General features: G+C 43.9%; 61 protein-coding genes (1 of these 61 only partly in view). 16 read left to right on the top strand and 45 right to left on the bottom strand.

Annotation, left to right across the window (positions count from 1 at the left end):
* The 15 genes from CW740_RS12120 to ftsY form a co-directional block, all read right to left on the bottom strand.
* Positions 1 to 838: the 5' portion of an HAL/PAL/TAL family ammonia-lyase gene (locus CW740_RS12120; protein WP_106647807.1), read on the bottom strand. Its footprint begins 707 nt before the window's first position; only the first 838 of its 1,545 coding nucleotides appear in the window; it begins with the start codon at positions 836 to 838; the stop codon falls past the left edge of the window.
* Entirely contained in the window at positions 825 to 2,558 is a 1,734-nt protein-coding gene (locus tag CW740_RS12115) for a glycosyltransferase family 2 protein (protein WP_188459673.1), read from the bottom strand. Before CW740_RS12115 ends, CW740_RS12120 begins: the two co-directional genes overlap by 14 nt.
* An 11-nt stretch (positions 2,559 to 2,569) precedes the next feature.
* On the bottom strand, positions 2,570 to 2,944 hold the full coding sequence (locus CW740_RS12110; RefSeq protein ID WP_106647802.1) for an ApeI family dehydratase: 375 nt from the start codon (positions 2,942 to 2,944) through the stop codon (positions 2,570 to 2,572).
* Between the two features lie 2 nt (positions 2,945 to 2,946).
* On the bottom strand, positions 2,947 to 4,293 hold the full coding sequence (locus CW740_RS12105) for an AMP-binding protein (RefSeq protein WP_106647800.1): 1,347 nt from the start codon (positions 4,291 to 4,293) through the stop codon (positions 2,947 to 2,949).
* Positions 4,294 to 4,302: 9 nt separating this feature from the next.
* A complete protein-coding gene (locus CW740_RS12100) occupies positions 4,303 to 4,869 on the bottom strand; it encodes a COG4648 family protein (protein ID WP_106647797.1) in 567 nt (188 codons plus the stop codon).
* Complete coding sequence (locus CW740_RS12095) at positions 4,869 to 5,126, bottom strand: acyl carrier protein (RefSeq protein ID WP_106647794.1); 258 nt, start codon at positions 5,124 to 5,126, stop codon at positions 4,869 to 4,871. Before CW740_RS12095 ends, CW740_RS12100 begins: the two co-directional genes overlap by 1 nt.
* The gene (locus tag CW740_RS12090) at positions 5,126 to 5,389 is read right to left on the bottom strand and encodes a phosphopantetheine-binding protein (RefSeq protein WP_018623690.1); all 264 of its coding nucleotides are present in this window, start codon (positions 5,387 to 5,389) and stop codon (positions 5,126 to 5,128) included. Before CW740_RS12090 ends, CW740_RS12095 begins: the two co-directional genes overlap by 1 nt.
* Complete coding sequence (locus CW740_RS12085) at positions 5,364 to 6,164, bottom strand: lysophospholipid acyltransferase family protein (RefSeq protein ID WP_106647792.1); 801 nt, start codon at positions 6,162 to 6,164, stop codon at positions 5,364 to 5,366. The genes CW740_RS12090 and CW740_RS12085 overlap by 26 nt, the downstream gene beginning before the upstream one ends.
* Positions 6,157 to 6,900: a beta-ketoacyl synthase chain length factor gene (locus CW740_RS12080; RefSeq protein WP_106647789.1), complete on the bottom strand. Its 744-nt coding sequence runs from the start codon at positions 6,898 to 6,900 to the stop codon at positions 6,157 to 6,159. Before CW740_RS12080 ends, CW740_RS12085 begins: the two co-directional genes overlap by 8 nt.
* 144 nt (positions 6,901 to 7,044) lie before the next feature.
* A complete protein-coding gene (locus CW740_RS12075) occupies positions 7,045 to 7,839 on the bottom strand; it encodes a substrate-binding periplasmic protein (protein ID WP_106647786.1) in 795 nt (264 codons plus the stop codon).
* A 273-nt stretch (positions 7,840 to 8,112) separates the two neighbouring features.
* Complete coding sequence (rpoH, locus tag CW740_RS12070) at positions 8,113 to 8,964, bottom strand: RNA polymerase sigma factor RpoH (RefSeq protein ID WP_106647784.1); 852 nt, start codon at positions 8,962 to 8,964, stop codon at positions 8,113 to 8,115.
* Between the two features lie 324 nt (positions 8,965 to 9,288).
* Positions 9,289 to 9,861: a YceI family protein gene (locus tag CW740_RS12065; RefSeq protein ID WP_106647781.1), complete on the bottom strand. Its 573-nt coding sequence runs from the start codon at positions 9,859 to 9,861 to the stop codon at positions 9,289 to 9,291.
* Positions 9,862 to 10,066: 205 nt separating this feature from the next.
* Positions 10,067 to 11,035 (bottom strand): permease-like cell division protein FtsX, encoded by a 969-nt coding sequence (gene ftsX / locus CW740_RS12060; protein ID WP_106647779.1) that lies wholly within the window; start codon positions 11,033 to 11,035, stop codon positions 10,067 to 10,069.
* Positions 11,028 to 11,711, bottom strand: coding sequence for a cell division ATP-binding protein FtsE (gene ftsE, locus CW740_RS12055; protein ID WP_018623697.1), 684 nt, complete (start codon positions 11,709 to 11,711; stop codon positions 11,028 to 11,030). The genes ftsX and ftsE overlap by 8 nt, the downstream gene beginning before the upstream one ends.
* 17 nt (positions 11,712 to 11,728) lie before the next feature.
* Positions 11,729 to 12,946 (bottom strand): signal recognition particle-docking protein FtsY, encoded by a 1,218-nt coding sequence (ftsY, locus tag CW740_RS12050; RefSeq protein ID WP_106647776.1) that lies wholly within the window; start codon positions 12,944 to 12,946, stop codon positions 11,729 to 11,731.
* Between the two features lie 130 nt (positions 12,947 to 13,076).
* Here ftsY and rsmD point away from each other — a divergent pair, with 130 nt between their 5' ends.
* Positions 13,077 to 13,697 (top strand): 16S rRNA (guanine(966)-N(2))-methyltransferase RsmD, encoded by a 621-nt coding sequence (gene rsmD / locus CW740_RS12045; RefSeq protein ID WP_106647773.1) that lies wholly within the window; start codon positions 13,077 to 13,079, stop codon positions 13,695 to 13,697.
* On the opposite strand, the gene CW740_RS12040 is transcribed toward rsmD, so the two are convergent.
* Entirely contained in the window at positions 13,694 to 13,981 is a 288-nt protein-coding gene (locus CW740_RS12040) for a peptidylprolyl isomerase (RefSeq protein WP_106647770.1), read from the bottom strand. The two genes, rsmD and CW740_RS12040, sit on opposite strands and share 4 nt — an antisense overlap.
* 29 nt (positions 13,982 to 14,010) lie before the next feature.
* Entirely contained in the window at positions 14,011 to 14,796 is a 786-nt protein-coding gene (locus CW740_RS12035) for a class I SAM-dependent methyltransferase (RefSeq protein WP_106647767.1), read from the bottom strand.
* Between the two features lie 16 nt (positions 14,797 to 14,812).
* On the opposite strand from CW740_RS12035, the gene CW740_RS12030 reads away from it, so the two are divergent.
* The 3 genes from CW740_RS12030 to CW740_RS12020 are packed head-to-tail and all read left to right on the top strand — an operon-like array spanning position 14,813 to position 16,995.
* Positions 14,813 to 15,655, top strand: coding sequence for an RluA family pseudouridine synthase (locus CW740_RS12030; protein ID WP_106647765.1), 843 nt, complete (start codon positions 14,813 to 14,815; stop codon positions 15,653 to 15,655).
* Positions 15,656 to 15,670: 15 nt separating this feature from the next.
* On the top strand, positions 15,671 to 16,261 hold the full coding sequence (locus tag CW740_RS12025) for a uracil-DNA glycosylase family protein (RefSeq protein WP_106647762.1): 591 nt from the start codon (positions 15,671 to 15,673) through the stop codon (positions 16,259 to 16,261).
* Between the two features lie 11 nt (positions 16,262 to 16,272).
* A complete protein-coding gene (locus CW740_RS12020) occupies positions 16,273 to 16,995 on the top strand; it encodes a ZIP family metal transporter (RefSeq protein ID WP_106647759.1) in 723 nt (240 codons plus the stop codon).
* Here the strand turns inward: CW740_RS12020 and CW740_RS12015 are convergent.
* Both CW740_RS12015 and CW740_RS12010 read right to left on the bottom strand, forming a co-directional pair.
* The gene (locus CW740_RS12015; RefSeq protein ID WP_106647756.1) at positions 16,992 to 17,555 is read right to left on the bottom strand and encodes a DUF1415 domain-containing protein; all 564 of its coding nucleotides are present in this window, start codon (positions 17,553 to 17,555) and stop codon (positions 16,992 to 16,994) included. The two genes, CW740_RS12020 and CW740_RS12015, sit on opposite strands and share 4 nt — an antisense overlap.
* Positions 17,556 to 18,024: 469 nt before the next feature.
* On the bottom strand, positions 18,025 to 18,360 hold the full coding sequence (locus tag CW740_RS12010; protein ID WP_106647753.1) for a DUF3703 domain-containing protein: 336 nt from the start codon (positions 18,358 to 18,360) through the stop codon (positions 18,025 to 18,027).
* A 151-nt stretch (positions 18,361 to 18,511) separates the two neighbouring features.
* On the opposite strand from CW740_RS12010, the gene CW740_RS12005 reads away from it, so the two are divergent.
* The 5 genes from CW740_RS12005 to CW740_RS11985 all read left to right on the top strand — a co-directional run bounded on the left by CW740_RS12005 (position 18,512) and on the right by CW740_RS11985 (position 23,593).
* A complete protein-coding gene (locus CW740_RS12005; protein ID WP_106647750.1) occupies positions 18,512 to 21,013 on the top strand; it encodes an efflux RND transporter permease subunit in 2,502 nt (833 codons plus the stop codon).
* Between the two features lie 9 nt (positions 21,014 to 21,022).
* Positions 21,023 to 21,814, top strand: coding sequence for an outer membrane lipoprotein-sorting protein (locus tag CW740_RS12000; RefSeq protein ID WP_106647748.1), 792 nt, complete (start codon positions 21,023 to 21,025; stop codon positions 21,812 to 21,814).
* Positions 21,815 to 21,846: 32 nt separating this feature from the next.
* Positions 21,847 to 22,455, top strand: coding sequence for a TetR/AcrR family transcriptional regulator (locus tag CW740_RS11995; protein ID WP_227523866.1), 609 nt, complete (start codon positions 21,847 to 21,849; stop codon positions 22,453 to 22,455).
* Positions 22,456 to 22,884: 429 nt separating this feature from the next.
* Positions 22,885 to 23,163, top strand: a complete 279-nt coding sequence (locus CW740_RS11990; protein ID WP_157826422.1) for a hypothetical protein — start codon at positions 22,885 to 22,887, stop codon at positions 23,161 to 23,163.
* Positions 23,164 to 23,209: 46 nt separating this feature from the next.
* Positions 23,210 to 23,593 (top strand): hypothetical protein, encoded by a 384-nt coding sequence (locus tag CW740_RS11985; RefSeq protein ID WP_106647740.1) that lies wholly within the window; start codon positions 23,210 to 23,212, stop codon positions 23,591 to 23,593.
* Between the two features lie 115 nt (positions 23,594 to 23,708).
* Here CW740_RS11985 and CW740_RS11980 read toward each other — a convergent pair whose 3' ends face one another.
* From CW740_RS11980 to CW740_RS11960, 5 genes are read right to left on the bottom strand one after another with little or no spacing between them, the layout of a single operon-like run.
* The gene (locus tag CW740_RS11980; protein WP_106647738.1) at positions 23,709 to 25,250 is read right to left on the bottom strand and encodes an FGGY-family carbohydrate kinase; all 1,542 of its coding nucleotides are present in this window, start codon (positions 25,248 to 25,250) and stop codon (positions 23,709 to 23,711) included.
* Positions 25,250 to 27,295, bottom strand: coding sequence for an oligopeptidase A (gene prlC, locus CW740_RS11975; RefSeq protein ID WP_106647734.1), 2,046 nt, complete (start codon positions 27,293 to 27,295; stop codon positions 25,250 to 25,252). The genes CW740_RS11980 and prlC overlap by 1 nt, the downstream gene beginning before the upstream one ends.
* 10 nt (positions 27,296 to 27,305) lie before the next feature.
* Positions 27,306 to 28,085, bottom strand: a complete 780-nt coding sequence (locus CW740_RS11970) for a glycosyltransferase family 2 protein (protein WP_106647732.1) — start codon at positions 28,083 to 28,085, stop codon at positions 27,306 to 27,308.
* 13 nt (positions 28,086 to 28,098) lie between these two features.
* A complete protein-coding gene (locus tag CW740_RS11965; protein ID WP_106647730.1) occupies positions 28,099 to 28,497 on the bottom strand; it encodes an adenylyltransferase/cytidyltransferase family protein in 399 nt (132 codons plus the stop codon).
* An 8-nt stretch (positions 28,498 to 28,505) separates the two neighbouring features.
* Positions 28,506 to 29,561 carry a CDP-glycerol glycerophosphotransferase family protein gene (locus CW740_RS11960; RefSeq protein ID WP_106647728.1) on the bottom strand — a complete coding sequence of 352 codons (1,056 nt, stop codon included), beginning with the start codon at positions 29,559 to 29,561 and terminating at the stop codon, positions 28,506 to 28,508.
* Between the two features lie 72 nt (positions 29,562 to 29,633).
* Between CW740_RS11960 and gorA the strand changes: the two genes are divergently transcribed.
* The gene (gorA, locus tag CW740_RS11955; protein ID WP_106647726.1) at positions 29,634 to 30,995 is read left to right on the top strand and encodes a glutathione-disulfide reductase; all 1,362 of its coding nucleotides are present in this window, start codon (positions 29,634 to 29,636) and stop codon (positions 30,993 to 30,995) included.
* Between the two features lie 39 nt (positions 30,996 to 31,034).
* On the opposite strand, the gene CW740_RS11950 is transcribed toward gorA, so the two are convergent.
* From CW740_RS11950 to CW740_RS11940, 3 genes are all read right to left on the bottom strand, one after another.
* Positions 31,035 to 32,066: a TraB/GumN family protein gene (locus CW740_RS11950; protein WP_106647723.1), complete on the bottom strand. Its 1,032-nt coding sequence runs from the start codon at positions 32,064 to 32,066 to the stop codon at positions 31,035 to 31,037.
* A gap of 3 nt (positions 32,067 to 32,069) precedes the next feature.
* On the bottom strand, positions 32,070 to 32,969 hold the full coding sequence (locus CW740_RS11945) for an ATP-grasp domain-containing protein (RefSeq protein ID WP_106647721.1): 900 nt from the start codon (positions 32,967 to 32,969) through the stop codon (positions 32,070 to 32,072).
* 62 nt (positions 32,970 to 33,031) lie between these two features.
* Positions 33,032 to 35,464 carry a bifunctional diguanylate cyclase/phosphodiesterase gene (locus tag CW740_RS11940; RefSeq protein ID WP_106647718.1) on the bottom strand — a complete coding sequence of 811 codons (2,433 nt, stop codon included), beginning with the start codon at positions 35,462 to 35,464 and terminating at the stop codon, positions 33,032 to 33,034.
* 199 nt (positions 35,465 to 35,663) lie between these two features.
* On the opposite strand from CW740_RS11940, the gene CW740_RS11935 reads away from it, so the two are divergent.
* The gene (locus CW740_RS11935; protein WP_106647716.1) at positions 35,664 to 36,200 is read left to right on the top strand and encodes a gamma carbonic anhydrase family protein; all 537 of its coding nucleotides are present in this window, start codon (positions 35,664 to 35,666) and stop codon (positions 36,198 to 36,200) included.
* A gap of 40 nt (positions 36,201 to 36,240) precedes the next feature.
* Here the strand turns inward: CW740_RS11935 and CW740_RS11930 are convergent, their stop codons facing one another.
* From CW740_RS11930 to glyQ, 5 genes are all read right to left on the bottom strand, one after another.
* A complete protein-coding gene (locus tag CW740_RS11930; RefSeq protein ID WP_106647713.1) occupies positions 36,241 to 36,975 on the bottom strand; it encodes a DUF481 domain-containing protein in 735 nt (244 codons plus the stop codon).
* A 95-nt stretch (positions 36,976 to 37,070) separates the two neighbouring features.
* On the bottom strand, positions 37,071 to 37,865 hold the full coding sequence (locus CW740_RS11925) for a sugar nucleotide-binding protein (RefSeq protein ID WP_106647711.1): 795 nt from the start codon (positions 37,863 to 37,865) through the stop codon (positions 37,071 to 37,073).
* Positions 37,858 to 38,406, bottom strand: coding sequence for a D-glycero-beta-D-manno-heptose 1,7-bisphosphate 7-phosphatase (gmhB, locus tag CW740_RS11920; protein WP_106647708.1), 549 nt, complete (start codon positions 38,404 to 38,406; stop codon positions 37,858 to 37,860). The genes CW740_RS11925 and gmhB overlap by 8 nt, the downstream gene beginning before the upstream one ends.
* Positions 38,407 to 38,408: 2 nt before the next feature.
* On the bottom strand, positions 38,409 to 40,469 hold the full coding sequence (glyS, locus tag CW740_RS11915) for a glycine--tRNA ligase subunit beta (protein ID WP_106647706.1): 2,061 nt from the start codon (positions 40,467 to 40,469) through the stop codon (positions 38,409 to 38,411).
* A gap of 2 nt (positions 40,470 to 40,471) precedes the next feature.
* On the bottom strand, positions 40,472 to 41,395 hold the full coding sequence (gene glyQ, locus CW740_RS11910; RefSeq protein ID WP_106648202.1) for a glycine--tRNA ligase subunit alpha: 924 nt from the start codon (positions 41,393 to 41,395) through the stop codon (positions 40,472 to 40,474).
* Between the two features lie 169 nt (positions 41,396 to 41,564).
* Here glyQ and CW740_RS11905 point away from each other — a divergent pair, with 169 nt between their 5' ends.
* Positions 41,565 to 42,113 carry a DNA-3-methyladenine glycosylase I gene (locus tag CW740_RS11905; protein WP_106647705.1) on the top strand — a complete coding sequence of 183 codons (549 nt, stop codon included), beginning with the start codon at positions 41,565 to 41,567 and terminating at the stop codon, positions 42,111 to 42,113.
* 162 nt (positions 42,114 to 42,275) lie between these two features.
* Here the strand turns inward: CW740_RS11905 and CW740_RS11900 are convergent, their stop codons facing one another.
* From CW740_RS11900 to tusA, 3 genes are read right to left on the bottom strand one after another with little or no spacing between them, the layout of a single operon-like run.
* Positions 42,276 to 42,509, bottom strand: a complete 234-nt coding sequence (locus CW740_RS11900; protein WP_106647704.1) for a hypothetical protein — start codon at positions 42,507 to 42,509, stop codon at positions 42,276 to 42,278.
* A 14-nt stretch (positions 42,510 to 42,523) separates the two neighbouring features.
* Positions 42,524 to 43,123 carry a DUF1285 domain-containing protein gene (locus CW740_RS11895; RefSeq protein WP_106647703.1) on the bottom strand — a complete coding sequence of 200 codons (600 nt, stop codon included), beginning with the start codon at positions 43,121 to 43,123 and terminating at the stop codon, positions 42,524 to 42,526.
* Between the two features lies 1 nt (position 43,124).
* Complete coding sequence (gene tusA, locus CW740_RS11890) at positions 43,125 to 43,379, bottom strand: sulfurtransferase TusA (RefSeq protein ID WP_106647702.1); 255 nt, start codon at positions 43,377 to 43,379, stop codon at positions 43,125 to 43,127.
* Positions 43,380 to 43,558: 179 nt separating this feature from the next.
* Between tusA and CW740_RS11885 the strand changes: the two genes are divergently transcribed.
* Complete coding sequence (locus tag CW740_RS11885; protein ID WP_106647701.1) at positions 43,559 to 44,035, top strand: Dps family protein; 477 nt, start codon at positions 43,559 to 43,561, stop codon at positions 44,033 to 44,035.
* Between the two features lie 52 nt (positions 44,036 to 44,087).
* Here the strand turns inward: CW740_RS11885 and CW740_RS11880 are convergent, their stop codons facing one another.
* From CW740_RS11880 to CW740_RS11850, 7 genes are all read right to left on the bottom strand, one after another.
* Positions 44,088 to 45,962: a diguanylate cyclase gene (locus tag CW740_RS11880; RefSeq protein ID WP_106647700.1), complete on the bottom strand. Its 1,875-nt coding sequence runs from the start codon at positions 45,960 to 45,962 to the stop codon at positions 44,088 to 44,090.
* A gap of 134 nt (positions 45,963 to 46,096) precedes the next feature.
* Positions 46,097 to 49,303, bottom strand: coding sequence for an amidohydrolase family protein (locus CW740_RS11875; protein ID WP_106647699.1), 3,207 nt, complete (start codon positions 49,301 to 49,303; stop codon positions 46,097 to 46,099).
* A 139-nt stretch (positions 49,304 to 49,442) separates the two neighbouring features.
* Positions 49,443 to 49,889: a nuclear transport factor 2 family protein gene (locus tag CW740_RS11870; protein WP_106647698.1), complete on the bottom strand. Its 447-nt coding sequence runs from the start codon at positions 49,887 to 49,889 to the stop codon at positions 49,443 to 49,445.
* 250 nt (positions 49,890 to 50,139) lie between these two features.
* Positions 50,140 to 50,778, bottom strand: coding sequence for a glutathione S-transferase family protein (locus CW740_RS11865; RefSeq protein WP_106647697.1), 639 nt, complete (start codon positions 50,776 to 50,778; stop codon positions 50,140 to 50,142).
* 113 nt (positions 50,779 to 50,891) lie between these two features.
* Positions 50,892 to 51,341 carry a VF530 family protein gene (locus tag CW740_RS11860; protein ID WP_106648199.1) on the bottom strand — a complete coding sequence of 150 codons (450 nt, stop codon included), beginning with the start codon at positions 51,339 to 51,341 and terminating at the stop codon, positions 50,892 to 50,894.
* 101 nt (positions 51,342 to 51,442) lie between these two features.
* A complete protein-coding gene (locus CW740_RS11855; RefSeq protein WP_106647696.1) occupies positions 51,443 to 51,898 on the bottom strand; it encodes an SseB family protein in 456 nt (151 codons plus the stop codon).
* A 70-nt stretch (positions 51,899 to 51,968) separates the two neighbouring features.
* Complete coding sequence (locus tag CW740_RS11850) at positions 51,969 to 52,616, bottom strand: hypothetical protein (protein WP_106647695.1); 648 nt, start codon at positions 52,614 to 52,616, stop codon at positions 51,969 to 51,971.
* Positions 52,617 to 52,775: 159 nt separating this feature from the next.
* On the opposite strand from CW740_RS11850, the gene CW740_RS11845 reads away from it, so the two are divergent.
* The 3 genes from CW740_RS11845 to CW740_RS11835 all read left to right on the top strand — a co-directional run bounded on the left by CW740_RS11845 (position 52,776) and on the right by CW740_RS11835 (position 53,977).
* Complete coding sequence (locus CW740_RS11845) at positions 52,776 to 53,144, top strand: VOC family protein (RefSeq protein WP_106647694.1); 369 nt, start codon at positions 52,776 to 52,778, stop codon at positions 53,142 to 53,144.
* A 33-nt stretch (positions 53,145 to 53,177) separates the two neighbouring features.
* Complete coding sequence (locus tag CW740_RS11840; protein ID WP_106647693.1) at positions 53,178 to 53,546, top strand: SpoIIAA family protein; 369 nt, start codon at positions 53,178 to 53,180, stop codon at positions 53,544 to 53,546.
* A gap of 74 nt (positions 53,547 to 53,620) precedes the next feature.
* On the top strand, positions 53,621 to 53,977 hold the full coding sequence (locus tag CW740_RS11835) for a PDZ domain-containing protein (protein ID WP_106647692.1): 357 nt from the start codon (positions 53,621 to 53,623) through the stop codon (positions 53,975 to 53,977).
* Here the strand turns inward: CW740_RS11835 and queG are convergent, their stop codons facing one another.
* Genes queG through CW740_RS11820 form a run of 3 tightly spaced genes read right to left on the bottom strand, consistent with a single transcriptional unit; the run spans position 53,978 to position 55,990 of the window.
* Positions 53,978 to 55,126 carry a tRNA epoxyqueuosine(34) reductase QueG gene (gene queG, locus CW740_RS11830; protein ID WP_106647691.1) on the bottom strand — a complete coding sequence of 383 codons (1,149 nt, stop codon included), beginning with the start codon at positions 55,124 to 55,126 and terminating at the stop codon, positions 53,978 to 53,980.
* A gap of 39 nt (positions 55,127 to 55,165) precedes the next feature.
* Positions 55,166 to 55,528 (bottom strand): c-type cytochrome, encoded by a 363-nt coding sequence (locus tag CW740_RS11825; protein WP_227523865.1) that lies wholly within the window; start codon positions 55,526 to 55,528, stop codon positions 55,166 to 55,168.
* A gap of 21 nt (positions 55,529 to 55,549) precedes the next feature.
* A complete protein-coding gene (locus CW740_RS11820; protein ID WP_106647690.1) occupies positions 55,550 to 55,990 on the bottom strand; it encodes a c-type cytochrome in 441 nt (146 codons plus the stop codon).
* Between the last annotated feature and the right edge of the window lie 176 nt (positions 55,991 to 56,166).

The following is a 56,166-nucleotide window of genomic DNA, read 5'->3' as shown; positions in this document are numbered from 1 at the left end:
GTAGACGTTCGGAATTCCTTGGGTGTTTGTGGTGGTTCAGATCGTCACGGATCCAGGCTGCCACCTGATTTTGCCCAGGGTGAGGTTTTACTGAGAATAAAATATCATCAAAGTGCGCGCTATTACCCTGTAATGCAATGGAGCATAAAGAAGTAATGCGCGAGCATAACTGAATCAAGTATTCGGCACGGCTATAGGCCAGACAGGCCAGGGCTGTCATGACCGCTGTACCATTCATGACCGCCAGCCCTTCTTTTGGCTGTAAACGGATAGGCTCTATGCCAAGATCCTGAAAGACTTCTTGTGCAGGCTTTATTGCACCATCAAACATAACGTCGCGCTCACCAATCAGAGCTGCAGCCACATAAGATAGCGGGGTCAGGTCGCCGCTGGCACCTACAGATCCTTCTTCTGGGATGCGTGGAAGAATATCGTGTTCCAGCAGTCGATTTAATTGCTCTAACAGTTGCCAGCTGACACCTGAATATCCCTGACACAGAGAGGCTAGCCGGGTGGCTAGAATGGCGCGGGTTTGCTGGGCATTAAAGATATTGCCAAGCCCACAGCCATGGAACCTGGTCAGGTGCAAAGGGAGTTCCGGAACATTGGCTAATGGCACCTGTGTAGTAACTGAGTCACCATATCCTGTCGTAACGCCATAAATAACACCATCTTCCCGCAACAGAGTCTTAATAAAGTCAGCACCCTGCTCTATACGCGCCTTAAATTGAGGATCGCAGTTTAGCGATGCTGTCGCGTTGCGCTGAGCTAGCTGATTAATATCCTGGATTGTGAGTGGTTGCTGACCAAATGTAATGTTCGGTTTATTGGTTGTCACGGTTATTCTTCTCTTGAGTGTTTATGGTATTACGCTGAATATAGTTAACGTCATCTTTTTGCCAGAAATTATAAAAATTAAACCATTGATAAGGGGCTTTTAGGCAATAATGCTCCAGCCTTTTTGCGTAATCTGTAATGATGGATTGTAACTGCTCGTTTTTATTAGTTCTAGCAAGTTTCAGGCTGTCCGCAAAGGGTTCCAGGTATAGGTGATACTGACCGGATTGTTTAAGACAGAATAAAAGATAGGTTGGACATTCGAGTAAACTGGCCAGGATAAAGGGTCCCTGAGAAAAGGGAGCCGGCTGATCCAGGAAAGGAGCATAATTCACGCGTCCATATTGGGTTACCGAAGTTCTGTCGCCGACGATAATGACGATCTCACCAGCCTCTACTTTCTGTTTAAGTTCTATGGCAGTGTCAGCCCCCATTGTGTCGACCTGTATAAGGTTTACCGATGCTTTTGGATTAAATTTTTCTAGAGCTTTCTGGAATTTCAAGGCATGCTTGGTAAATACCAGGGCATTAATCTTCAGGGAAGAGTCGGATTCACCGATAGCGCGACACAGTTCAAGATTACCCAGGTGCGAACCGATGAAGACAGCACCCTGCGGACTCTTATTGTTACGCAGTTGGGCAAAAACATCTGCGTGATGAAACACAATATCAGACAGATGTACATCTCCCAGCCAGCCTCTAATTTTATCGACCGCAGCTAAGCCAAACTGATAAAAATGTTTATAGACATGATACCAGCGAACTTTTTTGCTTGAGCCCGTGTACTGATTAATTTGACGCAAATATTGGTAAGACGCTCGGCGAGCCTTATTGCCAGTTAGCACGAAGTAGGCAATAACCGGGTTCAATGCGACTCTAAACAGCCACTGCCCAAAAATTCGATACAGCCAGACCAGTATCTGTATCCCCAAGGTTGAGCCTCTTTCTTCGGTAGCAGACCAATGGCTATCGGGTCTGGATTTTTTTTTGAAGTGACGTGCAATGAGACCCGGTGCGCGCGGCAGCATGCCAAAAAAGAGTTTGGTATGCATTTTTGTAATTAACCAGTTGTCTTTGAACATCCTGAAGTGGGAAGAGCCATCTTCGGGGTAAATCACTTTGGTTGGAAAGTTGATGATCTCAACTGACTGCCAATATAGTTTGACCAGGATTTCGGTGTCGAAATCCATGCGCTGGCCAATCGAGGTTGATTGGATTAAGGCTACTGTAGTCTCCAACGGGTACAGTCGATAGCCACACATCGAATCCTTAATCTTGAATGACAGAGTTTCAACCCAAACCCAGAAGTGAGTGATATAACGTGGAATCAAACGACCAAGAGGAACTGACTCATCATAATCAGGAATTCCACAGATAACTGCATCTGGGTTGTTCTGGCTGAGGCTAATAAAGTTAGGAATATCCTTCAGATTATGCTGCCCATCAGCATCAACCTGTATGGCATGAGTATAGCCTTGCTTATGGGCTTCAATAAACCCAGCCATGACTGCCCCGCCCTTTCCGGAATTTTGTTCAAGGTTAATGACTTGAAGAAAGGGATAGTTGTTTGGAAGTTGATTAAGATAGTGGCTGGTTGATGTATCGCTTCCATCATTCACCATAATTACCGGAAGAGATAAGTCAGCGACAGATTGCAGTACCCCATCAATATGCTGAGTGTGGTTATAGTTTGGGATAACGATACAGTAAGAAGATTTCATCAGGAGTTTGGCTAAGCTGAATTTTGGCAATCATCAAGATGTATTTTCCCTGATGAAAATTGATGGTCATGATTAAAAAATCGAAAAGAAAGCTGCTGTTTATTAAGGTCATGAGCCAATTCAAGCGAAACAGGCGTATTTGGTGTGATCACGTGCTGAAATTTTAGTGCTGAAATCTTGTCGATGACTGCCCTTTTTTCTGGGTTAAGGTTGGTCGCCAGCAGCTGATTAAAAAAATGAAGAGACCACCCAATCTGTACTACGCCGGGCACAATCGGGAACTGATCAAAATGACCTTCAAAGGCATCAAGTGCAGGCTTGATATCTAATTCTAGCAATACACTGTGGTCACCAGCATTCTGAGACAATATTTCAGGGTAATCCATATTTAAAAAAGCCCCATCAGTTGATCCAGGGTTAGCTTACCTTGTGAGTTATAGGGTAGCTGTTCAAGGTAACGCCATTTTCTTGGTATGGCAACGGCTTCATAACGTTCAGCAAGCTCCGATCTAAGGCGTTGATTGATATAATGTTTGCCATGGCTGTTAAGAAGCTGGCGGCCAGTTTCACTCAAAACAATTACCGCTCCCAAATAGGTTCTATGGTGCTGTAGGACAACGACTTTTGCTGCATTGACTAAAGAGGACTCTAGAAGTGTTGTTTCTATGGCATCCAGGGAGACACGCTTTTCCTCAATTTTCACGACTCGATCCAGTCTGCCCAGTATTCGAAACTGGCCAGTTGGAAGCAGCTCGATATCGTCATCCAGTTGATAGGGGGCGCTTAAGTATGGTGATGAAAGAATAGTTATTCCTTCTGCATTCTGCTGCATGGACATACCAGGAAAGAAAGTCCAGCAGGCCTGACTCTCACTCTGGGTGCGGTAACCTATGCCTCCGGTTTCAGTGCTACCAAAAACTTCAACCGGGAAGATCCCCAGTTGTTCATAAGATGCTTGGGCTGCTGCTTCACTCAATAAGCTACCTGAACTAAAACATTGTGTTAACTCGATAGCTTCAAGCTCATGATCCTGTCTTGATAAAAATGCGGGGCTTGAAATCAGGCAGACTTCAGAGAGAGGTCGATACAGTGATCTCAGCTGCTCCTGATACAGCACAATCTCCGCATAAAATGGAAACCGATATAATAATGGCCAGAGCAACCTGAAGATGAGGCCATAAATATGGTGATGAGAAACGGTTGATAAAAAAGTGCAACTGGAAACACTCGAGCCAAATATTGAATGAATGCAACTGACTTCAGTTAATAATTGTTGAATTGTTTTACTGATAGCTTTCGGTTGGCTGGTAGAGCCTGAAGTAAAAAACGTCAGACTGTTGTCCAGTTGTGTGGGTATAGTTACGGCTAGATCTAGGTCAGCTTGCTTTAATTCAGGTGTGTGAAAGTGATCACCTGCCAGTAAAGGCTCTAATGTAGCATCACCAATAATCGCATCAAAATGGTGGCTAATTTGGCTTAACCAATCAGATTTTACGTTAGCGGTAAGAACTACATTTTTCTGTAACAGAAATAATGCAATAAGATTTACCGCAAAAGTATAGCTATGATCGGTAAAAAGGAGGTAGCGTTGATGTGGATACTGTTGGATGTTGTTAATGGCTCTGGCCAGATCCTGACGAAAGCGAGAATGTGAATATTGCTGCTGCTTATCATACGCAACACAATGATCATCATTGGTTTGTATTAGCTGATAGAGTTTGTCCAATGCTTCCATGGATCCACCTCAGGCCTTCTTAAGTACGAGGCGACGATAGCCCCACTCCCCAATAAACAATAACCCCATGAGCAGATAGGAAATTAACCCGTTGTACAGTGCCCATATTTCAACTGTGGTGAAAAAAACGGTATATAAGGAAACCAGGATGTTCAAAACAAAAAAGAGACACCATATTTTAGTTACCCTAGTAGTATAGGGAATAGCTTCAGGTGGAAGCTCGCTGGTTTGCAGACGAGCAAAGCGTTCTATGATTGTTGGTGGGGCATACAGGCTATAACTGAAAATGGCCAAAAAACTACCAGTGACAATGACTGGATATAATTTCAGGCCAAGCGTTGAGTTCAGTATAAAACTTAATCCTGCTACAGAGAGTCCTGTTACCAATACAATCAGCCAAAGACCCTTCATGGTTTCCATGAGCTTGCTACGAGCTAAGAAGCCGCGAAGTAAAACCAGGACAGCAAGTATGATAGCGATTGTTTTAGGTTGCAGATGCTGTAAACCGAAATAAACCGCAACGGGATACAGCAATACCGCAAAGGCAATAAGAAATTTAAGCAGGTGATGGAGCATCAGTTGTGGACTAGATCATAAACTGCATCAACCACATGCTGCATGGTACGAACCGCTTTAAAGGTCTCAGGATTGACTGATTTACCCGTCATTTCCTGAAGCTTAATCACCAGATCAACCGTATCGATGCTGTCTAAATCAAGGTCAGTGTATAAATTAGCTTCGAGGGTAATATCATCACCATCAACTTCAAAATCGTCGACCAGAATGGTAACCAGCTCTTGATAGATGTGATCCTTGGTATCAAATTTAGCCATCAGTTAGCCCCTCTTTGTTGTTCAATAAACGAAGCAAGAGTACCTACTGAATAAAAATGCTTTTTTGACTCTTCAGAGTCAGAATCCAGTTTAATATTGAATTGCTTTTTTATTGCCAGCCCCAATTCAAGCGCATCGATGGAATCAAGACCTAACCCGTCGCCGAATAATGGCTCATCAGTTTCTATGTCATCAATGCTAATATCTTCAAGATCAAGAGAATCGATAATGATCTCTTTAATCTCGGTTTCTAAGGATTTCATTTTGTGCCACTTCCTCTTTTAGAACAGTCTTAATATGCTCCGTTAATCGTCTTGCCGCGATTGATTCATTTTTTTCTTGGTTAATGAACGGAGTAATGTCAATTTCCTCTACAACCCTCATCGTAAAGTATGCTTTGCGGTCAGGGATTTGATACCACTTTTCTTGTTTAGTTAGTGTGGTAGGGTCACAGTCAATAATTACCGGTAACAGATTAGTCTGACAACGTATAGCAATATTGGCTGCTCCGCGCTGCAGTTTAATCGGTTTATTCGGAACAGTCCGAGTACCCTCAGGAAATATCACGAGATTATAACCTTCCTGCAGGCTTATTTTACAGTTTTGGATGAGTTTATTTACATCCTGGTCATTGTTGATGAAATCAGCGACACGCACTACCCGTTTAAGGAAAAAGTTATTCCAGAGCCCCTGCTTTACAACGCAATCGGCATTCGGAATTAATGAAATCAGTGCTACAACGTCAATCAAAGTCGGGTGATTGGCAATAACGATTTTACCCTGGATGCCTTCCAGCTGTTCTTTGGCGGCAGATAAGTCGAACCTGAAGATTCCCAACGCCTGCATAAATCGAATAAAAATATACCAGGAGCGATGAATGAGATAGCGGGCTTTACGTTTTCGAACTAAGGGATCTCGGTTAAAAAGAGCGATGATTGGAAACACTATCAGGGATAATAAAAGTCCGCCAATACCAAAGGTAGTGAAAGATAGGCCGGTGGCAAAAACACGCCAAATGTAATTGATTTTATTAAACATTCTTTATGAATTTCCAGCTTGTATCATCCGTAGTTATGGCTATTGAAGGGGTTTCTTTAAGTAAAAAATCATAAAATGCCAGAGCCATTGGTAACTCCGGTACCTGCAAATTTGATTGTGGCTCAAACGACAGGCCAATGCTAGATGGCGCGGCATTGGGGCTGGTTAGCAATAACGAAAGACTGTAACTGGGGTAAAGTTTTTTCTGAAGCTCGGATAAAGGGTGGCTAACCTCAAGATCAAAGCAGGTTAACAGGACCTGCTTTTCCGGAAATCTTTGCAACAAATTATAGCTTTCAAGCAATGCATAACCAAAGGTGTCTGGGCCGGCGGCAATGCTGGTCCCTGCCTGTTTGTTTTTTGTGAAGATGGAGAAAAGACCCAATGAGGCATTATGAACCGATAAGCTGAAATCCTTTGGTGACACTTCATGCTCTTGAAACATGCTATCCACAATGCTGACGGTGCGATTGAGCTCGCCATGCTGGGAAGCAAAGACACTCAGGCATTCTTCTGAACTGGAAACTGCCTGCTCAATACAATTGAGAGAAGTGTGCATCGCCAATTTGCTAAGACCGCTCAGGCGACGCCGTTTAATAGGAGGTATTTGTTTAAGAGTAATCGGGTCGAAATCAGCATGATCCGTTAGCGATGGCAGGTTACATGACTCTTTGTATCCAGGATCAATCCAACAATATGAAGATAGAACTCCCAGTTTTATAGTTATATTATGCATATATAGTCTATCTTGTTATTAAAAGTCGTTAACTGGCGAGAGTCTAGCCGATTTAAGGGGCTTCTTCAAACGAAAGGCCCGTGATATATGGCAAGTAGCTAATAAAAAAGCCACCCGCAGGTGGCTTAAAAACAGCGTTAAGAATTACTGATACTTAGCTACTATCGGATTCACTTCATTACCGGTAACCAAAGTCTTAATGGTGTCTTGTAACGCTTTAGACTTTTCCGGTGTTAGCCCTTTTTTGCTGAACATGAAAGAGACATTATCACTTGGAATTTTGATGTTGGACTCTTTCACCTGTGACTCAAGGCCTTTGCGTTTAATGATATAACGACCTTCTACTGGGTCAGTCAGAACACCATCAATCGTACTGTAGATTACATTATAGAAACTCTGCTCTCCTGAGTTGCCGTCAATGAATAAGGGGCCATACTGAGGATGATTCATCAAGTTATAAACATCTTCGCCATAATAGTAATCGTTAGTGATTCCTACTTTGTTGCCACCACTTAAAAATCCTGCCAGCTTACCGCCCTGATAATCATTGGTCGAGCGGACGAACAAGGAGAAGGATTCGCTACGGTAAGGAACTGAAAAGTCAGCATATACTTTACGTTCAGGAGTTTCAGTTGCCCCTCCAAGAACATCAATCTCGCCATTCTCAAGGGCTGTTAACAACTCGGTCCAGCTTTTCTGAACGTATTGAATATTACATTGAGTAGCATCGGCAGCTTTCTTGAAAATTTCGATATCGATGCCCTGCATCTCGCCATTATGAAGAAATTGATAAGGTGGACGTGGCTCCCAGCCATATTTGATCACACAATCATAGTTTTTTGCGGTGCTCGTTTCTGTAGCTGCAGGATTGGTATCCCCTCCTCCGCAAGCCACAAGTAAAAATGTACTAACAAACAAAAAGGTGCTTAGACGATTCATAAAGCCTCCCCAAGCTTTTTAATTATAATCACAGCTTCATCTTGCTACTAAATGTGAACTGGATCAAGTATTTGTTGTATAAAAAGCCGACAAACGGGATGAAAAGTGAGCTATAGTTGCTTGAATTGTCGACAATTGGTGCAAAAAACAAACCAAAAGTGACTTAAAGGTGTAAATTTTTCAGAATGGATGACTAAAGCGACCTGGCATAAAAAAAGCGACCAATTTGGTCGCTTTTGAACATAAATGTAAAATCTATGCAATTAACTGAAATTAGCTAATAGCATTCTTGATTTTATTCATGGCGTTTTTCTCAAGCTGACGAATACGCTCAGCTGAAACACCATATTTATCTGCTAAATCATGCAAAGTTGCTTTTTGGTCATTTAGCCAGCGCTGTTGCAAGATATCCTGGCTTCTTTCATCCAGAGTTTTCAAGGCAGATAGTAGTCGAGTTTCACGCTGATCCTGCCAATCTTCCTGTTCAATGGCTACCGCCGGATCGGAGTTTGGTGACTCAAGATAATGAACCGGAGCATACACTGCATCATCGTCATCGCTGGCATGTGGTGCATCAAATGAAGCATCATGGGCATTCAGGCGCCCTTCCATACGTCTGACTTCTTCTTCGCTTACCCCTAGATCCTGAGCGACTGCATTGATTTCATCATTGTTAAGCCAGTTTAAGGTTTTCTTTTTAGAGCGTAGATTAAAGAATAATTTGCGTTGCGCCTTTGTGGTTGCAACTTTGACAATTCGCCAGTTACGCAATACATATTCGTGGATCTCGGCTTTAATCCAGTGTACAGCAAAGGACACTAGACGCACGCCAACGCTAGGATCAAAGCGCTTAACTGCTTTCATCAGGCCAATATTACCTTCTTGGATTAAATCGGCCTGTGGCAAACCATAACCACTATAACTTCTTGCAATATGTACCACAAAGCGTAAGTGAGCCATTACTAACTGGCGGGCAGCTTCAAGGTCGTTATGGTCATGAAACTGATATGCTAATTTTTGTTCTTCTTCAACGGAAAGGACAGGAATAGCACTGACGGTACTGATATAACCATCAATACTGCCTGTTGGAACGGCTAACGCCATGTTCATTGGAATATTGCTCATGCATTCCCTCCGAGTGATAAAGATTGACCAATATTAGCACTGTTTAACTGAGAGTGCTAATATTTTGGCACTCTGAACCTAAGAGTGCTAATTCAAAAAAAAGTTCAATACAAAATTGATGGGCTAGGCGAGATTCTATAAGGCCTGGCGGGTCATTTGTATCCCTGAAAGAAGTAACCTACACCTATCGTATTCATAAATAAAGTGAAACTTCTTAAAGTCTGAGGCTAGCTTTGTAACAGGACATTAACAGGCTAATAAAGGGGGTTCCTGCCAGACCAAAAAACAGTCAGTTAGCAGGAACCAGGGCTAAGAAGGGAGCTGTTATTTAGCAGAAGCTTCTACTTCGATGATGATATGAACATCGTCGCCTACTGCCGGTACACCATAAATCATGCCGAATTCTGAGCGTTTGATTGAACCTGTCGCTGAAAAGCCAACATGTGGTTCTTCGCTCATTGGGTGGATGCCTGCTTGATTTAAGGTTAAATCAAGGGTGATTGGCTTGGTGGTGCCTAAAATTGTTAAATCACCATGTAATTTACCGGTATTCTCGCCGGTTTTTTCCAGTTTGGTGCTTTTGAAAGTCATGGCAGGAAACTGCTCAACGTCGAAAAAGTCAGCGCTACGCATGTGATCATTCCATTTCTTATTTTCCAGATCGATGCTTTTAGTATTGATGGATACTTCTGTCTGAGCGGTTGACCAGTCTTCTGGATCAAAGCTTAAAGTACCTTCAAAGGCACGGAACTTACCATATGAGTTAGAGTAACCTAAGTGATTGACTTTAAATATAATTTGGCTGTGAACCGTATCAAATTCATAGACAGCTGGCTTGGCATTGGCGGTAGCAATCAATGCCATTGCGCTAGCTGCAAACGCTAATAATGATTTCATAATGAGTTTCCTTTTCCAGTTGATAATAACGATGTCTATTCAAACAAGCTTAAAGACTATAAGCAAATAGCATAAAAGAATTATGAGTATTACTTCAGAGAATAGCTTCGGTATGAATAACAGTGATGGTTAGTGTAAGGCAAAGCTGTGATAAAAAAGTGAAAAGCACAATTAGACTGACCTTAGATATAGAAACAAGTGCAAACTAAGTGGGCTGAATATCCTTGAGGTGTTTGCTAACAGAGAACCAGGCACCGAATAGGCCAAGCGCAGAGCCGATAGCTAACAATGACAAAGTCTGTGTTGGAGCCAGTCCAATCAATGAAAAGCCACTGTTATAGAGCTCAGCCAGAGTGGAAGATGGTTGTAACAGCAGAAACAATACAATATTAACCATCAGAGCAGCGAGCAGGGCAGCTATCAAACCGTACCAGAAGCCACTGTACAGAAAAGGGCGTCTAATAAAGGCATCAGTCGCGCCAACCAGTTTTATTACCTGGATTTCCTCACGACGGTTAAGAATAGCTAACCTAATGGTGTTGCCGACAATCAATAGGACGCCAAAAGCGAGCAAAATGCTGACAAAAGTGCCTATTTTTTGAGAAATTTCAAGAATCGCCTGGTAACGTTGAATCCAAGCCATATCCAGCTGGGCGATATCGACCATTGGATTTTGTTCAAGCTCCTGAGCTAATTGCTCGAGCGAGTCTGCATCGGCATGGGTTTCATAGGGCGTCAGAATGATACTGTCCGGCAACGGATTTTCATTGAGGTAGTCCAGAGCGTTGCCAAATCCTGACTGTTGCTTGAATTCTTCTATGGCATCTTCTTTTGGAACTAGCACCACTTCTTTGAACTCAGGACGGAAACTCAACTCTTGAATCAGATCGGCTCTTTGCTGCTGATTGACGTTATCTTTAAGAAACAGCGCCATTTGCACGCCACCGCTCCAGTTGCTGCTGATCGCCTTGGCATTGGAGCTGAAAACATAAAATGCACTTGGAAGTGCTAATGCTATCGCTAATACGAGAATAGTAAGAAGGCTGTTTGCCGGATGGCGAAAAACATCCAGTAGGGTAGTCATCGCATTCTTCTTATGCAATGAGATGGCCATTCTGAAACGATCGATAAAACTGATCTTATAGGTGGTGTTCTGGCGACTACTCTTACTCATCGAAAGCTGCCTCTGCCAGTTCGTTGCGAATGGTACGTCCTTCTTTTAAGGTAATGACCGGGTGTCGCATACGGGCGATCAAAGCCAGGTCGTGTGAGGCAATGAGAACCGACACGCCGACCTGATTAAATTCGGCAAACAGATTCATAATATCGGCTGATAATTCAGGATCCAGATTACCGGTTGGCTCATCCGCCAGAAGCAGCGGGGGCTTATTGACCACTGCGCGGGCAATTCCCACGCGTTGCTGTTCACCGCCAGACAATTGAATCGGTAATTGCTTTTCTTTGCTGAGCAGGCCGACCTTGTCCAGTGCCGCTCTTACGCGTTTTGGAATATCACGGTCAGAAACGCCAGCAATAATTAAGGGTAGGGCGACATTATCAAAGACGGTGCGGTCAAATAACAGGCGATGATCCTGAAAAATCATGCCAATTTTACGGCGATGATAGGGAATATGACGATCTTTAACCTTGCTGATATTTTGCCCATCAAGAATGACCTGACCGCGAGTAGGGCGTTCCATCAGAGCGATTAATTTCAACAGGGTACTTTTACCCGCGCCACTATGACCGGTCAAAAATGCCATTTCACCAGCAGGCAGTTCGAAGCTCACCCCTTTGAGTGCCTCGTGACCACCTTCATAGCGTTTAAAAACCTGGTGAAATTCAATCATAGATTATGAGTAATTAGTTATTTTTCTGCATTGTCGTTAGTTGCGAAAAGCGCCTGAATAAAATCCTGACCATTGAACTCACGCAAATCATCAATGCTTTCGCCTACCCCAATAAAACGTATTGGCGTTTTCATTTTATCTGCCAATGCAAAAATGATACCACCTTTTGCCGTTCCATCCAGCTTGGTGATGGTAATTCCGCTAAGTGGTACTGCTTTATTAAAGTGTTCGGCCTGGTTCAATGCATTCTGACCAGTGCCTGCATCAACCACCAACATTGTTTCGTGCGGTGCGCTAGGATCCAGCTTTTGCATGACCCGCTTAACTTTCGCCAGCTCATCCATCAGATTGGACTTGGTATGCAGACGTCCTGCGGTATCAGCGATTAAAACATCAATATTACGAGCCTGGGCAGCCTGTAAGGCGTCAAAAATAACTGAAGCACTATCAGCGCCAGTGTGTTGTGCAGTGACATGGATATTATTGCGTTCACCCCACACCTGCAATTGCTCGACAGCTGCGGCGCGGAAAGTATCGCCAGCGGCCAACATCACCGACTTACCTTCGCTTTGGAATTTCTTAGCCAGCTTACCTATAGTGGTAGTTTTACCAACACCATTGACCCCAACCATCAGGATGACAAAAGGTTTGTGCGTCAGTTCTAGCGGCTTGCTGCAAGGCTCAATAATTTCTGAGAGCAGCTCACGAAGACGCTCCATCAATGCCTGCGGGTCTTTAAGTTCCTTACGGGCTGCCTTTTCGGTTAAGTCATCGATAATTTTGCGGGTGGCGCTGACGCCAACATCAGCCATCAATAATTGGGTTTCAATGTCTTCCAGTAGATCGTCATCGATTACTTTACTACCAAGAACCAGGTTGGCCAAGCTATCTGCTAGCTGCCCGCGGGTACGGCTAAGACCGGCTTTGAGGCGGGCAAAAAAGCCCTTTTTCTCAGTGGGCTCCTGGTCTGCATCCTGTTGGTTTTGCTCAATAAGTGTTGGAGCTGAAGATTCAATTTGCTCTTCGTGCTGAACCTGATGCTCATAAGCCTCTTCGATATCTTGCTCGACCTGTTCCTCTATTTGCTCTTCAAGCTGATGCTCGGCTTCTTCGAGAACTTCTTCTTCAGGAGAGTGCTCGCTTTCAAATTGAGATGATGATTCAGTAGAGTCTTTTTTGCCAAACCAGCCAAATAGGCCGCGTTTTGATTTATCTTTAGATTTTGAGTCGCTCATGGCAGTGACGTTATCAATGACTTGTTAAACTTTATAAAGGCGTTATCCTATCACTTTCAAGGCAGGTGCGTAAGAGATTTGCAGTGCACTGACAGAGCAAGCTCGAGCACCAGTGTAGAAGAGGCCACTTATGGCTAATCGAAATAAGATTGTAGAACAAAGTAAAAAGAAATCTTCCTCTCCCCACGCCAAAAAAGTGGGCCAGTTTCGTGTCATTGGCGGCAAGTGGAAGGGCCGCAAACTTCGTTTTATTGAAGTTGAAGGCTTAAGACCAAGCCTCGATAGAATTCGCGAGACCCTGTTTAACTGGCTGCAGAATGATATCCACGGTGCAAACTGTCTTGACCTGTTCGCTGGCTCTGGGGCGATTGGCATCGAAGCTCTTTCACGAGGCGCAACCAATGTTCAGTTTGTCGAGCTGAATCTCAAAGCTTTCCATCAGCTGGAAGAAAATCTTGGGCTGGTTAATGCAGACAATGCCTATGTGATGCATGGTGATGCTTTCGACTTCATTGAAAATAATGACCAGGAATTCGATATAATTTTCCTGGATCCGCCGTTTCATAAAGGGATAGCCCAAAGAGTCATCGAGCAATTGGCAACGGCCCATTGGCTCAAGCCTGAAACGATGATTTATATTGAAGTAGAGCAGGGGCTTGAGCTCAGTGTGCCAGAGAGCTGGATAGAATTAAAAGATAAGAAAGCAGGGCAGCTACAGTATAAGTTGTTTGAAGTAAACGCTGCCGGTTAACCGCTTTTATACAACACTTTAATCAAGTGGTAACCAAACCGTGTTTTAACCGGGCCAATTAAGGGCTTGTCTTCACTGCCTTTGGCAAATACAGCATTATCAAAGGGCTTAACCATCTGGCCGCGACGGAATTCACCTAAGTCACCCCCTTGTTTTTTTGAGGGGCACATGGAGTGACGTTTAGCCAGCTGATAAAAATCGGCGCCTTTTTCAATCTTGGCCTTAAGAGCCAGGGCCTCCTTTTCAGTCTTAACCAATATGTGTAAGGCAGATGCTTTAGCCATGAGGATTCCTTAAATTCATTCGATTCAGCTTAACTTGGGATAGCTTGTTTAACATAAACATCAAAGCGATTGGCCTTGCTTTCAATGCTCATTGAAGGTTTTTGTTGGTTGAGATAGGGCGCGTAACTGGGCCGTTTAACGACCACACGATATTTTGCATGTTCATGCGCTAATGGTAATAGCTCATCCGCATCAAGATCTTCACCAACCAGCAATTTCACTAGCCTCATCTCTTTTTTTACTGCAGCACTTTTGTTGCGTGGCGGAAACATGGGGTCGAGATAAATGATATCGGGTTGCTGCTCAGTCGACAGCTGCGGAATCAGTTCATTGGCCTGGCCCTGAATTAACAGAAAATCACTCGCGAATAGCTCATGAGTTTCGGGATGGCTTGCAGCGCGGGCGATGGCGTCCTGTAGCAGGGCCGCAACATAGGGTGAACGCTCAATCAATCGCAGGCGGCATCCAAGATTGCGTAATTCAGAGGCATCACGACCAAGCCCGCCCGTTGCATCGAGGATTGAGGGCTGCCAGTTATGCTTTAATCCACAGGCTTTGGCAATCTGTTGTTTGCGCCCACCGCCATGTGAACGGCGCCAGGCAATGGCTCCCTGAGTAAAGTCCAGAGAAAAGCCGGTTGCATGTCCATCCAGCTTGGCGTAAAAATGTAACACTTGATTGGCATCCTTTGGCTCAAAACAGAAGTAGCCAGCAAATGATTCCAGTTCGCTTGCATCAGTGATCACTGGCAAATCCGCCAGTAGAGGTGGTGGCGATACAGAGTCAGTTTGAAAAAAAGCTAAAGCATGCTTCACAATAAATTATTCACAGATGATGACAGAACCCGCACAGAATACCATTATTGAGCAACATATAAACCTTGAAGATGTTGCTGATCTGAATGATACCAACCCGCTCGAATTATTGGCGCAGGCCAGTGGCTTGTCAAAACAGAAAGTCAAAGATGCCATGAAAAAAGGGGCTGTTTGGTTATCTCGTGGCAAACAGGCCAGGCCCTTACGACGCAAGAATGCCAGTTTAAGTCTGGGTGATGAACTGCATCTTTACTATAACGAACAGGTTTTGAGCGAATCAGTCAGTAAGCCACAACTGATTGCTGACGAGGGCGATTACTCGGTATGGCATAAGCCCTATGGGGTCTGGTCTCAGGGTTCGAAGTGGGGCGATCACTGCTCTATTGGTCGCTTGGTTGAGGAGCATTTTGATTATAATCGACAAACCTATGTGGTGCATCGGCTCGATAGAGCGGCCAGAGGTTTAATCATTGTCGCGCATAATAAAGAAGCGGCTGCTGCACTGTCGGCTATGTTCGCTAAGCGCGCGGCAGAAAAGCATTATATCGCATGGGTCAGCGGCAAATTTCCTCATGATTCTATAACCATAGAAAAACCAATCGATAAGAAACCTGCCAAAAGTATTATGACTGTAAAAGAGTATGATGCGGAGTCAGATCGCAGCCTGCTGTCAGTGCAGATTTTAACCGGCAGAAAACATCAGATCCGGATTCACCTGGCATCTTTGGGCTTTCCCATTATCGGTGACAGGCTGTATGGCACCGCCGATGATCAAAGTCCCGATCTACAATTACTGGCCAACCAGCTTAGCTTTAAATGTCCATTAACGGGCGACTTAAAGCAGTATCAGCTCGAATAAATCCAATCAATTAATATGCGAAAAGACCAGCAGCTACTGAAGGAAATTAAAGCCTGCACTATCTGTCAGGATCTGCCGCTGGGTCCTAATCCAATTTTACAATTTAGTTCTAAGGCCAAAATATTGGTTGCTGGTCAGGCTCCGGGCCAGATCACTCACCACAAAGGCCGTCCTTTCGACGATGCCAGTGGCGATCGACTGCGGGAGTGGTTGGGCATCAATCGTGACACTTTCTATAACCCGGAAAAGTTGGCGGTAGTGCCAATGGGCTTTTGCTATCCTGGTAAAGGGAAGTCAGGGGATCTGGCACCCAAGGCCATTTGTGCAGCAACCTGGCGTAATAAAATACTAAAAGAGTTACCAAACATAGAACTGACATTGGTAATCGGCAAATATGCGATGGACTGGCATTTGCCTGAGAGAAAGGAAAAGAATCTCACCGAAACAGTCAGAAACTGGAAGCATTATATTGAACAGGATAATCCTATCCTGCCACTACCACATCCCAGTCCACGCAATAATATCTGGCTGAAGAAAAACCCTTGGTTTGAGGAAGAGGTCGTCAAATTTATAAGGAAGAGAGCGTCGGAGCTCATTAGAAACTAGAGGGATGCAAAATGTCTGAAGTATTAACAATTATCATTTTAACCACCCTGGCTGGTGCCTGTATTCCCTTGGGAGGATTCTTGGCGCGATTTGAAAAATTCAGGCCGCAATGGTTAGAAAAAGAGTTCCGACATTTTTTGATAGCGTTTGGTGGCGGTATTTTAATTGGTGCGGTAGCAGTGGTGCTGGTGCCTGAAGGTAAAGACCAACTCTCAGTACCTATGCTGGCGATTCCTATTTTTCTAACTGGAGGGATCTGCTTTTTTATTATCGAGCGATTACTTGGATTGCGACGAAGAGAAGCGCCCCAGTTAATGGGAATGGTGTTGGACTATGTACCAGAAGCTATCGCGCTTGGTGGAATGGTGGCAATTGAAGCGAAAACTGCACCTTTGCTGGCGATATTGATTGGACTGCAAAACCTACCAGAAGGGTTCAATAGTTACCGTGAACTTAAACAAATAAAGAAGAGCAATGATAAAAATTGGACAATGATGGTCATGCTCAGTCTGGTACTGCTAGGTCCAATTGCAGGCCTGTCTGGCTACTATTTGTTATCGGACTATCCAGATATTCTTGGTGGAATTATGCTTTTTGCCTCGGGTGGGATTTTGTATCTAATCTTTCAGGATATTGCACCGCAATCAAAACTAAACAAACATTGGGCTCCACCACTGGGAGCCATATTAGGATTTTGTTTAGCGCTGTTTAGTGAAATGCTAGTAGGGCACTAGTCTGTTTGTTTGCTTATTGCGTTTGACAGGATAGCTTGGAAAACCTCAGCACCTTTCTCACGAGCTAACTCAACATTCCTTTCAGGTATCGAATCGGGGTCATCGACAAACTCTAACGCCTTTTCAATACTGGCCTCACGCAGCAGATGCAGCATCGGATAAGGTGACCGGTTGGTATAGTTGGCAGGGTCATGTTTGAGTTGGCCTTCGAAACAGTAATCAGGATGGAAGCTGGCCAGTTGAAAAATGCCTTCCAGTTCCTGCATGGCCAAAAGCTCATTAGCCATGTCCAACAAATCCAGATAGTCCTCAAAATCAGCAAAACCCTTGGGCAAAATCACTAAAGTGGTTTCAATTGAAGCATCTTGCTCAAGCTCTGAAATCGCTTTCAATAAATCTTCCAGCGCCTGTTCAATTTTGTCTGCATCTGACACCCAATAGCGAATGGACTGACGGACAAATTCCCGTTTGGCGAAAGGGCAGAAGTTAAAACCAATGACGGTGTGTTCTAGCCAATAACGGGTGGCTTTAATAACGTCGGTATTTGAAAAGTCGGGCATAATGAATAGGGTTTTATAGAGTTGGCTAATGATAGCAGAGATGATCGGAATTGTTACATTCAAGTAAATATTTGGAAATGTCACTGGATACCGCGGTCGAGCCGCGGTATGACAAAATAAAAGCTGGAGAGTAAATATTAAGATACTATAAAAAAAAGCGGTTCTTATTAATGAATACAGATCTCTAATTTAGTTAGCACATACAAATCCCCATTTGATTGAGCTGAGTAGTAGCCAAGACATAGCAATTCAAATCGTGGAAGATTTGAATAGTAAAATTCGGGCCATGGATGGAACGTATTTTACGGTGCGCTAAGTGGCTTGGCGGAGACGAAGGAAGTTGAGCGAAACGAAACCTCAATCACGGGGTGGTCTTCTTTTGGTTACTTTTCTTGACCACGCAAGAAAAGTAACTCGCTGAGTAGCGAAAAATATAGTTAAGTGAGGTTATAAGTGTAGAAAAATAACGTTAATCAAAATAAAACTTCAAATCCTCCGGAATCGGCATGGGTTTAAAGGGAGAAACATTGGCACCACCGGTGTTGCCTACGGGATATTTACCGATCAATGAACCTGCAGAGCCGATCATGCGAATAATCTGACCAAATATCTCTCGCAAGTCGATGCGTTTAATACCGATGCGGAACATCCACCAGTGGCTTTTAACGTGACGACCATAAAAAGGCTGGCTGAGAATATGGGCGCGCTCGAAATAACCGAAAGCAGCGTCAAGTTGGCCTTTATAAAACAATAACTTGCCTTGATTAAGCTCGTTGGCAAAAGCGATTTTGAGTTTTTGTGACATGGTTACAACTCCTGGCAGGACCTTACCAATTGTCGTCTTTGAAGAATTGACAGACTAGTTGGTCTGTAGTTAAATAGCAAGCCTTTCATACACGATCTTTCACAAGATTATGCCAATCGCATGCTCTTGAATCATTCAGTCAGGATCGACTATGCCAGAAAATAATACCGTTAAATTTGGTCGTTTCGTTATCAGCCACCCTTGGTTGGTAATCCTTGCTTCAATACTATTGGTTGTAGTAACAACCTATGGTGCACGACTTCTGGAGATTAAGACCGACTATCGCGTCTTTTTCGCCGAAGATAATCCCCAGTTAATTGCCTTTGAAAATATCCAGAATACCTACGATAAGGCCGACAATGCGATGTTTGTGATCACGCCGAAAGAAGGCAGTGTGTTTGATCGCGAAACCTTAAAAAGCATTCATTGGCTGACAGAACAGGCTTGGCAGATACCCTATACCACCCGAGTCGATTCTATTACCAATTACCAGCACACCTGGGTAACGCCGGAAGACGAAGACTATATGCTGGTCGGGGCCTTGCTGTGTATTCCGGATAAATCATCCAATTTTGACAGTGAATGCGAACATGAGTCGGTCACTGAGCAGATGATTGATGACTTGAGCGATGATGAAATTAAACGTCTTCAGGATATCGTGCTACATGAACCTCAGTTAGTGAATCGTGTGATTAACCCCGACTCTAGTGTTACGGCAGTCAATGTGACCGTACAGCTTCCTCAGGATCCGGACTTGGAAGGCTTGGAAGGCAAGGCCTGGAAAGAAAAGAAAATGGAGATTCTGACTGCGGTGACCAAGGTGTCTCAGCATGTTGGTGACTTGCAGGCTGAACTGATGGAGCGTAATCCGAATCTGGAAGTGCGCCTGACTGGCGTGGTGATGATGAACAACACCTTCGCCGAAACGGGCAAGAACGACATGATGACCTTAACCCCAATCATGTTGTTCCTGGTCATTCCGTTAGCACTGTATTTTATGATTCGCAGCACCAGCGGTACGGTTGCCAGCGTCATCATTATCATTTTCTCGATTATGGGTGCGCTTGGCGGTGCTGGATGGTTAGGCATTGCCATGACAGCGCCGATGTTCTCAGTGCCTACGGTGGTGGCAACAATGGCTGTTGCCGACTCGGTGCATCTGCTGGTCACTTTCCTGCAGGGCATGCGTCACGGCATGAGCAAGCAGGATGCGATGGTGGAAAGTATCCGTATTAACATGATGCCGATCTTCCTGACCAGTATCACCACAGTTATTGGCTTCCTGACCATGAACTTCAGTGAAGTTCCACCACTTCGCGATATGGGTAATACCGTAGCGGTAGGGGTCACGCTGGCGTTCATATTCTCGGTTACCTTCCTGCCTGCCATGATGATGCTGTTGCCAGTTAAGGTCAGCGACAAAAAAAGCAAAGGCCATCATTGGATGGATAGCTTTGCCGATTTCGTAGTCAATAAACGCAAAGTCTTGCTGCCAGTGATGGCAGTGATCAGCATCGCCATTATTGCGGCGATTCCGAAGAATGAACTGAACGATGAATTCGTTAAGTACTTTGATGAAAGCATCGACTTCCGTGTAGACTCGGACTATACCGCGGAAAATCTGACCGGTCTGTATACGGCTTTCTACAGTATCGATACTAAGACGGGCAGCGGCATTCATGAACCTGAATTCATGGCCATGCTAAAGGACTTTGTGGAATTTGCCGAGCAACAGCCTGAAGTGCTACACGTACAAAGCTATACCGATGTTATGAAGCGGTTAAACAAAAGTATGAATGGTGATCGTGAGGAATGTTATGCCTTGCCAAAGCCATCATTGGATAAAGGCTGTAATGGGGTATTACTGGAAGATGGCGAAGTAGCCGATTTGGATACCCTGATACGTGAACTCACAGCGCAATACACCCTGATTTATGAGACCTCATTACCACGCGGTATGGATATCAATAATCAGGTCAACAGCGACAAGTCAGGAACCCGAATCCAGATTGCACTGGAAAATCTCTCCAGTGTGCAGGTACTGAATTTGGAAGAACGCTTCAGTCAGTGGTTTGAGAAAAATGCACCCCAGATGGAAATTTCAGGTTCAAGCCCGGCAATCATGTTTGCCCACATTGGACAAAACAATATCTATTCAATGCTGAAAGGTACGGCCTGGGCGTTGGTATTGATATCCTTGCTATTAATATTCGCGTTACGATCCTTAAAGCTTGGTATGTTAAGTCTGATCCCGAATATAGTTCCGATGGCGGTGGCATTTGGTATCTGGGGCTTGTTCCAGGGACAGATTGGCATGGGATTGTCTGTCGTTACCGGCATGACGTTAGGTATCGTTGTAGATGACACGGTGCACTTCCTAAGCAAGTATCTGCGCGCACGTCGTGAGAAAGGTTTAGACAAAGAAGCCGCCGTCAAATACGCTTTCCACACTGTGGGAATGGCATTAACGGTTACCACTATAGTTCTGGTACTCGGCTTCCTGGTATTGGGTATGTCGCACTATGTAATGAACAGCCACATGGGCATTCTAACGGCAATAACATTAGCCGTAGCCCTGATAATCGATTTCTTATTACTCCCACCATTATTGATGCTTGGTGGCAAAAAATTGAAAGATAAAATAGCGAATTAGGAGATACGCATGAAACGAATACTATCAAGTCTATTATTGGTAGCCGCTGCGGTGAGCATGACGACCACTGCTGTTGCCGAAACCCCTGAAGAGAAGGGTTTAGCGATTGCTAAAGAAGCTAAAGCCAGAAACACTGGCTGGGGTGACAGCCAGGCAGACATGACCATGATTCTGCGCGACAAAGGCGGTAATGAAGCCGAGCGAATCGTTAAAGTTAAAAGCCTTGAAGTTAAAGGTGATGGCGATAAAGGTTTAAGTGTGTTTGAACAGCCGCGTGATGTGGAAGGCACTGCTTTTTTAAATTATTCGCATATTGAAGGTAATGATGATCAATGGTTATTCTTACCGGCGTTGAAACGCGTAAAACGAATTTCATCATCCAATAAATCAGGACCCTGGATGGGCAGTGAATTTGCCTATGAAGATTTATCTTCGTTCGAAGTAGAAAAATACGACTATAAATTTTTACGTGATGATGAGTTAAATGGCGAAAAAATGTTTGTGGTTGAAATGGTGCCAACCTATAACAACTCGGGTTACAGCAAAACCATTGCCTGGATCGATCAGGAGCATTATCGCGTTCATCGCATCGAGTTTTTTGACCAGAAAAATGATAAATTGAAAGAACTCAATATGTCAGAGTTCAAACAGTATCTGGACAAGTACTGGCGCGCACATCGTCAGGAAATGGAAAACGTACAAACGGGTAAAAGTACAACGATTATCTGGAAGGACTATGAATTTAATGTGGGCCTATCAGAAGATGACTTTAATAAAAGTAGTCTGAAACGCGCCCGATAAGCAATAATCTTGTGATGGTAAAAGGTAAATCAATGAGTAAAGTAGCGGTAAGAAATCCTGATGCAACCCGGCAAAATATTTTGCAGGTGGCCTTTGAAGAAATTCTTTTAAAAGGTTATCAGGGACTGCGTGTGGATGAAGTATTGAAGCAAACCGGATTTACCAAAGGTGCCTTTTATCATCACTTTAAAAGCAAGAAAGAACTTGGGCATGCCGTCATTGATGAAGTATTGAAGCCGTGGATTCATGAACGCTGGATTGAGCCATTGAAACAGGTTAAAGATCCGATTAATGACCTGATCAAAATGATGAATGATTCGCGCGCAGAAATTAATATTAAGGAATTGCATACCGGCTGCCCCCTAAATAATCTCACACACGAGATGTCACCACTTGATGAGTCATTCCGAGTGCGCATCGTTGCCATATGGGAAATCTGGTACGAAGCCTTGGCGGAAACTTTTGAGCGAGGCCAAGAAGCAGGTATCATCAGAAAAGATGTTAACCCTCATAACATCGCACGATTCTTAATTGCCACCATCGAAGGCATCATCGGCCAATGTAAATGCTATATGAGTGATCAGGCATTTGATGAAGCTGGTAAGTGTTTACAGGAATATGTGAAGACGTTAAGGGCGTAAGGAATTCATTCAGTACTGTAGTAAGTTGTCTTAATGGAATAAATGATAATTATGAGAATAAAAATATACAGAGCACTAGCTTCGGTTTTGGGTACAGGGTTGATCTGCTTTGGACTATATAGTTTCTCGTTACCTGTGAATACAATACCCGAGTATACAATGCCTTTTACATTCCTTATGTTTGGGTACTTTATGCTTGAGTTTGCGATTACAGGTAAAAGTCGTTTGAATAGATTTCTAAGAAAATAATAAATTACCCAAGCAATTTAAAAGAAAATACAAAGGATAGAATACAATAATCAAAATAGAAGGATAATATAGCTAATGTATAAAAAAATAATGATCACTTCCACAGCTCTTCTAATATTAATACTAGTCAGTAATTGGACCTTAATATTAAACCCTAAGTACAAAATGTATGAGCTATTAATGAAGTCAGATAACCATACCATTTATAGTGAGTGGCAAATTGACTATCTTGTCTTTAGAAATGTTGATTTAGAATATAAGCCATATAATGATATTTCGTTATTACAATTAGCGATCTCAAAGTGTAATTTGGAGCTATTAAATAAAATTAACCCAATAACCACCAAAGAACAGAAGTTAATAGCAATTAATTATGCGGAAGAAATCTATGATAACTTTCAATGCCCAAAATATGCCCAGAATGTTCGCAATATTTTTGGAAATAATAATGCACTCTGACACCATTAATTTGCTATTAATTTCTTAAAAATACTTGGAGGTGATTGTGAGTAAATTAGCAAAGAAAATAATTCTATTGTTATTAATTATCAATGCACTATTCATCATCTTAAGGATTCCTCAGGTGTTGTTATACCCTACTGACGAGCTCTATTATGAATTAGCAAAAGCAAACAGTTCGTATTCTAATATGAAAGTGAAAATACTCATGAAACTGGGTGCAGATCCAGCGGAGCAAATATTTCCGGCGGAAATTTATAATGAATCTGAATATGGTTTTGGTTTGTTGAGAGCTATTGAGAACTCAAGGATAGAAATAATACCTATTCTTATTGCAGATTATTCTGAGGCGCAAAAGAAACGGGCTATAGATGTTGCTTCTAAAGATCAGAAAGTTAAGCAGCTGGTTATAAATTTAATGAACAAGTGATAAGTTGTAATATTGGAATTATACATTTTATTAGCTCAAGCTCACTCTACCTTCCCTTCATAGAAATGTTTGGCTTAATCATAACTGGAAGTTTAACTGAGTCAATAAAGGCAAATCAGTCCATCTTTCTCAACGACTTATAAATCGGTTTCAGTCGTTGATACATTTTTTTGTACACTTTTTCGTAAAGTTCCTGATAGCGTTCAACGTTTAGCGGGATTGGCTGGAAGGTTTCACCTTTGTGGCACATGGCTTTTACCGCGTCCTGATAATTGTCAAAAAGACCAATACCAACCGCAGCGTTGATGGCTGCGCCGAGTGCTGAGGTTTCGTAGGTGTGTGGGCGAGTGGCTGGCAGATTAAAAATGTCGGCAGTCAGCTGCATGGCGACATCACTTTGTGAACCACCACCGGAAACCATCAGTTCATCGATCGGATGCTTGGTTCGAAGTTGAATCGATTCTTTACCATCCCTTAAACCGTAAGCTATGCCTTCCAGAATCGCACGATAAACATGAGCGCGAGTATGGCCATCATGAAAACCGATAATGGCGCCGCGCGCTTCTGGCCCTGGGACTTTGACGCCTGGTGACCAGTAGGGCTGCAGCATGAGACCATCGGAACCGGGCGGGATTTTCGAAATGGCTTCATCGAGTAGCTGCTCGGCTGATACGCCCATTTCTACAGATAAATCCTGCTCGCGATGTCCAAACTGTTCTTTAAACCAGCTGACCATCCAGTAGCCGCGATAGATTTGATACTCAATGGTGTAGGCATCGGTCACGGTAGAAGGATAGGGTGGAATAAAGCGCAATGGTTCGATGTAACGCTGGCTGGTTACGTTAATGGTGGCGGTGGTGCCGTAACTAAGACAGGCCTGATGATCCGCAATACAGCCGCTACCTAATACTTCTGAGGCTTTGTCGGCTCCGGAGGCTATGACTGGAAGACCTGGTGGCAAACCGGTTGCTTCGCTGGCTCCTTGGCTGATGTGACCAATCAGCTCTCCGGGTTTCACTAATTCCGGCAGCATCTCGAGTTCAATTGGAGCTATCTGCCACTTCCAGCTATTGGATTTTTCCCAGCGGTGGTGCTTGTAATCAAAGGGGATGTAGCCAACCTGCGAAGCAGTTGAATCTTTGAATTCTCCGGTGAGCTTATAGTTGAGATAGCCAGACATCATCAGGTACTTATCGGTTTTGCGCCAGATATCGGGTTGATGATGGGCAATCCAGGCCGCCTGGCAGCGAGTCTGGAAATTCTTAATAGTATCGCTGACTCCAACCAGTTTGAACAGATAGGGCCAAATGCCGGTTAAAGGTTTAATGGAGTCTAGTTCACGCTGATCAGTCCAGATAATGGCCGGCCTAAGAGGTTCGCCATTGGCATCAAGATTGACCACGGTATTACGAAGCGTCGTGACTGACACGGCCTGAATGCTGGACAAATCTACATTGGGCTGGCGAGAAAGTTTATGACACGCACGACACAAACTATTCCAGAAAACCTGAGGATCCTGTTCAGACCAACCGGGGTGATCGCTGTAATAGTCTAGAGGAATTTGCGCCTTGGCGACAATCTGACCCTGCATATCAAACAAGATGGCGCGCAGGCTTTGCGTACCATTGTCGATTGCGAGCAGGGTCTTGTCAGTCATTAATGGCCTATTCCAGAGTGTTTTAGTAAGGGTTCAACCGAAGGTTCACGACCGCGGAAGGCTTTGAATAAATCAGCGGGTTCTTCAGAACCACCTTTTTCCAAAATATGATGCAGAAAGTCCTGTCCAACTTGAGGATTAAAGATACCTTCCTCCTCAAAGCGTGAGAAAGCATCTGCCGACAGAACTTCTGCCCATTTATAACTATAGTAGCCTGCCGCATAGCCGCCTGCAAAGATATGGCTGAAGCTGTGCTGGAAGCGGTTAAATGCCGGTGGCTTAATGACAGACACTCTTTTACGTACTTCGTCTAGCGCATGCTGAATTGGGTTGTCTTGAGACAGATCCAACTCAGTATGAATTTCAAAGTCAAACAGCGAGAATTCCAGCTGGCGTACCATCTGCATCGCTGACTGGAAGTTCTTGGCGGCAAGTAATTTTTCGAGTTTGTCTGCAGGTAGACCTTCACCGGTTTCATAATGCTTGGCGATTTTGTCGAGCCCTTCTTTAACCCAGCAGAAGTTTTCCAGGAACTGGCTTGGTAGTTCAACGGCATCCCAAGGCACACCGTTAATTCCAGATACCGAAGCATATTCAATCTGCGTCAGCATATGGTGCAGGCCATGCCCAAACTCATGGAACAGCGTGGTGACTTCATCATGAGTGAATAGCGCTGGTTTACCGCCCACTGGGCTATTGAAATTACAGGTCAGGAAGGCAACCGGTTTTTGAATGCCATCCTGAGTGCGACGACGACCAATACAGTCCGCCATCCAGGCTCCGCCACGCTTGTTTTTGCGGGCATAAAGATCAAAGTAGAAGCTGGCAATATGCTGATTATCAGCATTATAGATGTCATAGAAACGCACATCTGGATGCCAGATATCAACGTCATCACGCTGCTCAAAACGGATATTAAACAACTGACCGGTGATATCGAATAACCCTTTAATGACTTGGGGTTCTGGGAACCAGGGGCGCAATTCTTCCTGCGAAATGGTGTACTTTTCCATACGTAGTTTTTCGCTGTAGTAAGCAATATCCCAGGCCTCAAGATGGTCTAGGCCATGTTTGTCCTTGGCATAAGCTTCTAATTCAGCCAGTTCGGCCTGCGCCTGTGGGTGAGATTTGTCGGCCAGGTTTTTCAAGAAGTCGATAACCTGCTGCGGATCCTGAGCCATTTTGGTGGCCAACGATAACTCAGCATAGTTCTTGAAATCCAGAAGCTCAGCCAGTTCCTGGCGCAAAGCAAGAATTTCCGGCATCAATGAAGAATTGTCGAACTCTCCAGCATTAGGACCTTGATCGGAAGCACGGGTCGAAAATGCCGTATAGACTTCCTTGCGCAGCTCGCGGTCACTGGCATGCATCATTACTGGTAAATATGAAGGAAAATCGAGCGTTATACGATAACCCTCAAATTCCGCCATCTTGGCGGTTTGTTGTGCAGCTTCAATGGCAGACTCAGGAAGTCCTTCCAGCGCGGCAGCATCCTTGAAATCCTTGTGCCAGGCCATAGTCGCATCCAAAAGGTTTTGTTCAAACTTGGAGGTAAGTTCTGACAGTCGTAATTGAATTTCGCCATAACGCTTTTGTTTGTCTTTTGGCAAGGCCACACCCGACAATTTAAAATCGCGTAAATCATCTTTCAGGATCTTGCGTTGAACTTTATCGAGCTTTAAGTCATCAGCTTTATCGTTGAGATTTTCGATGGTTTGATAAAGTCCCTGATGTTGGCCCATCTCAGTTCCGTATTCGGATAACAAAGGCAAACAGCTATTATAGGCATCACGAATCTCAGGAGAATTGACTGTTGCCTGCATATGGCTGATTGGTGACCAGGCACGATCCAGGCGATCACCAATTTCCTCCATGGGTAGAACAAAGTTCTCCCAGGTAACCGAGTCTTTATCAAGCGAATCAATCAGTTCATTAATCTGTTTACGGCTGTCATCAATAATCGTTTTGATAGCCTCCTGCATATGTGAAGGCTGAATTTTAGAAAATGGCGGTAAGCCATGAAGATGAAGTAACGGATTAGTCATTGGTTAACCTTTAGGAATCTTTGTTACGAGAATATTTATCACGCTGATGATAGGAATACAGTTTTGCTTCTTTCAGGAATGCATAGTTGGCTGCTTGTTTAGAAAGAATATATCCACGCAGACCTGCTAGACAATAGCGATAAATAATAAAAAAACGAATGAACTCAAGGGTGGATATTAGTAAGAGCTTAAGACGCGATGGCCTTTTACCTTTGTTGAATTTTTCCTGAGCTTTTAACGTTGAATAGTATTCATATTTACGATTAATTGTTTCAATATCCGAATAGCCATAATGATTAAAATATGCGGATGTATGTTTGATTTTACCCTTAACACCAGGGCCCTCATGGACAAGGTTATCTAAGTGATATTGAGTATGTTGTTTAAGGAATAACCGGATATTAGTTGGCAGGCGAATGTATGATGGAAGAAATTTCTCCAAAAACAAATCGTTGCGCCGAAATTTTAAAGCGACATAGGTACTTTGTTGGATAAAGGTCCTTGTCGCTTCTAATACTTCAGGTGTAATTTCCTCATCAGCATCCAAGTTAAACACCCAGTCATGCTTGCATAAGGACATGGCATATTGTTTTTGTCTGGCATAACCCGGCCAGTCATTATGAACAACTGTAGCGCCTAGAGACTCGGCAATAGTTTTTGTGTTATCGGTACTGCCACTATCAACAACAATGACTTCAGCAAAATCTTTGCAGCTATTAATAGCGCGAGCAATATGCTGCTCTTCGTTTTGTGCAATGATAAAGACGCTGACTGGGATTTTAGTATTCATAAACCGACTGCCATTATTTATGTGGTGTATGCCGTACCACTTCAATAATTTCAGTGGTAGAAATGGATGGTGTACGAGGTAAGTATTTCACGTCGCAGAATTGCTTCATTTCATCAAATTTGCCTTGCCAGTCATCACCCATAACAAGCAAGTCAGCATTATACTGTTGGATATATTCCGCTTTCTTTTCCAGTGACTCCTCTAAAAATACAAAGTCGACACATGTCAGTGCACTCAAGATATGCATACGATCTTCTTCCGAATAAATTGGATAACGACCTTTCTTCTCAAAATTAAGCTGGTCAGAAGATACGCCTACGTAAAGCTCTGTGCCCATGGCGCGTGCACGCTCAAGAATATTGACGTGACCAACATGAAAGACATCGAATGTACCAAAAGTGATGACGCGCATAAGCTGTCCTATGAATGACTGAGTAAGAAGTTTGCAACACGTTTTGACGCCTGTCCATCGACAGCACCTACAATCTGCTCAATATATTTGAGGCGCTGACTCTCAAAGAGCTTGGGGTTCTTGAGGTTATTTTCAACAGCAGACTTGAGTTCACGATAATGGTGAATGTTGGTACCGATTTCTTTGAACAGCTGGTAATCATCAGATAAGCGTTTTTGCAGTCGGAATTTGAGGAAGCCCCAGTAGCCTACTCGTAACTTTAGAAAGTGGCCAACAATTACCGGTTTATTCAGCGCCATAAATTCAAATAAAGCGGATGAGGTTTCGCTAATCATCAGATCGGCTGTAGCCATAAACGGGAGCAGACTTTGCTCTTCGGGACTGGCGAGGTACACATTGGGGTAGTTTTTCCAATGCTCGAATAACTCGCGTTGTTTTTTATAGGCTGATTTTATTAAAGACAAGTAGTGCGGTTTTATCAAGATATTGTAATCAGCAAATTGTTCCGGCCAATCTTTGGGGAAGTTCTCAATTGTGCTCGGATAAAAGGTCGGAGAATAAAGAATCGTCGGTTTATCGGGAACCAGGCCTTTGTCTGCTAAGTTGATAACTTCACTTGTACCATTAACTAGCGGATCAAGCTTAGTATAGCCGGTGGTGATGAAGGTTTTTTCGGGATAGAGCTGTTGCAGAGTTTTCTTGCGGTATTCGGACTCAACAAAACGAAACTGGATGGGGCTGGACGAGGCGTTGTAATAGGTCGACTTTGGTCCAAGTCCATGCAGGATAAGGGCTGTTTTGGTATGTTTATTGAGCTGCTCGGCAATCTCTGCAGCATGTCCAAACACTATCCAGTCAGGCTGTTGAGCAATATAGAAACTCACTAAATTATCTTCATTGATAATATGTATTTCAGCAACGGGTGCTAATTGAGTTCTAATAGCTGCAGGTGGTTCACTATGAAAGACAATGCCCAGCTCAGCACCTTTGGCCTTCAGTTCTTCAAGAACGGGGCTAAAGTGTGGCAGATAATAGAGATAGGCTACATCGAATAGTATTTTCACGTAACAACCTGCGCTTTATATGACAATTAAAACCTTTATAATCGACGCATTATAGCGAAAAAACAGAAACTTATGTCCAACAATATCAAACATTACGACTTCCTGGCGATTGGCGCTGGCAGTGGCGGCATTGCTTCGGCTAACCGGGCAGCCATCCGTGGAGCAAAGGCTGCTGTGATTGAAGCAAAGTCTGTTGGTGGAACCTGCGTCAACGTTGGCTGTGTACCTAAAAAGGTCATGTGGTATGGCGCTCATATAGCAGAAGCCATTAAATACAGCGAAGCCTACGGGTTTGATTTAGAGCAAACGGGTTTTGACTGGTCGCGGCTGGTTAAGAACCGTGAAGCCTACATTGAGCGCATACACGGTGCTTATCATCGTGGATTTGAGTCAAATGGCGTGGATTTCATTGAGGGATATGCCCGTTTTATTGATGAGCATACGGTTGAAGTGAATGGTGAAAAAATATCAGCTGATCATATCGTCATAGCGGTCGGTGGTCGCTCGATCATTCCAGATGTGCCTGGAGCCAAGCACGGCATCGATTCCGATGGTTTTTTTGCATTGGAAGAGCGTCCGAAGAAAGCATTGGTTGTTGGCGCAGGCTATATCGCTGTTGAGATTGCCGGTGTGCTGCATGCTTTAGGAGCCAATGCTCATTTACTGGTGCGAAAAGATCGCCCGTTAAGGTATTTTGACCGGGATATAACCGATGCTTTATTGGACAGACTCAAACAGGATGGGCCGGTTCTTCACACCCATACTGAGGTCAGCAAAATTGAAAAGGACGACAAAGGTTTATTACAGGTTCACACCAACAAAGGCTGTATCGAAAATGTAGACTGCCTGATTTGGGCAATTGGCCGTGAGCCGGCGACTGATGATTTGGGGCTGGAGGCAGCTGGAGTAAAGGCTGATGAAAAAGGGTTCATTGCTACAGATAAATACCAGCAGACTAATGTTGAGCGAATTTACGCAGTTGGCGATATTACCGGCGAAGCACAACTCACGCCAGTGGCCATTAAAGCCGCGCGTTTATTGGCAGAACGATTATTCAACCCGGCCATGCCTAACGCTCATATGGATTATAGTCAGATCCCAACCATTGTGTTTTCGCACCCTCCCATCGGTAGCCTTGGTCTCACAGAGGATGAGGCGGTTGAAAAGTATGGCGCGGAAGACATCAAGGTTTATAAATCTCAGTTTGCTGCCATGTATAACGCGGTTACCCCTCATCGAGCCATAAGTACCTTCAAACTGGTATGCCAGGGAACAAATGAAAAGGTTGTTGGTATTCATGGGATTGGTGAAGGAATGGATGAGATCTTGCAGGGCTTCGCTGTAGCCATGAAAATGGGTGCAACAAAGGCCGACTTTGATGCCACTGTTGCGATTCATCCAACTTCAGCTGAAGAGTTTGTAACTTTACGATAAAAGAAATGCGCTCCTAGAGCGCATTTCTTTTGAGTCAAATTACAAACGGGTGACTTTGAAGCCTTTTTGCTCTAGATAATAATTAACGCTTTTTTCGCCACCGTAGTGGGCTGCGCCTACCACAGCAAAGACAGCCTTACCTTGTTCCAGTAGTTCAGCGATGCCGTCAGCCATACCCTGGTTTCGTTCGTACAGGAAGAGATCCATAAAGGCATTGTAGTCTTCATCAGAGATTCCCTGATCCTTGGCAGACATTTCTGATTCAGCCAGGAATGCTTCGACGTCACCGGTTTTCCAGGCATTGACCAGCTTTTCGGTAGCACCTTCTTCTCGGGTAACGGTCGACAGTAGCATCAGGTCCTGAAGATGAGCTGGCATACCATCAAGCATTGCTAGTTGTGAGTCGAAACTTTCAAGCTCAACGATTGATTTTTTGCCTTTGGCTTCATTTAAGAAATGCATGTCAATGCCGAGTTGTTCCTTATAACCTGATTGCTGCATTGCCAAAGCTTCTAAGGTCATGGCTGCAAACCAGGGCTCAAAAGAGCTGAACATTTGGCATGGAGAGCGGGTTTTAGTGCAGTATTCGTCGTATTTCTCAGCAGTTGTTTCAGATAGATGTTCTTTTAAGGGTTTGTCTGGGTCAATGGCCATCTTTTGAACGGTTTGGGCAATTTCCATCTGATTGAGGTTAGTCATATCGATTTCTACCACCAGAACATCGCTATCAGAGAATGCGCTGCGAATATGTTCGGGTAGTGGGTACATGCTTGAGTCGCCCATATGGATTGAGCCAAACAAATATGACGTTACGCCATTGTGTTCAACTTTCCAGATAGCAGGGTCATAGTTGGGCTCAGTAACTGCTTTGGTTTCTGGCTTGGTTTCAGGCTCAAGCTGACGGCTCTCTGGAGGATTAGGGTTAACCTGTTCCAAGGGCTGTTGTTCATCATTAGCTACTGTAGGCTGAGATTCGCTTGTGTCAAAATACTTCTTAGCAAAATAGCCAACTCCGATGCCTGCCAGCAACAGCAGCAGGCCGATGAAAATGATACGGGCTGTTTTATTCATGGATCACTCCTTGTTCTTTATTTTAGCTTTGATAGCAGAAACTAATGCATCGCAGGATGCCTGACCGCCATGCCTGAAAAAGAGAGACGGTTCAATCAGCTCCATTTCGTTCAGGTAGGGTGTTCCCGCCGGGTCGTGTAAAAAATCAATACGAGCGTACAGTAAACTATCTTCAGAAGCCGGTAAATAGTGGTCACAAACATAAGCCATCGCTTTAGTGGCCAGCTCGATTTCTGCTTCGCTCAGCTGGTAGGGAAAGTCGCTGGCACCATAATCATCCTGAACTCTAAAATCACCCTGCACCGGAACTTTGCGGGTACCGTGGCTGAGTTGATTATTAAAGAAAATACCAGATGTTTCACCAAAGCTCTCAACCGTAGCCAGATAGGGCTGTAATACCAAATCTTCTGATGTCACCAGACGGTCAATGTGAGCCTGAGCAGCGGCTAAACCTTTCTCGTCTGTGTCAAAGCGGCAACACTCCCGAGCATTAGCTCCTATTAGTGGCTTGATAAATCCTTTCTGCCAGCCCTTGGCCTGCATGATTTCTTTAATATTATAGCCCTGACCACGATCGAGCCAGACGGATGGCGCAATTTGAACACCGTTCTGTTCCAGTTCTCGCAGGTAACTTTTATGGCTGTTCCAATGAATGATGGGCTCTGGGTTGTAAAGACGAGTCTGCTGACTTACGGTTTTGATCCACAGTGTGAATTCGTCGAAACGTTCCTGATAATCCCAGGTAGTGCGAATTAGACACAAGTCGTAATTAGACCAGTCTGTATTACTGTCCCATGGCACCACATCAAATTCTATACCGGCATTAGTCAGCGCCTTAAAAAAAGGTTGGTCATCCTGCTCCCAGTCGGGAAGGTTATGACGAGTCGCGATGGCTATCTTCATTGAGTAAAGTTAAGACAAGTTATAAGGCCGGTTATTATGGAGTACAAACTAAAGAGGCACAATTAACGACGTGCAAAAGTGACTTTTCCTTCTCGCAATAAGTCGGTAATTGCGGTAGCTGACATTGGTCGACAGAACAGCATGCCCTGTCCCATATCACAACCAAGAGACTGTAAAATTGACATTTGCTGAATGGTTTCAACGCCTTCGCCAACCGTGTGCATATCAAGGCTTTGAGCAAGCGAGATAATACTGCGAATGATATTCACATTGGTCATCCGATCTTGCTTTTGGCTGCTCAGCTGGGAGATGAAATACATATCAATTTTAAGGTTGTCCACCGGAAGCTGGCTTAGATAAGCCAAAGAGGAATAGCCCTTGCCAAAATCATCTATCGATAACTTGATGCCTAGCTCTTTAAATTGATTAAGGACTTTGACGGTATTGACCACGTCGGTCATCGCTGCACTTTCTGTAATTTCGACTTCCAGTGCGCTACCCGGAATATCATAGGTACGCATGGTATCGCTAAATTGATTGAGCAGATTAAAGTTACGCAAATCTTTAATAGAGAGATTCAGTGCAACGGTAGTGTCTATGCCCATATTGCGCCAGGCAACGATTTGCTTACAGGCCAGATCGGTCACCTGTTGGCTAAGCTCATGTACTAACGTGCTTTCTTCTGCGATTGGGATAAAGACGCTTGGCGAGATGTCGCCATGGTCAGGATCATACCAGCGACAGAGTGCTTCAACGCTTCGGATTAGCCCCGTTTTGATGTCCACCCGTGGCTGGTAGTAGAGCCTTAAATGGTCGTTGGCAATGGCTGTCTTCAGCTTTTTTTCCACCGAGCGACGGCGATTCTCGCGTTCACTATGTTTTAATTCATACAGTTGATATTGATTGCGCTCTTTTTTAGCGGAGTACATGGCAATATCGGCAAAACGGAACAGATCTTCTGCTTTTTTACTGTGATCGGGGAAGATGCTGATGCCGATACTGGCTCCAGTCTGAACCGTATGGCTATCAGCCTGAAACGGCGTCCGGAATTGTTGCAGGATGCGATCCGCGATGTGACGTGCTTCTTTCTCTGATGTCTCTGGTAACACGATGGTAAATTCGTCGCCGCCTACTCGCGCCAGAGTATCCGAACTACGGAGGCATTTGTGTATAGTTTTGGCAACCGTCTGCAATAAAGCATCACCGACTGAATGACCTAAAGTGTCGTTAATTTCCTTAAAGCGATCGAGATCGATATACATCAGGGCAAGCTTTGAGTCGTTCTTGACTGAATCAGCAAGGCCTTTTAGTAACCGTTTACGCAGCAGGTAGCGGTTAGGAAGCTGAGTGAGCGGATCAAAATTAGCTAAATTATGAATTTTTCGTTCGGCTTGCTTGCGTTCGGTAATGACATGGAAGTTTACTGTTACGCCCTGAATGTCGGGATCATTAAGGTGATTGACCAGGCGGCTTTCAATCCACAACACATGGCCGTCTTTGTGGTTAATACGGCGCTCGACAACTGAAAGCGCACCAGGGTTTTCTGCTACATAGCGTAAATTAGCTGCTGCTTCTTCTCGATCCTCTTCATAAATGAAGGTGTCCAGAGTTTTGCCGACCAGGTCTTCTTCCGAGTAACCGGTAACCCGTGTTACTGATGGAGAAATATAGGTTACATTCATGTCCTGGTCATACATCAGGATACAATCGTAACTGTTCTCAACCAGAGTGCGATAGTATTTATCCTTGCGTCGTAACGCATGCTCAGTTTCAAAATCTTTCTGGATTTGATGGATAGAGCCAATTTCAATGATGGCATTACCCTCATCATCGCGCGCATAAATGGTGCTGTGAATTTGAATCCAGATCCATTCACCATCTCTTCTTTGCACACGAAAATCTGCAGGGACAACCTCTTTATCGCCACTTTCGGCAAGCTTTTTCTCTTGAGCTTTAACGATATCCAGGTCGTCTGGATGAACGGTTGAATAGACGCCATCGGGCATCGCTTCAAACTCTTCCTGGCTGTAACCTAGCAATTCACTGAAGTATTCCAGCCCTTCAACAAACAATTGAGTCCGATAATCAAGGACATAGATAAAAATAGGGGCCTTATCAAGAACCATGTTCTTGTAGATTGAGAGCAAGCTGGGTGTTGCTTCCTGATCATTCAGATTGAGTTCTGGCGCTGGCTGAAGCGAAACCAGAACATTCAGGTGAGACTTGTCTTTGGGGAGTCGGGTAATAGAGGCTATGAAATAGCGTTCTTTACGGATATCAGGCAGTGAAACTACCGCGCGTAGCTTCTCACCACTCAGCAATTCCGCTGGTAGCCATTCTTTGAGCTCTATCCCTTGAAGTGTCGATGCTGGTATGGACTTATCTATACAGATGGCTTTAATGACATACTTGTCATTGCAAACCAACACTGCTGAATAGTCATTTTCGACAAGGCTTTGAAGGGTAGATTCAGGTAATGGAGGTTTGCTAAACATCAAAACTAAATCCGCCTGTACGGTGTACTCCCTGTTGTTTGGATAAGCATAACCATCAATGGTGATAAGTGCAAATATGACTTATAGAAATAGCAGTTATTATAGGACAAAAGGAAATATAGCCAGTTAAGGTATATTAGGTTTGAGATTAGGGTCAGACAGGCTAAAATAGCGGCAGAACGTAACAGGATACAACCTAATGACGATTAGAAAATTTAATCAGTATCAGCCACAACTGGGCAATAAGGTCTATGTAGACGAAACAGCGCTGGTGGTGGGTAATGTACAGATTGGTGAAGACAGCTCAATCTGGCCAATGGCGGTTTTAAGAGGCGATGTTCACTCCATTCATATTGGCGCACGAACCAGTATTCAAGATGGTACTGTTTGCCACGTTACACATGCTGGCCCTTATGATCCAGAAGGTCATGATCTGTATGTTGGTGACAATGTGACTATTGGTCATAAAGCAATTCTTCATGGTTGCCGCATTGAAAGTAATTGTTTAATAGGCATGGGAACGGTTGTAATGGATGGAGCCTTGATTAAGGAAAATGTCATCGTTGGCGCCAACAGTCTGGTACCGCCAGGACGCGTGCTTGAAAGTGGCTATCTCTGGGTTGGCTCACCAGCTCGTAAGATTAGAAAGCTGACCGAAGAAGAAACCGAATTCTTTAAATATTCAGCAGATAATTATGTAAAGCTGAAGAACCAATACCTTAATCAAGAAGATTAAAAAAACCGGCTTTCGCCGGTTTTTTTATAGGAGAGTTTTACTAAAAACTATAACTCACACTGACAGTTGTTGTAGTGTCGCGCTTTTCAGCACCCACCGGTACTTCAGAGTTGTAGTTAATATTGTAAGCCAATTTGAGAGATAGACTTTCAGAAATATTGGTTCTCAGTGCCGTTTCAGAGGTGTAGGTATCTACGTCCTGTCCCCAGATTGCTGAAACTAATTGAGTGAAAACCGCAGTTTCAGAAATGTTGTATTGATAATCAAGGTCGCCACGAACAACGTTTTCTTTTTCATCTTCCCCAGCTTCAAGCGCATTAATACGATAACCTAAACCAAGACCTAGTGAGAAATGGCCAGTATCATCTTTAAATAATTCATGACCGTAGCCAACATAGGCACCCGCCTGATAATCGTAAGCACCGAAATAGTCATTCATATAATCGACAACGCTATAAACAAATGATTTTTCTGAAAGGTCGTAACGATTATTCCATACGAAGGTATAGCGTTCTGCTTCACGAATTTCATCATTTCGGTTAGTCATACCGGTGATATGAACACCTGTTGACCATTCATCAGTAAGACGTGTGATGTATTTGAAGGCGCCATTTAAGCTTTCAGTCTCAGTGTTACCAGTCGTGCTGATATAACCAAGGTCGATAGCACCGAAATAGCCCTCTTCAGGTGCGTCTGATAAAAGGCCGCTTTGCGCAAATAAGGCTGGTGAAGAAAAACAAACGGCTAATGCCACCAGGGATTTTTTAAAATTCATGTTACTCTCGCTTTTTATACCAATCTACAAGCCAATAAAGCTGGGCATTTTAACAAATCGCTGACTAATAAAAATACAGTAAATGTTATAAAACGTTACATTCGCGACTTTAACCAGTGAAAAATTGAAGGGTGTTGCAAATTTATCTTGTCAAGATGAAGTGATTGGTAGCGTCTGGCAGAACTATCAGGCGATGATGGGGTATCAGCGTCAGCTAGTGATTGATGAAAATTCTGCACCTGTTTACGTTGAAATGGGAAGCCATCAGAAGCAATCGTTAATGGCCATTTATTAATAGCTGTTTGCCATAGCCACTGACAGACATCCTGTTCATGGACCAGATTCAACCATTTAGGATTTTCTTCTTGGCCTGGGTCAAGCAGACTGTTAATCAGTCGTTGACGCTGTGATGAATACAAGCCAGAGGGTCTGATAATTGAAGTACTGGCGTGCAGTTTCTTAATGTTTTGTTCAGCCTCAAGCAGAGTCTGCCCAGAAAAAGAATCAGGCAAAGGCATGGTTTCTTCATTTATTACCGTCTCAGTATTGCCACCGTAAACTGAAGTTGAAGAAACAAAAATGCAATGAAAATCAGTCTGTTGCTGGTGCAAGAGGTCAATCAGATTGGAAACTGCAGTGATGTAGGTTTTGTGATATGCAGATTCAGTGCGCTCGCCAGGTGCAAGAATGATAAACACATTGCTTATTTTAGGGAGTTTTGGCAAGGCCTGCTGATCATTCAAAAGATCATAACAAATGTGATGCTCAGACCATCCTTTGGGGCTTCGGGATATGGTAATCGTGGGCTGATCGAGCGATTTTAGGTATTGATAAAAACGCTGACCAAGCTTGCCAGCACCAACGATCAGGTTTTTGCCTTGATTAGTCAATGGATTCCACCAACATCGCTAGACTCTTTTCGATAATCAAATCCTTGCCAGCCAATTTGTTTAAGGTTTTGAGGCCCTTGCCAGTTAATAGCAACACGAAGGGACAGCCGAAGTTTTGAGCGCATTGATAATCCGAGCTGGAATCGCCAACAAAAACGATCTCCTTTGGTTCTACTGAAAACTTAGCAGCAATGTGCTCAAGCATCTGTGTTTCGGGTTTACGGCATGAGCAACCATCATCAGGATGGTGCGGGCAGTACTCAATATGATCGATGTGGCCCTGATACTCTTCAAGTAGACTGTTCATCTTGTCATGCATAGCATGCAAAATCGGCTCATCATAATAGCCTCGGCCAATACCCGATTGATTGGTGGCAATCGCTACTTTGAATCGTTGATTAAGTTTTGCGATCGCTGGCAAACTACCGGCGATTGGGATCCATTCGGCCGGCGACTTGATATAGTCGTCTGAATCGTGATTGATGACGCCATCACGATCCAGAACTATTACTTTGACCTTTTCCCAATCTATTTTTGACATGGCTAGTTTTGCAGCAGGGAAATATCAGCTACTGAACCAAATAGATCCTGCAGCTTTTTCAGCATGGCCAGTCGGTTGGCTTTTACTGATTCATCGTCTGCATTGACCATAACCTTATCAAAAAATGCATCCACATCGTCGCGCAAACTGGCAAGGTGTTGCAGTTTGTCCTGATAGTTGGTCATGTCAGCCAATTTTGTTTCTGCATCGGCAATGGTTTTGGCCAGTGCCTGTTCTTCAGCTTCCTGTAATAAACCAGCATCGATAGTATTTGGAACTTCGATATCTGCTTTAGCGAGAATGTTTTTTACGCGCTTATTAGCAGCCGATAAGCTCTCAGCTTCGGGTAACGTCTGGAAGAACTGAACCGCTTTAATGCGGGCATCGAAATCCAGTGGTTGCGTCGGACGCAAAGCCATAACCGCTGAGATAGTATTGCTGCTGACGCCCTGATCAAGATACCAGGCGCGGAAGCGCTCAAGAACAAAATCGAGTAATTCCGACTCTACCTTGGCATTACTGAGTTTGTCGGCAAAAGAGACTTTCGAGTGTGCAATCAGGTCAGTCAAATCAAGTGTTAGTTGGTTTTCAACAATGGTACGAATCAGACCAATTGCTGCGCGACGCAGTGCAAACGGATCTTTTGCACCGGACGGTGCCTGACCAATACCAAAAATGCCAACCAGAGAATCGACGCGATCAGCAATCGCCAAACATTGACCGACTGGGTTCTTTGCCAGTTCATCACCTGAGAATTTAGGCAGGTATTGCTCGGTCATGGCGATAGCAACGTTTTCGTTTTCGCCATCATGACGGGCGTAGTAAGTACCCATAATACCTTGCAGGTTATCGAACTCGCCGACCATGTTTGTTGCCAGGTCACATTTCGACAATAAGCCCGCGCGATGAGCTTGCTCAGGATCAGCACCAATCATTGGTGCAATTTTAGACGCCAATTCAGCGACACGTTCAGCTTTATCCTGCACTGAGCCAAGCTGTTTCTGGAAAACCACATTCTTGAGATGCGCCTGATGACTTTCCAGACTGACTTTTTTATCGGTTTCAAAGAAGAACATAGCATCAGCAAGTCGCGGGCGAATCACTTTTTCGTTTCCTTCGATCACGCTTTGCGGACGTTTGCTTTCGATGTTGCTTACGGTAATGAAGTTCGGCATCAACTTTCCATCTTTATCAAGTACGTGGAAATACTTCTGATGCTCGGCCATGGATGAAATCAAACACTCGGCTGGAACTGACAGGAATTCATCATCGAATTTTCCTGTCAGCGCTACAGGCCACTCGACCAGGCCGGTCACTTCATCCAACAACTCAGGACTGATCTGTGCCATGCCACCGAGCTTTTCCGCTTCGGCTTTGACCTGCTCTTCGATCAGTTGTTGACGTGCTTCGAAATCGACAATGACGTGTTCGGCTTTCAGTTTGTTTACGTAATCGTCAGCATCATGTAGTGAAACGTTGCCTTCGGCCATAAAGCGGTGGCCGCGGCTGACGTTGCCTGTTTTAGTATCTAAAATTGTAGCGTTTAGTACAGATGAGCCGTGCAATAATACTGTCCAGTGCACCGGACGGATAAACTGAGCAGAACTGTTTCCCCAACGCATTGGTTTTGGAATCGGTAGTTTTTTCAGGGCAGAATTCAGCATATCTTCGATCAACTCGGACAACGGTTGACCTTTTTGCGCGATGGTGTAACCCAGGCGTTCGCCTTTATCGGTTTGAATGCGATCCAGCTGATCCACTTCAACACCACAGGATTTGGCAAAACCGACTGCTGCTGGCTTGGCAGTGCCATCTTCATTGAATGCGGCAGCAACCGCAGGACCGAGACGTTCAACATTTTTATCTGGCTGGCTATCCGCTAAATTGCGGATAATAAGTGCTAATCGACGTGGTGCAGCATAGTTTTCGATGCTATCAAAGGCGAAATCATTGCTTTGCAGATTAGCGGCAAAGTTGTCGCGTAGAGCATCACTCAAGGTTTTCAATGCCTTAGGTGGTAACTCTTCGGTGCCTAGTTCAAACAATAAATCGTGTTGTGCCATGATTACTTCTCCTCCGATTTATTGGTTTGCTGGTTATTCTGAAGCATGGGGAATCCCAGAGCCTCGCGGGCGGCATAGTAGCTCTCGGCAACAGAGCGCGCCAAAGTACGTACACGCAAAATGAAGCGCTGACGCTCTGTCACTGAAATAGCATGACGAGCATCAAGCAGGTTAAAGGCATGGGAAGCCTTAAGCACCATTTCATAAGCTGGAAGTGGCAGGTTATGTTCCATCAATCGCATACATTCGCTTTCGCAATAATCGAAGAACTCAAACAGTTTTTCGACATTGGCGTACTCGAAGTTGTAGGTGGATTGCTCGACTTCATTCTGGTGGAAGACATCACGGTAATACACAGTTCCTAATGGGCCATCGGTCCACACCAGATCGTAAATGCTATCAACACCCTGCAAATACATGGCGATCCGCTCAAGACCGTAAGTGATTTCGCCCATCACCGGCTTACACTCAAGACCACCCACTTGTTGGAAGTAGGTAAATTGTGTGACTTCCATGCCATTGAGCCAGACTTCCCAGCCCAGACCCCAGGCACCCAAAGTTGGCGATTCCCAGTTATCTTCCACAAAACGAATATCATGTTCCAAAGGATCAAGGCCAAGTGCCTTCAGCGAGCCCAGATACATTTCCTGAATATCAAGTGGAGAAGGTTTAATCACTACCTGGTATTGATAGTAATGTTGCAGGCGGTTCGGGTTTTCGCCGTAACGGCCATCAGTTGGTCGACGGCATGGCTGAACATAAGCTGCACTCCATGGCTCAGGGCCAATGGCGCGCAAAAAAGTTGCAGGATGGAAAGTGCCGGCGCCGACTTCGAGATCCAGTGGCTGCTGAATGACGCAACCCTGCTCGGCCCAATAATTCTGTAAGGTCAGGATTAATCCCTGAAAGGTCTTAGTGTCTGCCACAATCTGTGCCCTTAATGGATGCTTATCTGCTTTATTTTGTGCAAAGAGCGAAATTATACGGTAATTCAGGTCATTTTCTAACCTTAAAGCGAGAAATATCAGGCTTTTTGTCGATTTCCAACTCGTGGTAACATCCAGTGAAATAAAAATCATCAAATAAGATAAGTAAATGCGTAAACGATGCGGTTGGGTCAGTGATGATCCACTTTATATTGAATACCACGATACCGAATGGGGAGTGCCAACCTATGATGACCAGCAGCTTTTCGAGATGCTGTGTCTGGAAGGTGCGCAGGCGGGTCTGAGCTGGATCACGGTTCTTAAAAAACGAGAACATTACCGTAAGGTATTTGACCATTTTGATGCTGAGAAGATAGCAGCCTATGACCAGGCCAAGCGCGAGCAATTATTATCCGACCCAGGGATTATTCGTAATAAACTGAAAGTGAATGCTTTTATTGTCAATGCCCAGAATTATCTCCGTATAAAAGAACAGCAAAGTTTTAGCGACTACCTATGGCAATTTGTGGGTGGTGAGCCGATTATCAACAACTGGAAAAGCCTAAAAGAAGTTCCTGCCACCACTCCTGAATCCGATGCCATGTCAAAACAACTCAAGAAAGACGGTTTTAAGTTTGTAGGTAGTACCATCTGTTATGCCTTTATGCAGGCGACGGGGATGGTGGATGATCATACGATGGATTGCTTTAAAAGATAAAATTATCTTTTTTGCCCTGAGCTTTGTTATAAGTCTTTTTATCGTCAGTCATTTAAGAGCAACTAAACTCCTTCCTCAAAAAAGACTTATGCCGCGCTCAGAACAAAAAATTTTAATTTTATGGTGATGAGCTATATTCGCCCTAAACTTTTCATCTCCGTATCAATTTTTTTCTGAAGACTTATTTCGTCTGAGGTAGTTGGCAAGTTGTTTAGCAATGCTAATTATTGAGCCGAAAACGCCAATGATTGCAGCGCTTACTAAGATGCCTACTTTGACTTTACGACTGAAAAGATCCCATTCGGCGAACTGCTCGGCTAGTACAAAGCCGATAATAACTATCGAGATGATGTAGCAAACTATGGTGACTTTGGGCAGGGCCTGGAATTTAACCATTTGTTACCTATGATTTAAATAGTGCCTAAACTGAAAAACTCGCCGGCAGAAATCACACCGAGATGTTTTTGCTCATCAATGACTCTTTCTTCAGCGCGCTCTACCAGCTCATAAAAGACATTACGGTGAATCAGCGCATGAAGATTACGTCGAACCATAATGTAAGGTGAAGGTTCACCCGTTTTTGAATCATGCTCAACCCATATAGGGTTGTCTTCAGTGAGAATAATCTGATTGTCGCAATTATCTTCAAAGGTGATAAGCGGGCCATCGGCGGTGTCTTTTACCTGCATGCGAATGACCAGGAAAGGAGCATCTTCAACACGAATGCCGAGTTTTTCGACCGGTGTTACCAGAAAATATTTATCATCTTCTTTTTTAAGCACGGTTGAAAATAGTTTGACCAGGCGTTGGCGGCCGATCGGTGAGCCCTGATAATGCCAACTACCGTCACGCTTGATCACCAGCTCCATGTCACCGCAAAAATCGGGGTTCCACTTTTCGACAGGGGGTAATGATTGCCCATCGCTGTTTTTCTCAAGCTCTGTCAGAATTTGCCCTAGATCTTTATGGGCCTGCTCGGGCTGATCAGGATTGTTTTCTGAGCCGGACATATCAGGCCGCCATACCTTTTCGGATTAGATACTTATAGGGAGCCTGGTCGGTATCGCTACCGATCAATTGATGCTCCATAAAAGTACAGAACTTTGGGATATCACGGGTAGTTGAAGGATCGTCAGCAACAACCAGCAGGACTTCACCGTCCGCCATCTTGCGAACATTGAGGCGCACCATCATGACAGGCTCGGGGCAACGCAGGCCGAGTGCATCGAGTTTACGGTCGTATTGATCAAAGTTGAGCTGTGTCATAGGGTAGTAAAACAATTGCTGTATGCTGAAATTGTGCGAATTTTAGTCTTTTTCACTCATAACATGAAGCTAATAGCACTTTATATAGTAACTATATATCAATTTGGTAGAAAGGATTGATTTTAACTAACAATGTTACTAAGTTAGTATGGTGAAAAGTTAAACATAAGGAGTACAGAATGAATAAAGCGATTAATATTGGAATTAACGAAAATCACCGCGAAAAAATTGGTGATGGACTGTCACGTCTATTGGCAGATACCTATACATTGTATTTGCAAACTCACAACTTCCACTGGAATGTTACTGGGCCATTTTTCCAGTCATTGCACACTCTGTTCGAAACTCATTACACGGAACTAGCGGTTGCAGTGGATGATATTGCGGAGCGAATCCGTGCACTGGGAATCTTATCTCCGGGTACCTACCAGGAGTTCGCAAAGTTAACCAAGATTAAGGAAGTGGAAGGTAACATCAGTGCTGAAGAGATGATAGAGCGTCTAGTTGATAGCCATGAGACTGTCGTTAGAACTGCGCGTGAAATTCTACCGCTTGCTCAGGAGGCAGACGATGAATCTTCCGTTAGCCTGATTTCAGATCGGCTGGTGGTGCATGAGAAAACGGCCTGGATGCTAAGATCTCATCTACAAAAATAACCGTTAAAACAAAAAAGGCGACTTAATGTCGCCTTTTTTAATCGTCAAGACTTTAGGCAAAACTTGCCATCACCTGATTACGCCCTTCATTTTTGGCTTTATATAACAAGCGATCAGCTCGGTTGATAACAAGATCAAGGGTTTCATCATCGGGCATGTATTCGGTAACCCCGAAACTGGAGGTAACGGTTAGCCCTGGTGCTATGTCATCGAAGTTATAGCTTTCAAAATATTCGCGTAATCTTTCTGCAATGCCATAGGCTTCTTTAATGCCGGTATCCGGAAGCAAGATTAAAAACTCTTCACCGCCAATTCGTCCAACGGTGTCCGACTCTCGTAGTACTGCTTCACAGATATTTCGTGTTGCCTGAATGACCTTATCGCCGACGTTATGTCCGAAGCGATCGTTAATGCTCTTGAAGAAATCAATGTCGAACAAAATGACGCTGTAGGGCTTTCGTGTTTGCCCACTGGATTTATGCTGAAGTTCAAGAGTCCGGAAAACATGCCGTCTGTTGGGCAGTTTAGTTAGATTGTCGGTATACGCCATACGGTGATTGGTTCTGGCCACACCACGGTAACGCAACATAATCCAGAGCGCGATACCCACTACCAGCAACAAGAGTAATATTAAAACCCATAAAATATAGCTGTACTTTTTGCTTTCTTTAACATACTGAGCGTTAAGCTTATTTTCCTGTTCTAGCAGTTTGTTCTCGAACACCAGACGCTCTTGATCGAGCTGCTCGCGAGACAGGTTCGAAACATAAGTGAGATTGTCATTAAATTGTTTTCTATATTGAGTATATGACTCATTGAGCAACTCATAGGCCTGTTCAAAATTGCCACTTTTAAAAGCTAACTGACTTTCAAGGCGGTTGATATAGTGAGCATCCTGACTACCCAATTGGCTAGCATATTCTTTTGCCAGCTGTAGATGCGACTGAGCTTTATCAAGTTGCTCAAGCTCGGTGTAAATTTTCAATAGCTCAGAATGAATTTCGAAACTGAATAACTCCTCGCCGACTTGTTTGTGCAGTTGCTGTGATAATAAAATTTCACTTAGTGCACTCTCATATTGTTCCTGATCGACCAGCAAGCGGCCTCTGACCTGATGAGCATAGGCTTTAAGAGAAATATCGTCGGTATTACGTGCAATCTCTAATGCTTTATTAAGATAGTCATTAGCCTGATCAAACTGTTCTGATGCACGGTAGGAGTCCGCAAGGTTGACGTAGAGGTAAGTATTCTGTGTAAAGCTTGGGTTAGCTTCCATGATTTCAATCGACTTATTGAGGTAGTCGATAGCAGAGGGATAATCATTAAGGCCGCCATAAAGAATAGCGAATAAATTATAGGTTTCAACCAGCTGAAAAGGGTCGTCACTTTCATAGGCGTGAGCTAAAGCAAGCTCCATTAGCTCAAAAGCTTCCTGGTAGCGATACATATAGGAGTTCAGATAAGCACGCTCAAGCACAATATCGCTGAGTTTATTGTCAGGCCATGATTCGCGAACATCACGATAGAGTGCATCGGCTGTTCGCTTAGCTTCTTGAATTTTACCCTCGGTTCTTAACACTAGCATGAGTACATAATTATACTCCTGATAGAGACTTGCCTTATCGATTGTATTGACCAGTGGCGTAGCGATGTTCAGATGCTCCCGGGCGCGAAGAGGATCATTGACATGAATATAGTAATCGCCTAATAAAATATTGGCTAATGCTTCAGAGTGTGGATCCAGAGGATTTTTTAAAATTGATTGCAGTTTATTGTAGAAAGATTCCTGGCTACGTTCGGGTATGGATAGTTTACCCATGGCATAAAGCTGGTTCTGCAGGGGAATATTGTCTACTGGGCTTGCTGAATGAATTTGCGAGCTTGCCAGTAGTAATAACACCATCAATAGCGATTTGAGCTTAACCACATTAATCCCTTAATTGTTGTATTAGTAGAATGTGAATTAACTCACTTTACCGTAAATTGATGCAAAAATGAACAATACCGTAATGCAAATTTGCATTACGGTATTGCAAGATTGAAATAATCTATTGAGAGAGGTTATTCAAAGAAGAAAGCAGGACGCTTCTTCTCTTCAGGGGCCAATTGGTTCAGGGTCTGGGCATCATATAAACGTCCATTCAGCATAACCATATTGACCTTTTCACTGTTCTTGAGGTTTTCCAATGGATCTGCATCCAGGATAACCAGATCAGCTAGTTTGCCCTCGGTAATTGAACCAATTTCCGACTCCATACCCAGGATTTTTGCGCCATCCATAGTGCCGGCTTCCAGTGCCTCATGCGGGGTCATGCCGCCCTGTTCGAACATCCACAGTTCCCAATGAGCAGCCAGACCTTCGCGTTGACCGTGAGCACCAATACCAACTTTGACGCCTAAATCACGCAGTTGAGCAGTGACTGTTGCATTATTGAAGTGGTTGTAATCTTCGTCAGGTGCCGTGTAACGGCGACGAGAAACCGGATCTAGGATTTCGCGTGGAACAAACTTGGTTAACAGTGGATGGTCAAAGACCTTTGTTTTGTCATACCAGTAACGCTCACCCCAGATTCCACCATAAGCAACGCCAAGGGTTGGCACATAAGAAGTCTGGCTCTGGCTCCATAACTGCTTAACGTCATCATAGATTTTCTCGACAGGAATTGAGTGTTCAATCGTTGTATGACCATCAATTACCATCGAAATGTTGTGCATGAATAGCGAACCGCCTTCTGGAACAACAATGAGTCCAGTCTGACGGGCAGCTTCCAACACCTGCTGGCGTTGATCACGACGTGGCTGGTTGTAACTCTTAACCGAGAATGCTCCAGCAGCTTTCATACGCTCCAGGTGACCAATAGCATCTTCTAGATTATTTACCTCAGCAGTAATGTACTGTTCGGCGCCATAGAGAATGGTACCGGTTGAGAACAGACGAGGTGCTGTAATCACACCTGCTTTTTGCATCTCGCTCGAAGAGAATACAGCTTCGGTATTGGCTGATGGATTGTGTGTGGTGGTTACCCCAAAAGCTAATGATGCCATCGCATTCCAGTTAGTTTGTGGCTGGATCTGATCATTGGCGTAAGGACCGTGCCAGTGAACATCCACTAATCCTGGGATAATGGTTTTGCCAGAGACATCAATTGTTTCAGCGCCAGAAGGAATGGCTACTTCGCCACGCTTACCTACCGCTTTAATACGGTTGTTTTCTACCACAACCACACCATTTTCAATGATCTCTTTGCCTTCCATGGTAATCACCTTGGCGCCAACCAAAGCAAGTGATGTTTCAGGCTTATCAGCATTGACCGTAAAGTTAATGCGAGTCGCTTTTGCTTCTGGTGCTTCAGCTGCTTCTGAAGACTTATCACTTAGGAATTCAAAACGATCTTTTAGCGCCTGCTGATAAAGATCAGGGCCTAAAGACCATGAAAGTGAAGAGCTGTCTTCAGACCATGCCAGGTTGCTGCCAGCAAATTTCGAGAATTGACGCACCGGCAGATTGCGGGCAGATGGCCCTGTATTTATCGCATTGCCACTATGAACAAATGGTGTGACATAGACCTGGTAGCGTTGTGTGAAAGCAAGCCATTGCTGATCAGGAGAGACGGCGAAATCGCTAATCCAGTTACCCTCGTAGTGTTCCTGCTTGGCGTTACCGCTTAGATCAGTACTAACTAACTTAGTACTGTAGATTTCACCATTAGGCGTAACCTGTGAGAAAAACACTCGGTCAGAGCTGCCTGCAAAGAAGGGGTTACTGCCACTTTTCGATAACACATACTGTTTATCATCGTCGAGGTTAATGGCAACGATACCAGTATCCTGTGAGTAAAGCGGGCTGGTCAGGTAACCGCCGGAAATGGCTTGTACCACAACCGTTTCACCATCCGGACTTAAACTTGGGTTGGTGTAATGCCCTGGTTGCTGAGAAACAACTTTTCCACTACCACCGCGCGAAGAAATGATACGAACCGTACCAAGCTTCTCATCATCCCAGGTGGTGTAGACAATTTTGCTGCCGTCGGCTGAATAATGCGGATAAAACTCAAAATGATCATTCTGACGAGTTAAGCGCTTAGGCTTACCATCAGGTAAGTTCACGGTATAGATCTTGCCAAGTGCCTGGAATATCGCCTGATCACCGTCTGGAGAAACCTGTAACCAACGCAACATTTTGGCATTGAACTTGGATTCATAAGCAGCGTTCTTTTGAGTTACGGCCTGACGCATTTCGCGACGATCGGTTACTTCAAAAGGAATATTGGAAACTTCTTTAGTAGCTATATCGATTTTGTGCAGTTTACCCTGCGCCCAGAAAACAATTTCATCGCTATCTGGCGTCCAGGCAAAGTTAGGATAAACGCCGTGAATGGCCCAGGTCTCCTGCATATCACGCTCAAGGCCTTCATAAATCGGGTATTCTGCTCCTGTTTCGCGATCTTTCAGGAACAAGGCACTTTGTGCACGAATACGACGCACGAACGCAATGAACTTGCCATCAGGCGAAGGAGTTGGACGAACTGCGCCACCGGGGCCATCAATCCAGGTTTCGATATCACCAGTCTCACGATTAATCGCAAACACTTCATAAATTTGATTATTGGAGTCTTTACTGTATTCGAAATAACGACCTGAGGTTGAATCGCGTGAGAATAGAACATATTTGCCATCAGGCGTAAAAGCCGGCTCACCCAGATCTTTTTGCTCATTAGGACGCTTGTTCAACTGAATGCCGCTGCCACCAGATTTGTGGTAAAGCCAGATTTCACCAGCACCAAGAGAGCGAGTACCGGTAAAGTGCTTACGAGCTGCAATGTAGTTGCCGTCAGGGCTCCACACCGGATTGTTCAACAAGCGAAAACTCTCTTTAGTGACCTGATATTGATCCGAGCCATCAACGTCCATGACCCAGATATTGTCACCGCCACCTTGATCCGTGGTGAAAGCTAATTGCTTGCCATCGGGCGAAAAGCGCGGCTGCATATCCCACGCCATGCTATTAGTAATGTTTTTAGCTTTGCCGCCAGACATCGGCATGGTGTAGATATCACCCAATAAATCAAAGGCAATCGTCTTGCCATCAGGGCTAACATCTAGATTCATCCAGGTGCCTTCATTGACCTGAATATCCGCAAATATAGGAGTGCCGGGAGGATTGTTCACATCCCATTTAGCCTTGTCTTCGTCTGCCGCAGTGGCTGAGTTTGCCACAGTTCCCAAAGACAGCACCAACAGGCTGGATAAGATAGATAATTTCTTCATTGCCAGACTCTTTCGTTAGTTAATGAAAATGACTCAACCTAGCAATATAGAGGGGCAATAGCTATTAGGCAAAAGATTGGCGCAGTAAATTGTAAGAAAAGGTTAAGAGAGAAGGTGCGCCTAAACGCACTCATAAGAGCTAAAACATAGTATTACTATTTTTAGAAGTATCGGGAATAGCCTGAATGACATCCCAGTGTTCTACAATTTTATTGTCTTTTACACGAAATATATCAACGATGGCTCCACCATTCGGTGTTGGCCAGTTAAAATTATTAACGTGCAATACAACTAGATCATCTTCTGCAATAACACGAACTATTTTTCCTGAAGGAGGTGAAGTATCATCTTTTGGGGGGAAGCTTTCTACTAGCTGTCGTAATGCTTCTTTACCATCAGGAAGGTTAGGATTGTGTTGTATATACCCCTCACCAATATACTCATCGATGGCATCTGCGTTACCCTTGAGCAATACATCAGTATAGAAATTGACAACAAGCTGTTTATTTGAATCTAGAGTATCTGTTTCAGCGTAAGTAGGGTTGCTAAGTGATAAAAGCAGTAAAGCTGCAAATAAAATTTTCATAAGGTCCCTTTTTTATATAAATATTAATTAGTTAAATAAAAATATTATTGCTTCTTCGTGATTTAGAAGCTTATTATATGAATAAGTAAATCAGAAAAAGTTCAAAAACTAATCGTTACAAATCCCAGGCGGACAATACTGATAGTAACGTAGGGTGCGTCGTGACGCACCATTGAACAAGCCTTAAATTAAGCGGTGTGTCACGATACATCCTTCAGTCCATAAAGCCGCATAACAGCCTAAAAAACCATCAATCAGCCATAGCAAAATGCGCCACTTGATCTTCATACGCCTTTTTAAATGCTGGTCGTGTCGTTGCCCGCGCCATATAATCGCGGCAAGAAGGAAACTCTGCCAAGCCATCAAACCGATCCACCAGACGCAGCACATCAGCCATTAAAATATCCGCAACAGAGAAAGAACCTACGAGCCATTCACGTCCTGCAAAAACCGTCTCCATATGCGTTAACCGAGCATAGAGGAAATTGTCGATATTTTTTCGTCCCGGAGTGTCGGTGGTATCACCAGAAAATTGGTATAAGGACCAAGGTAGGCTCGCCATCTCAACCGAATTAAGGGCGGCAAATACCCATTGAATAACATCGTTGCGACTTTGAGGATCTGAAGGCATCAACGCTTCGCTTCGTTCTGCTAGATACATCAAAATAGCTCCGCTTTCAAAGATCTTAGTATCACCATCAGTCAGCCATGGAACCTGCCCAAAAGGTTGGCTCATGAAGTGCTGTTCATCCCTATCCCGGAAAGGCACACTATTAACCTTATAAGGTAAGCCCGCTTCCTCTAACGCCCATCGTACCCGAAGGTCACGCACATAACCTCTTGGCATTTTGGGAACCCAGTCGAAAGTAGTAAGAGTAATATCAGTCATGAGTGATTTCCTTCTCATTGGTGTATAAGCATACCTAGCTCAGATTAGCGTAGCAAAGTCGAGGTTAATTCAGTTAAATGACGAAGCTCTACGGCACTTTCCAGACTATACTTCTAGCTCTTCTTCCACTGCCCCCAAGGATCGTTGCTACTCTTTGAGCTACTGGTTGAGCGATTACGTTTTTTCTGATCATACTCAGCAGCTTTTTTAACACGTTGTTCGCGTAGCTGTTCAGCGTTTTCAAGGCTTAATTCAGCAGGTTGTCCTGGTTTCTGATCGTCTGGAACAATCCTGTCTCTGGGAGACAGGTGTAATTGATTGGAAGCTGGTTGGGGTAGGTTTTTGTATTGATACAAATAGAAAGCTTCGACTTTTTCCCGCGCCCATTTGGTGTTTTTAAGAAATTTAATGCTTGAAGCAGTGCTTGGATTGGTTTTAAAGCAATTGATATTCAAATATGCATAAAGTATGTCAAATCCATAGTGTTCAACTAATTCGGTGACTAAGGCTTTTAAGCCCACGCCATTCAGGGGGTTATTCTTATAATTGATGTCATCGGTCATAAAAATTAAAAAGCAGGATAAATCATGCTTCATTATAGCTGTAAAAGGACTAATAGTGTTAAGGGAGCACTACTCCTTGCTCAGAACTATTGTCTTTCCGCCTACTTAGAGGAGTTAACGAGTTCTTCAAGCCATTGAAGTTCTTCAGGGACAAACACTTTCATATTCCCAGTACCTACATTAAGAGCCCAGTGGATATCAGAGCCAACCGCCTCAACAACGGTACGCCCCGGCATGGAAACATAAGCCATATCGTCATTACCCCAAGCTCTTAGTCGTTCAAGAGAATCAAACAACATTAGCACCAGAACCCCATCGGTTTTCATAAGAATTGGATCAAATGTGACTCCAGTTTTTGGAGACTCATCTTTTTTGTAAGAGTGAACTGGGATAAACAGTTCGGAATTAAGGAATAAATTATAATAATCCAGCTCCTGATCTGCATTCTCCATGGCCAGTACATAGGCTTGATCGAGTGGACTGAGATTATCGTCTTCAGCATAAGAAGAAATGGAAATAAATAAAACAGCAGTAAAAATAACTGTAAGTTTAAACATAATAAGTTACGAAGTTTGTAGAGTTAAGAATAGTAAATAAGTTTATGAGCATGTTAACTGTCAACTCAAGTCATTGTTCTGTTATGTCTCTGGATTTTGGTGTAGGAATTAATCCTATGAACCTTGCTAAACTTAATAAGGTCATGAATAGACCAATCATCGCTTGGCCAATAACCAGTGAGTAGGCTAAGACACCAAGCGGTGTGACGTTGTAATAACCAAAACTAGTCATTACGACAAAGCTAGTATAGATAGCTCCAAAAACGCTTTCGTTTGATCCTTCGACTGCGAACATGAATAAACTATTGAATACAACATATTGGGCTGCGAACCAAAAAATAATTTCAAAGTAGTTTTGAATCAGAAGCACCACAATCCGACGATAACCATGCAGTGCATATTCTTTACCTGCCTTTTTGGCTCTGTATTCATCAAAAAGCAATACATTAGTCTGATATACCACAACCTCGAAGATCCGCAATAAGGCATATGCTGCTATAAATAGACCTACATAGTAGTTATTGATATATAAAACGGCGGGTACAGATAAGAAAGATAGAATCAGATGGCCCAGAGCCCAGGCTTCTGAAAAAAGACCAGTTCTGGCGCCTGGAAATAAAAATCTGACAAAGTTGAAAAGTGAGATTTTGCCAACCGCTTTGAAAATAAAGGCCCAAAAATCAAGAATAAATGTCGTCCGTTTTGGTGAATTTGCCATAGAACACTCTTGTATTATTTATATTAAGATCTTGGTAAGACTTTATTCTTATTGGTCTTTTGATACAAGTGTCGATTGTATGGCGATCATAGCGCTGTTATTGTTTAATAATGATCTTTCTCATAACTAAGGATTTACTCACTCTTTCAAGGAGGATATATGAAACCTAAATTTAAACCTGGTCAGAATATCGCTATGAAGGTGCCGGCTCACGAGTATGATAAGACGGTTGCCTTTTATCGGGATGTATTAGGGTTTGAGTTGATCCCACTTGATAGTGAGGAAGATAACAATACCATTCGATTTAAGTTTGGAGATAAGGTGTTGTGGATCGATCGGGTGACCACCGTCAGTCAGACGGAAATTTGGCTTGAGGTCATTACTGATGATATGGATGCCGCAGCAGAATATCTACAAACTAATGGGGTTGTTCGTTGTGATGAAATTGAGCCGCTGCCTGAAGGTTTTGAGGGCTTCTGGATTTCTAGTCCCGCAAACATTATTCACTTGGTGACAAATTCGGATTAGTATAGTTAAAAAGATGAACAAGGAGAGAGGGATATGCTTAAAGTTAAAATTGATTCAGATCATGCGCTAGTCATTTTGGAGCCGGATGGCGCTTTAACGGATAATGATTTTCGCCTGGCAGCTCAACTTATCGATCCAGTCATTGAAAAGAATGGCTCCTTGAAAGGATTAATCATTCATACGCGATCATTTCCTGGCTGGGCATCATTTGCCGCACTGGTTTCACACCTTCGTTTTGTTCGTGAGCATCATAAAAGTATTCAACGTATCGCCTTCGTAACCGACTCACCGGTAGGTTCTTTTGCTGAAGCGATTGGTAATCATTTTATCAATGCACAACTCCGGAATTTTAGTTTTGACGAATTTTCCCATGCAAGAAACTGGGTGTTGTTCGGCGAATAAGAATAAATTTAATGGAATTAATCTTAGAATTAACAGTCATAGTTCTCTCAAAATAAAAACTGAAGGAAGTTAAAATGAAAAAAATTATTGTATGTGTATTGCTGTGTCTATCTTTTACAGTTCACGCTGATGAAAAAGGGTCTATTGGGTTTTCAGCCAAAGTCGGTGTCGATGGATTCTTTAACCCGGAAATCACTTCGTTTGAAATTGAAGAAGTTCATGCTGATTCACCTGCTGAAAAAGCTGGTTTGAATGCAGGCGATCAGGTGATAGCTATTGGAGACTGTGTTATTCCTGGTTGCGATACTGATGATGTACAAGATTATATGGATAAAAATGCTGGCGAAGAGCTCAAACTGAAAGTAAAAACTCAAGACGGTGAAGAAAAGGAAATTGTGATAATTGTAGGACCAGCGGTAAAGGAAGCCTAATCAGGCATCTTGGGGAAGCATAACTGTGACACAGTTAATCAGTTTCTGTGTTTTTTTATCGATAATGGATGTTTCATTATCTTCAAGGTTGTTTAGCTGCTCAATAGCCCAGTCAATGTGTTCCCTAACCATTTCGTTAGCAACTTTATATTTTGCTTTGAGCGGCTCAATCATATCTGACTGTTTGGAGTTGCCGATTGCAACCGCGAGGTTTCTCAACCAGTTTTGGTAACCGATACGGCGTATTGGACTGCCCTGGAAATTTTCTAGAAAAGTTTGCTCATCCCATTCCCAGAGAGTGGCCAACGAAATGTTGTGTAAGTTATGGCGTGGAGAGAAATCGTCAATATTGGTGTGATTTGCAAAACGGTTGTAAGGGCAGGCCAATTGGCAATCGTCACAGCCATAAATTCGATTACCCATGAGCGGACGAAGTTCTTCAGGTATCGCATCCTGATTCTCAATTGTCAGGTAGGAAATGCAGCGTCGGGCATCAATTTTCTTATTATCAATAATGGCATCCGTAGGACACAGATTGATGCAGGAAGAGCAGCTACCACATAGATCCTCAACAGGCTCATCAACTGGTAGTGGCAAGTTAATAAAGATTTCCCCGAGGAAAAACCAGGAGCCCGCGTCTTTATTGAGAATTAAGGTATGTTTACCCTTCCATCCTAGCCCGGCTTTTTCAGCGAAAGCGGTTTCAAGCACCGGAGCACTGTCGACGAACACACGATAATCAAGATTGGGTTCATCATTGAGTTTGGACTTCAAATCTTCAATGACCATTTGCAGACGTTTTCGCATCAGTTTGTGATAGTCACGTCCCAGTGCGTAGCGAGATATATTTGCCAGAGTTTTGTCTTTAAGAGGTGTGGTAAAGCTGGCGTTATTATTCAGATAGTCAAACCGTAACGATAAAACTCGACAGGTATTGGGATGCAGTTCGGCGGGGTTTTGGCGCAGTTCCTGATTACGTTCAAGAAAGGACATGCAGCCATGATAGCCGTCATCTACCCATTGCTTGAAGCGCTCGAAATAACCACCGGTGTCTGTGTCTGAAACTCTCAGATCCTGAAAGCCATGCTGTTTGGCCAGCTTAACCGCCGTATGTTTGATCTGTTCAAGTTGTAGGTCGGTTAGGGGCATTGCTTATTGGCTGAGAGTTACCATGTGTAGATGGTAACGCTATTCCTTCGGCAATAACATAAAGTCGAGGGCCATTTGCAAATCGGCATCACTGCAATCGAAACAAGCTCCTTTGGGTGGCATGCCTTTGTAGCCTTCGACCATGTTGGTCATTATGATCTCTTGACCTTTGTCCAATCGTGATTGCCATTGCTCCATATTGCCCCGAATGGGTGCCCCACCATGGCCACGTTCATGGCAGCTGAAGCATGACTGGTAATAGATACTTTCACCAGTTCGTTCCTGTGGCTCTGAACTACAGGCAGACAACAATAGTAAAGATGAGATAGATATAAAAAATAGGATAGGTCTCATGGCAATCAGGGCATTTTCATAAATGACGGGCACAAAAAAGCCGATCATCAGGATCGGCTTTTAACGGAATTACTGGCTTTGTTCGATCATGTAATCCACAGTTGCGATGATTTCTTCATCGGAACAGTCGGCACAGGTACCTTTTGCTGGCATAGCATTGATACCGTTGATAGCGTTAGCGTGTACGGTGTCGATACCTTTAGCAGTACGGTTGGCCCACTCAGCGGCATCACCAATTTTTGGAGCGCCAGCAGCGCCAGTAGTATGGCAAGCCATGCAGTAAGTATTGTAGATTTGGTCTGGAGTACGGGCTGCTGAAGCGCCGCCAGCTACTGCTGGAGCTGCGTTAGCAACTTGTGGTACATCATCACCCTCAACGTAAACGCTATGAACAGGCTTCAAGCGTTCTTCAATGTTGTGCTCGCTCATGTGCTTTGCAGTGGCGATACCAGCAAAACCCGCGATAGTGAAACTGGCGATAAAAACTAGTGCGTTTTTCAAGTTAGTCATGACGTCTCTCTCTGTATATGCCTGTTGCCTGTGCTCTATGGATGAGATGCAGGCATTCATGTGGCGCAGATTATAACGGTTATTGGCAAACGATCAAATAGTCATCAACTATCAAGAGCAAAAAATAACCAGAATAAACAGTGATCGCGAGGCTTCGAATTAGGCATAGGTTTTTG

Origin of the sequence: Kangiella profundi, from assembly GCF_002838765.1 — a bacterium.
Classification (GTDB): domain Bacteria; phylum Pseudomonadota; class Gammaproteobacteria; order Enterobacterales; family Kangiellaceae; genus Kangiella; species Kangiella profundi.
This window is presented reverse-complemented; position numbering and strand designations above follow the sequence as displayed.

What these genes read in the sequence shown, in the direction of transcription:
- CW740_RS11855 (WP_106647696.1), bottom strand. Translation starts at nt 51,898, where the DNA reads ATGTTTAAACTTACAGTTATTTTTACTGCTGTTTTATTTATTTCCATT.
- CW740_RS11835 (WP_106647692.1), top strand. Translation starts at nt 53,621, where the DNA reads ATGAAAAAAATTATTGTATGTGTATTGCTGTGTCTATCTTTTACAGTT.
- ftsY (WP_106647776.1), bottom strand. Translation starts at nt 12,946, where the DNA reads ATGAGCGACTCAAAATCTAAAGATAAATCAAAACGCGGCCTATTTGGC.
- queG (WP_106647691.1), bottom strand. Translation starts at nt 55,126, where the DNA reads ATGCCCCTAACCGACCTACAACTTGAACAGATCAAACATACGGCGGTT.
- CW740_RS11970 (WP_106647732.1), bottom strand. Translation starts at nt 28,085, where the DNA reads ATGAATACTAAAATCCCAGTCAGCGTCTTTATCATTGCACAAAACGAA.
- rsmD (WP_106647773.1), top strand. Translation starts at nt 13,077, where the DNA reads ATGGCTAATCGAAATAAGATTGTAGAACAAAGTAAAAAGAAATCTTCC.
- CW740_RS11840 (WP_106647693.1), top strand. Translation starts at nt 53,178, where the DNA reads ATGCTTAAAGTTAAAATTGATTCAGATCATGCGCTAGTCATTTTGGAG.
- CW740_RS11870 (WP_106647698.1), bottom strand. Translation starts at nt 49,889, where the DNA reads ATGAAAATTTTATTTGCAGCTTTACTGCTTTTATCACTTAGCAACCCT.
- CW740_RS11895 (WP_106647703.1), bottom strand. Translation starts at nt 43,123, where the DNA reads ATGTCCGGCTCAGAAAACAATCCTGATCAGCCCGAGCAGGCCCATAAA.
- CW740_RS12085 (WP_106647792.1), bottom strand. Translation starts at nt 6,164, where the DNA reads ATGTTTAATAAAATCAATTACATTTGGCGTGTTTTTGCCACCGGCCTA.
- CW740_RS12030 (WP_106647765.1), top strand. Translation starts at nt 14,813, where the DNA reads ATGATGACAGAACCCGCACAGAATACCATTATTGAGCAACATATAAAC.
- CW740_RS11850 (WP_106647695.1), bottom strand. Translation starts at nt 52,616, where the DNA reads ATGGCAAATTCACCAAAACGGACGACATTTATTCTTGATTTTTGGGCC.
- CW740_RS12090 (WP_018623690.1), bottom strand. Translation starts at nt 5,389, where the DNA reads ATGAAATCCTTAGAAACCGAGATTAAAGAGATCATTATCGATTCTCTT.
- CW740_RS11950 (WP_106647723.1), bottom strand. Translation starts at nt 32,066, where the DNA reads ATGAATAAAACAGCCCGTATCATTTTCATCGGCCTGCTGCTGTTGCTG.
- CW740_RS12115 (WP_188459673.1), bottom strand. Translation starts at nt 2,558, where the DNA reads ATGAAATCTTCTTACTGTATCGTTATCCCAAACTATAACCACACTCAG.
- prlC (WP_106647734.1), bottom strand. Translation starts at nt 27,295, where the DNA reads ATGACTAATCCGTTACTTCATCTTCATGGCTTACCGCCATTTTCTAAA.
- glyS (WP_106647706.1), bottom strand. Translation starts at nt 40,469, where the DNA reads ATGGCACAACACGATTTATTGTTTGAACTAGGCACCGAAGAGTTACCA.
- CW740_RS11905 (WP_106647705.1), top strand. Translation starts at nt 41,565, where the DNA reads ATGCGTAAACGATGCGGTTGGGTCAGTGATGATCCACTTTATATTGAA.
- CW740_RS12040 (WP_106647770.1), bottom strand. Translation starts at nt 13,981, where the DNA reads ATGGCTAAAGCATCTGCCTTACACATATTGGTTAAGACTGAAAAGGAG.
- CW740_RS12110 (WP_106647802.1), bottom strand. Translation starts at nt 2,944, where the DNA reads ATGGATTACCCTGAAATATTGTCTCAGAATGCTGGTGACCACAGTGTA.
- CW740_RS12100 (WP_106647797.1), bottom strand. Translation starts at nt 4,869, where the DNA reads ATGCTCCATCACCTGCTTAAATTTCTTATTGCCTTTGCGGTATTGCTG.
- CW740_RS11820 (WP_106647690.1), bottom strand. Translation starts at nt 55,990, where the DNA reads ATGACTAACTTGAAAAACGCACTAGTTTTTATCGCCAGTTTCACTATC.
- CW740_RS12065 (WP_106647781.1), bottom strand. Translation starts at nt 9,861, where the DNA reads ATGAAATCATTATTAGCGTTTGCAGCTAGCGCAATGGCATTGATTGCT.
- CW740_RS12095 (WP_106647794.1), bottom strand. Translation starts at nt 5,126, where the DNA reads ATGGCTAAATTTGATACCAAGGATCACATCTATCAAGAGCTGGTTACC.
- CW740_RS12015 (WP_106647756.1), bottom strand. Translation starts at nt 17,555, where the DNA reads ATGCCCGACTTTTCAAATACCGACGTTATTAAAGCCACCCGTTATTGG.
- CW740_RS12080 (WP_106647789.1), bottom strand. Translation starts at nt 6,900, where the DNA reads ATGCATAATATAACTATAAAACTGGGAGTTCTATCTTCATATTGTTGG.
- CW740_RS12000 (WP_106647748.1), top strand. Translation starts at nt 21,023, where the DNA reads ATGAAACGAATACTATCAAGTCTATTATTGGTAGCCGCTGCGGTGAGC.
- CW740_RS12020 (WP_106647759.1), top strand. Translation starts at nt 16,273, where the DNA reads ATGTCTGAAGTATTAACAATTATCATTTTAACCACCCTGGCTGGTGCC.
- CW740_RS11825 (WP_227523865.1), bottom strand. Translation starts at nt 55,528, where the DNA reads ATGATCGGCTTTTTTGTGCCCGTCATTTATGAAAATGCCCTGATTGCC.
- CW740_RS12010 (WP_106647753.1), bottom strand. Translation starts at nt 18,360, where the DNA reads ATGTCACAAAAACTCAAAATCGCTTTTGCCAACGAGCTTAATCAAGGC.
- CW740_RS11995 (WP_227523866.1), top strand. Translation starts at nt 21,847, where the DNA reads ATGAGTAAAGTAGCGGTAAGAAATCCTGATGCAACCCGGCAAAATATT.
- CW740_RS12025 (WP_106647762.1), top strand. Translation starts at nt 15,671, where the DNA reads ATGCGAAAAGACCAGCAGCTACTGAAGGAAATTAAAGCCTGCACTATC.
- tusA (WP_106647702.1), bottom strand. Translation starts at nt 43,379, where the DNA reads ATGACACAGCTCAACTTTGATCAATACGACCGTAAACTCGATGCACTC.
- ftsX (WP_106647779.1), bottom strand. Translation starts at nt 11,035, where the DNA reads ATGAGTAAGAGTAGTCGCCAGAACACCACCTATAAGATCAGTTTTATC.
- CW740_RS11875 (WP_106647699.1), bottom strand. Translation starts at nt 49,303, where the DNA reads ATGAAGAAATTATCTATCTTATCCAGCCTGTTGGTGCTGTCTTTGGGA.
- CW740_RS11885 (WP_106647701.1), top strand. Translation starts at nt 43,559, where the DNA reads ATGAATAAAGCGATTAATATTGGAATTAACGAAAATCACCGCGAAAAA.
- CW740_RS11900 (WP_106647704.1), bottom strand. Translation starts at nt 42,509, where the DNA reads ATGGTTAAATTCCAGGCCCTGCCCAAAGTCACCATAGTTTGCTACATC.
- CW740_RS11930 (WP_106647713.1), bottom strand. Translation starts at nt 36,975, where the DNA reads ATGAATTTTAAAAAATCCCTGGTGGCATTAGCCGTTTGTTTTTCTTCA.
- CW740_RS11940 (WP_106647718.1), bottom strand. Translation starts at nt 35,464, where the DNA reads ATGTTTAGCAAACCTCCATTACCTGAATCTACCCTTCAAAGCCTTGTC.
- CW740_RS12105 (WP_106647800.1), bottom strand. Translation starts at nt 4,293, where the DNA reads ATGGAAGCATTGGACAAACTCTATCAGCTAATACAAACCAATGATGAT.
- CW740_RS12005 (WP_106647750.1), top strand. Translation starts at nt 18,512, where the DNA reads ATGCCAGAAAATAATACCGTTAAATTTGGTCGTTTCGTTATCAGCCAC.
- CW740_RS11945 (WP_106647721.1), bottom strand. Translation starts at nt 32,969, where the DNA reads ATGAAGATAGCCATCGCGACTCGTCATAACCTTCCCGACTGGGAGCAG.
- CW740_RS11965 (WP_106647730.1), bottom strand. Translation starts at nt 28,497, where the DNA reads ATGCGCGTCATCACTTTTGGTACATTCGATGTCTTTCATGTTGGTCAC.
- ftsE (WP_018623697.1), bottom strand. Translation starts at nt 11,711, where the DNA reads ATGATTGAATTTCACCAGGTTTTTAAACGCTATGAAGGTGGTCACGAG.
- CW740_RS12075 (WP_106647786.1), bottom strand. Translation starts at nt 7,839, where the DNA reads ATGAATCGTCTAAGCACCTTTTTGTTTGTTAGTACATTTTTACTTGTG.
- CW740_RS11935 (WP_106647716.1), top strand. Translation starts at nt 35,664, where the DNA reads ATGACGATTAGAAAATTTAATCAGTATCAGCCACAACTGGGCAATAAG.
- CW740_RS11990 (WP_157826422.1), top strand. Translation starts at nt 22,885, where the DNA reads ATGAAGTCAGATAACCATACCATTTATAGTGAGTGGCAAATTGACTAT.
- rpoH (WP_106647784.1), bottom strand. Translation starts at nt 8,964, where the DNA reads ATGAGCAATATTCCAATGAACATGGCGTTAGCCGTTCCAACAGGCAGT.
- CW740_RS11860 (WP_106648199.1), bottom strand. Translation starts at nt 51,341, where the DNA reads ATGACCGATGACATCAATTATAAGAATAACCCCCTGAATGGCGTGGGC.
- gmhB (WP_106647708.1), bottom strand. Translation starts at nt 38,406, where the DNA reads ATGTCAAAAATAGATTGGGAAAAGGTCAAAGTAATAGTTCTGGATCGT.
- gorA (WP_106647726.1), top strand. Translation starts at nt 29,634, where the DNA reads ATGTCCAACAATATCAAACATTACGACTTCCTGGCGATTGGCGCTGGC.
- CW740_RS11845 (WP_106647694.1), top strand. Translation starts at nt 52,776, where the DNA reads ATGAAACCTAAATTTAAACCTGGTCAGAATATCGCTATGAAGGTGCCG.
- CW740_RS11980 (WP_106647738.1), bottom strand. Translation starts at nt 25,250, where the DNA reads ATGACTGACAAGACCCTGCTCGCAATCGACAATGGTACGCAAAGCCTG.
- CW740_RS11865 (WP_106647697.1), bottom strand. Translation starts at nt 50,778, where the DNA reads ATGACTGATATTACTCTTACTACTTTCGACTGGGTTCCCAAAATGCCA.